We start from the raw sequence: 55239 nt of genomic DNA, 5'->3' as shown, positions 1-55239 counted from the left end.
ACCGGTCGCCGCGGGGTCTCTGAGCAGTTCGATCAACATCCCCCGCGGGGTCTCCCGGCGGAGGTAGCCGAGCGCGACCTGCTCGAACGCCGAGAACTGCTCGGTGGGGTAGAACCGGCGGTAGTCGCCGTCGCGACGGCTCTCGAGGGTCTTTGCGTCGAGGAGCTCTCGGAGGTGGTGTTGGGCCTCGCCGGTCCCGAGTTGCAGGTCGTCGCGGATCTTCGAGAAGTGCGCGCCCGGCGTGGTCGCGACGTAGCCCGCGATGGCGTCCCGGACTTCGCTCTCGTCGCCGTCGTCGTCCCGGAGCGTGGCAAGCGGCGTCGCGGCGCCTAACACCGCGAAGCGCCGAAGCGTCGCCCGCTTATTTTCGTCCACGTCGGAACGCTCACTCATCTACACGGGATTCTCGGTACGGAGGATTAAAACGTCTTCGTTTGCCAAACCCTCGCACACCAGAGGGGTCGGCGTCGGCGCCGAGCCGGCTCGTTCGGCGCTCGCTCGCCGGGATCGGTCGCGGCCTCTCGGACCCCAGTCACAATTGGTTTCATCTGCTCGCCAAGACGGCCCGATAACGGCGGGGCTCTCGGGCGAGCGCGAGACACGAAAGCGTCCGAAGAGTAGGGGTTACTTCTCTACTTCGGCGTCCATCTCCGGCTCGACGTCCTCGACGGGGTTCTCCTCGTCCATCTCCTGGATGACCTCGTCGGGGCTCTTGATGTCGGTCGGATCCTCGCCCTGCTTGATGGCCTCGGCCTCCTGCTCCATCGCTTCGACGTCCATCTCGGCCTCCTCGTCGATCTGGCCGAGGATCTCCTCGATGTTGTCGAGGCCGATCAGCTCGCGGGTCTCCTCGTCGAAGTCGAGGCTGTCGAGCTGGTCGCCGTCGGTCTCGACGTCGCTGCCGGTGAGGTGCTTGCCGTAGCGACCGACCAGCGACGACAGCTCCTGGGGGAGCACGAACGTGGTCGACTCGCCCTGCCCGATGGATTCGAGCGTCTCCATCCCCTTGTCGATGACCGCGCGCTCGCCCATCGACTCGGCGGACTTCGCTCGCAGGACCGTCGAGACCGCGTCACCCTGCGCTTCGAGGATCTGGCTCTGCTTTTCGCCCTGCGCCCGGATGATGTTCGACTGCTTGTCACCCTCGGCGGTCTCGATGGCGCTCCGGCGCTCACCCTGGGCCTCCAGAATCATGGCCCGGCGCTTGCGCTCGGCGGACGTCTGTTGCTCCATCGCCTGCTGGACGTCCTTGCTCGGGTTGACCTCCCGGACCTCGACGCTCTCGACGCGGATGCCCCACTCGTCGGTGGGCTCGTCGAGCTCTTTGCGGATCTTGGCGTTGATCTGCTGGCGCTTGTTGAGCGTGTCGTCGAGTTCCATGTCGCCCAGCACCGCCCGGAGGGTGGTCTGTGCGAGGTTCGAGACCGCTCGCTTGTAGTCTTCGACTTCGAGGAACGCCTTCTTGGCGTCCATGACCTTGATGTAGACGACGGCGTCGGCGGTCACCGGCGAGTTGTCGCGGGTGATCGCTTCCTGTCGCGGTACGTCGAGGGTCTGGGTCCGCATGTCGAAGCGGTGGGTCGCGCTCACGAACGGCGGGACGAAGTTGATGCCGGGTTCGAGGAGCTTTCGGTACTCGCCGAACACGGTCAGCGCGCGCTTCTCCGTCGCGTCGACGATCTCGACCGACTGCCAGACGGTAATGACGACTAACGCGAGGAACAGCAGCGCGACGACGGTGAGCCCGCCGAAGGTAGCTTGTAGCGGAACTAACATACTTGGGTGTAAGAAAGAACCAGTGTTAAACATTCTGCTCGTACTCGCCGATACGGGGGCGAAAACATCCCTCCCGCGGCCGGTCGGCGACGATTCAGTCGTCGATTCGGATCTCGACTCCGTCGATCCGGACGCCCCACTCGTCGGCCGCCTCGCCGAGTTCGTCCGCGAGTCGGTCGGCGAGACGATCCCGTTCCGCGCGGAGTTGGTCGGGCGTCCTGTCGCCGACCGCCCGTTCGAAGCCCTCGCGCGCCGCGGCTTCGAGCGACGCTCTGTAATCGTCGGCCGCCAGAAACGCGGTCTCAGCGTCCTCGATCGTGAACGACACGGTCGCGGACGCCCCTTCGGTGGCGCTCGCGACGTCGAGGCTCTGGGCCCGCATGTCGAAGCTCCGGGTGCCGCTGACGAACGGCGGAACGAGGTGGACGCCGGGCTCTAAGAGTCCGCGGTACTCGCCGAGGACGGTCAGCGCCCGCGTCTCGTAGCCGTCGACGAATTCGAGCGACTGGACGACGGTCACGAGCACGACCGCGGCCGCGAGAAGGCCGGCCGAGAGGGTGCCGTCCGCGAACGACTGCAACGGGGCAAGCGCCATCAGTCGGACGCTCGGACGGCGGCGTGGTAAACGTATCGCCGTCCGGCGACGCTCACGCTTCCTCGGACTCGGACTCTCGCTCGGTGCGCTCGCGTTCCATGCGGAGCTGTCGGTCGATCGGATCCTCGATGGCCTCGACGGGCTCGACCGTGACGACGTTGCCGCCGCCGGGATCGACGACCATCACCTCTGTCCCCTCTGGGATCTCGCCGTCCATGCTCCGGGCGGCGTAGAAGGGGTTGAAGCCGCCCTCGTGGAGCTTTATCTGGCCGTCCTGGGGCGTGACCGGCTCGGTCACCCGGCCGGTCTGGCCCTTCAGCGAGTCCGAGTCGCTGGTCCGGGCGACGCCCTTCCCCCCGTAGAGATCGAGTTCGCGGTAGGCGTAGAGCGCGAGCCCGCCGAACCCGAGCACGAGCGCCCCGAGCACGAGCGGCCCCGCCAGCGGCGGAACGAGCAGCCCGACCAGCCCCGCGAGGATCAGCGCCACGCCGAGGACGATGAAGTGCGCGCCGGGGATCAGCGCCTCGGCGATCGCCAGCGCGATGCCGGCGACGAAGAGCAACAGCGCAAGCGAGTCCAACAGCGGTGCCATGTGGGTGTGTTAGAATCCCGGCTGGTTAACGTTTTGCAGTCCGCGGGCGGCGTCGTCGGGCGACCAGACAGTCAGGCCTCGATGATCTCGTCGTCGCCGTCCGGCTCGGGCACCCGGAGCTCGCCGTCGAGCGCGGGCACCGCCCGGCCGCCGACCCGAACCGTCTCGCCGATTCGGACCCGGACGTACCCGGGCCGGTCGACGAAGTGGCCCTGCTCGAAGCGCATCTCGTCGGGAAACTCCCCGTCGAAGGCTCTGTACTCGCGCAGATACGCCCCGCACGCCCCGCTCGCGGTGCCGGTCACCGGGTCCTCGGGGACGCCCGCGGCGGGCGCGAACATCCGGCCGTGGAGCGTCGAGTCGGCTTCGAGCGCGTCGAAGGTGAACGCGTAGACGCCCGCGGCGTCGACGTCCTCGCTGATCGCCTCGATCTTCCGGTGGTCGGGATCCATCGCGCTGACGTGTTCGAGGAAGTTCACCGGCACCACGAGGAAGGCCAGACCCGTCGAGGCGACCGCGAGCGGGAAGTCGGCCCCGACGTCTTCGAGCGCGGCGTGGTCGATGCCGAGCGCGTCGGCGACCCGCTCGTAGCCGAGGTCGACCTCGCGGATCTCGGGGTCGTTCTGGGTCATCCACACCGTGCCGTCGGCCTCGACGTCGATGTCGAGGACGCCGACGTTGGTTTCGAGGGTGTGGGTGCCGGGGTCGATGACGCCGTCGTCGAGGAGGTGGGCGTGGGAGGCGATCGTGGCGTGCCCGCAGAGGTCGACCTCCGTGGTGGGGGTGAAATAGCGGACCCGCCGGTCGGCGGCGTCGGTCTCGGCGAAGAAGGCGGTCTCGCTCACCGCGAGTTCGTCGGCGATCGCCTGCATCTGGTCGTCGGCGAGGCCGTCGGCGTTCGGCACCACGCCGGCGGCGTTGCCGGCGAACGGCGCGTCGGTGAACGCGTCGACGAGGAGCGCGCGTCGGTGTTCCGGTTCCATGCACGGGCCCACGGACGCCGGCTTCATATCGTTTGGTCATCCGCGTTCGCTCGGTCCGCCGATCCCGCCGTATCGCCCGAGAACGCACCTGAAAACGGTTAAGTGTGCACGGATGCGAGTGGCGAGGTGGTATGAGCGACCTCCCCGACGAGTTCAAGTGCACGATCACGAACTGGGAGTACATCTACGGGCTGTGTCGCGACGTCAGCGATCAGGTCAAAGGCGACGCCTTCGAGCCCGACGTGGTGGTCGCGCTGGCCCGCGGCGGGTGGTTCGCGGGGCGGTGTATCTGCGATTTCCTCGGGCTCGATGACCTCACCAGCCTCAAGATGGAACACTACGTCGGGACCGCCGAGAAGACCGGCGATCCGGAGGTCCGGTATCCGATGCCCGAGGGGAGCGTCGAGGGCAAGGACGTGCTCATCATCGACGACATCGCCGACACCGGCGGGTCGATCGAGCGCGCCTACGAGTACGTCACCGATCGGGACGCCGGGGAGGTCAGGACCGCGACCCTCCAGCTCCTCCAGACGAGCGAGTTCGATCCCGATTACGTCGGCGAGCGCCTCGAAGAGTGGGCGTGGGTGGTCTACCCGTGGAACTTCATCGAGGACATGATCGACCTCACCGCGGGCGTGATGGAGAAAGCCGACGGCGAGACGTTCACGACCGCGGAGATCCGCCACCTCCTCGGCGAGTACCACGACGTAGAGCGCATCGAGATGGAGATCGCCCAGCCCGACCGGATGGACGAGGTCCTAGAGGAGATGGTCCGCCGGGACGTGATCGCGGACGCCGGCGAGGAGTGGCGGCTGGTCGAGAACGTCGGGGACGCGTGAACCCCCTCGGGGTCAAGCCCCGAGGCTTCCCGTAGACGGCCCGCGGCGCTCTCACTCCGGGCCCGCGACCAGCCGCTCGACCTCCGCGCCGCAGTCCGCACAGGAGAGGACGTAGGTCTCCCCGCCGTCGACGGCTTCGTACTCCCGGTCGGTCTCGGCCCCGCACTCGGGACACGGCTCTTCGATGATCGCGCCGTCGCTGGTCTTTGGCGCGCCGACCGCGATCACCCGCGCAGGACCGTCGCCCGTCGCGACCGCGCGCTGGGTCGCGTCCGGCGGGACGAACAACGCCTCGCCTGCCCCGACGCGGTGCTCGCCGTCGGAGGTCTCGACGCGGACCGTCCCCTCCAGTACGTACAGCAGTTCCTCGTGGTCGGGGTGGCGGTGTCGCGCCCACGGCAACTGCTCGCCCGGATCGGCGACGTAGACGTTGAACCCGAACTCGGTCGCGCCGACGGCCTCGTCGACTTCCTTCTTTCGTCGGGTTGGGTTCGGCGCGTCGGGCAGGTCGTCGACGACGACTTTGCGGAACTCGCGATCGGTCATGGCCGCGACTCGGGCGCCCGCGACCATAAGACTCGGGCTCGCCGCGACGCGTTCGACGGGCGGGCCGTCTCCGAGCGGACTCAAAGAACAGCCGTTTAGTAGCTACCCGCGCGAGTCACGCCCATGACGATCGGCTTCATCGGCGGAAGCGGCATCTACGACGCGCTGCCACTCGAAAACACCCGCGAAGAGGACGTGACCACGCCGTTCGGCGATCCGAGTGCGCCGGTCACGATCGGCGAACTCGCCGGCGAGGAGGTCGCGTTCCTCCCGCGCCACGGCCCCGACCACCAGCACACGCCGACGAACGCGCCGTACAAGGCCAACATCTACGCGCTAAAGCAGGTCGGCGTCGAGCGCGTGCTGTCGAGCAACGCGGTCGGGAGCCTCCGCGAGGACCTGCCCCCCCAGACGCTGGTGGTCCCCGACCAGACGTTCGACCGGACGAAACACCGCGATTCGACGTTCTTCGGCGACGGCATCGTGGTCCACATGCCGTTTGCCGAGCCGTACTGCCCGCACATGGTCGAGCACCTCGCTGACTCCTGTGCGAGCGCGACCGACGCGGACCACGAGAAAGGCGGCACCTACGTCTGCATCGAGGGCCCGCAGTACTCGACCCGCGCCGAGAGCGAGTTCTACCGCGAGCAGGGCTGGGACGTCATCGGCATGACGACGATCCCGGAGGCGAAACTGGCTCGCGAGGCCGAACTCTGCTACGCGACGGTCGCGGGGGTCACCGACTACGACGTCTGGAAGGAAGACAGCGAGGTCACCCTCGAGGAGGTGCTGGAAAACGCCGCCGAGAACGAGGACGCGATCAAGGAGGTCGTCGAGCACGCTATCCGGAACATGCCCGACGAGCGCGACTGCGACTGCGGGTCGGCACTGCAGGGCACTATCAACACGCCGACCGAGGCCATCCCCGAGGAGACGCGCGACCGGGTCGACGCGTTCGTCGGCGAGTACCTCGACTAACGTCCCCGGACGTACTCGAGCGCCGCCGCGACTTCCGAGGGATCGACCCGACCGTCGGTCTCTTCGAGCCGCTCGCGGAACCGTTCGGGCGTCATATGTTACCACACGTCTCGGGGAGTGATAAGTGTATTGCCAACGTGTTCCAAAGTCCGGTGGCGAGCGGACCGCGGCTCAGTCCGCGATCGCCTCGGGTTCGGTCTCGGGGTCGTCTGAGTCGGCGTCGGCGACCGCCTCGGGGTTCCGGACCCAGAGGTCGCCGAACAGATCGTCCTGTTCGAGCACGACCGCCTCGCGGTGAGAGAGAAAGAGGAGGGCGAGGAACGTCTGGATCTCCGACCCGCCGGCGGTGTCGATCTCGGCGTACAGCACCTCGTCGCGCCCCGCGTCGTAGCGGTCGGCGAGTTCGGCCCGGACGTCGTCGATGACCGCCTCGATGTCCTCGGCGTGGGCGGTGCCGGTCACGTCGTCGGCCGACGGCTCCTCGTCGACCCGCATCGCGTCGTCGGCGCGATAGTCGAGCGTCTGGGTGCCGCGCTCGAACCCCTGCGGGGAGTCGGAGGTGTCGTAGCTGCGGGACTCTTTCCACCACGATCCCCGCTCGCGCTCGCGGAGCTCCCGGACGAGTTCGTCGAGGGTCTCGGGTGTTCCCCGGGCGGTCTTCCGGTCGAGCCGGCGCTCCATCTCGTCTTCGAGCTGGTCGATCGGGTCGTGGGCCGGGAACTCCCCGTCGCCGGCCGTCGGGGCGTCCCACTCGTCCCACCCCGGCTCCTCGGGCTCGTCCTCGTCGTCGTCGGCGAGCATCGCGTCGCTTTTCATCCGGAGCAGGACGCTCGCGTAGAACAGCGCCCGGCCGGAGGTCCGGAGGTCGGCCTCGTCGAGCCGGTCGAGGAACTTGTCGGTGACGGTGACGATGTCGATGTCCCACGGCTCGATCTCGCCCTCCTCGGCCAACTGGACGAGGAGCTCGACCGGCTCGGCCTCCTCGTCGCCGGACTCGGGCGCGTCGGGCGCGACCTCGTCGAGGATGGTCGACTCGCCGTCGACGCCTTCGCCCTCGCGCTCGCCGGCCTCCTCGTCGTGGTTCGCGATGTTGAGCGGGACGCCCCCGTCAGACCGAAGCTCTGGGGTGGCTCCCCGCTCGCCGTTCGGATTCTCCTCGGGAGTCGCGGTGCTCGCGGGTCGCTGTGCTCCCCGCTCGCTTTTCCGATTCTCCTCGGGAGAATCGCTAGTCATCGGCGGGCACCTCCTCTTCGCCGTCGCCGAGCTGAATCCCGGTGACGGTGCTGACGTTGTCGCCCTGCATCGTCACGCCGATGGCGCGCTCGGAGCGCTCCATCATCGCCGACCGGTGGCTCACCACGACGAACTGGGCCTCGCCCGCGAGTTCGTCCACCATCTCGCCGACGCGCTCGGCGTTGGCGGCGTCGAGGAACGCGTCGACCTCGTCGAGGGCGTAGAACGGCGCGGGGTTGTACCGCTGGATCGCGAAGATGAACGCGAGGGCGGTGAGGCTCTTCTCGCCGCCCGACATCGCGTCGAGGCGCTGGATGGGCTTGTCGCCCGGCTGGGCCTTCATCGTGAGCCCGCCGTCGAAGGGGTCGGCCTCGTCTTCGAGGTGGAGGTCGCCGGTCCCGTTCGAGAGCCGCTCGAAGATGTCCTGAAACTGGTCGTCGATCGCCTCGAAGGCCTCCATGAAGGTGGCTCTCTTCTGGGACTCGTAGGAGTCGATGCGCTCGCGGATGCCGTCGCGCTCCTCGACCAGCACCGCCTTGCGCTCTTCGAGGTCGTCGAGGTCGGCCTTCACGTCGTCGTACTCCTCGATCGCGAGCATGTTGACCGGCTCCAGAGCCTCCATCTGGCGTTCGAGCCGCGAGATGTTCTCCTCGACCTCGTCGAGGTCGGGAATCTCGTCGGCGTCGTAGTCCCCGACCTGTTCGCGGAGCTCGGCGATCTCGTCTTCGAGCCGGTCGGCCGCCCGCCGGAGGCTTTCGAGGCGGTTCTCGACCGACTCGACCGCCGACTGCTTCTCGTCGCGGACTCGCTGGGCCTCCCGAAGCTCGTCTTTGAGTTCGGTCCGCTCGTCTTTGAGTTCGGCGAGTTCGGCTTCGAGCTCCTCGACGGCCTCGCGCTTCTGTTCGAGCAGGGCCCGTTGGTCTTCGATCTTCGCTTCGAGCTCCGCGGTCCGCTCTTCTTGCTCGGCCTTGCGGTTCTGGGCGGCCTCGATGTCGTCGTGGAGGTCCTCGATCGCGTCCTCGGCGTACTCTTTCTCCAGTTGGAGCTCGTTGAGCTCGCCGTCGAGATCGTCGATTCGGTCTTCGAGTTCGTCGATGTCGGTCTCGATCTCCTCGGCCTCCGCGGTGAGCTCCGGAATCCGCGAGTCGGCCAGTTCGGATTCGAGCGTCGCGATCTCGTCTTCGAGGTCGGCGATGGCCGCCTCGCGGTCGTCGATGTCGTCTTCGAGCTCCTGCATCTGCTCGTTGACGGCCTCGCGCTCGGCCTCCATCGCGACGAGCTCGTCTTCGAGGTCGTCGATGCGCTCGCGGGCCGCCTCGACTTCGCCCTCGGTGCGTTCGATGTCGGACTCGATCGAGCGCACCTGATCGGTGGCGTCGCTCTTGCGGTCGCGAGCGTCGTCGAGTCGCTCCTCGACGTCCCGGACGTCCTCCCGGATGGACCGGCGTTCGTCTTCGAGCTCGTTGATCCGGCGGGCGACCCGTTCGAGCTGGCCCTTCCCGGACGTCGAGAACGAGTACCGGGACCCCGACTTCGAGCCGCCGGTCATCGCGCCGCTCTTCTCGACTAGTTCGCCCGAGAGGGTCACCAGCCGGTAGTCGCCCATGAAGTCCCGGGCGGTCTCCATGTTCTCGACGACGAGCGTGTCCCCGAGCACGTACGAGAAGATCCCCGAGTACTCCGCGTCGAAGTCGAGGAGGTTGTACGCGAAGTCGACCACGCCGGGCGCCGACGGCGCCGACGGGAGGGTCCGGTCGTGCATCTCGGTCATCGGCAGGAACGTCGCCCGGCCGGCGTTCCGGGACTTCAGGTACTCGATGCACTCTTGGCCGACGCCGTCGTCGTCGACGACCACCTGCGCCATCCGGCCGCCGGCGGCCGTCTCGGCCGCGGTGGCGTACTGCTCGGCGACGCTCCCGAGCTGGGCGACCGTGCCGTGGACGCCGGGTTTGTCCGCGTTCAGGATCGTCGAGACCGCCCGGCCGTACGAGGAGTCGCCGCTCTCGTCGGCTTTCGCCTCGAGCTGGGCGTACTCGCTTTGTTCGGCCTGGAGCCGGTCTTCGACCTCGTCGAGGTCGTCCTGAAGCTCGCGTTTCTCCTGTTTGAGGTCCGCGACCACGTCGTCGATCTGGGCGCGGTTGCGCTCGGCCTTCGCGAGCTCGTCTTCGAGGTCGTCGAGCTTCGATTCGAGCGCCGGGATCCGCTCGCGGGCCTCGTCGAGCTCGGCCTCCTTCTCGCTCTCGGCGTTCGAGCGCCGCCGGGCCTCGTCGAGCAGGCGGTCTTTCTCGCGCTGGAGGTCGTTTTTCTCGCTTTTCTCGGCCTCCAGCCGGTCTTTCTTCTCGGCGAGCTCGGCTTTGACCTCGTCGTACTCGGTGTCGACGGCGTCGATCTCGGCCTCGATCTCCGCGAGCTCGGCCTCCTTCTGCTGGACGTCGGCTTTCACCGAGGACTTCTCGATCTTGATGTCCCGGATGTCGGCTTTGAGGTCGTCGACGGTCTCCTGCTTGCGGTCGATCTCCACGAACGCCTGCCGGCGGGTGTCCTCCGCGTCGGCGATCTTCTCTTCGGCGGTCTCGATCGCGTCTTCGAGCCGCGAGATCTCGCCTTTGACCTCCTCGATCTCGCTTTTGATCTCGAGCTGTTCGTCCTCGCCCTTCCGCTCGATCTCGGCGTTGAGCTCCTCCAGCTCGTCTTCGAGCCGGATGACCGTCCCCTGCTTTTCGTCGAGCTCGGCCTGGCGTTCGGCGAGCTCGGCCTCCCGTTGCTCGATGTCCTCGCGGGTGTGGGCGAGGTCCTCGCGCTTCTCTTCGAGTTCCGCCGCCCGGACGAACCCCTCGTACTCCTCTTTCTCGTCGCGGAGCCCCTGGTATTCGAGGGCGGTCTCGCGCTCGTCTTCGAGCTGTTCGAGCCGGTCGCGTTTCTCCTCGATTCGGAGTTCGGCCTCGTCGATGCGCTCTTTGACGACCTCCAGCTCGTCGAGGGCGTCTTCTTTCTTGGCGTCGAACTCCGCGACCCCCGCGATCTCGTCGATGATCTCGCGGCGCTCGTACGGGGTCATGTTGATGATTTCGGTCACGTCGCCCTGCATGACGACGTTGTACCCCTCGGGCGTGACGCCGGCTTGGGCCAGCAGGTCTTGGATGTCCGAGAGGTTGACCGACCGGCCGTTGAGGTAGTAGTACGAGTAGTAGTTGTCGTCGGTCTCTTTGACCCGGCGCTTGATGGTGATCTCGTCGACGTCGCCGACGCTCTCGGTTCCGGCGGCGTTCACGACCTGCGCCCGGTCGAGCGTCCCGTCCGCGTTGTCGAGCACGACCTCGACGCTGGCCTCGCGGGCGCCCTCGCGTTCGGCGGCCCCATCGGCGTGGCCGGGGTTGTAGATGAGGTCGGTGAGCTTCTCCGCTCGGATGCCCCGCGTTCGAGCGAGTCCGAGCGCGAACAGGATGCTGTCGATGATGTTGCTCTTCCCGGAGCCGTTCGGACCGCTAACTGTCGTGAAATCCTCGTAAAACGGGATCTCGGTCTTCCGCCCGAAGCTCTTGAAGTTGTCCAAGACGAGCGCTTTGATGTGCATGGGTTGCTCGTGGGAGGGACCGCGTTACGCGACGATGATGTCGTCGCCCAACCCGGAGTCGTCCTCCGTCTCGTCTTCAGTCTGGGACTCGTCGCCTTTAGCGTCGTCGCTTTCGGGCGTTTCGTCGGGCTCGGCCCGCGTCGCGTCCGACTCGCCGCCGGCTCGGGCCGGCGGCTGACTCGTCGACTCGGCGTCCTCTTCGAGGGTTTCGAGCCGCTGGTTTACTTCCACGAGCTCCTCGGTCAGCCCCTGGATCGTGGCTTCGAGGCGTTCGACCTTCGATTCGAGTTCTTCGACTCGCTGTTCGGCGTCGCTCATTATGTCCCAACCCCCACGGTAGGACCATAAAACGCACGTCAGACACGTATCAGATAACTGTCTGCTTTGGGCGCGCAAACCTTCATCCGAGCCGGCCCCGTACGGTCGGGCATGGACGCCGCCGCGTTTCCCGAGGAGATCGAAGCCAGAACGGCGACCGAACTCGACCGGCTCGGCTCCCAGCAGGCGGTGGTGGCGCTCACCGACGCCGACCTCGACGCCGAGTCGGTCCTCCGGGCGGCCGCCCGGAGCGAGCGCACCGCCGCCGAGACGTTCGCCGCGTGGGCCGAGGCCGAGACCGACGAGGCCGCGAGCCGGACGTTCGCGGAGCTTGCCGACCGGGAGCGCGACCACTACGATCGGGTCGTCGCCGAACTCGAAGACGCCGAGCACGCCGACGGTCTCGACCCGATGCACGAGCGACTCCGGGACCTGGAGACCACCGCCGAGCGCGCCGCGGGGCTGGTGGGTCGGTCGCTCGTCGGCGACCGGACCCAACTGCAGGTCGTGAACTTCTTCGTCAACGAGGCCGACGAGCGCCGGGCCGACCTCTTCCGGGAACTGCGCGCCGACACGAAAGCCGGCGTCGAGACGGGCGCGGACCTCCTCGCGGCCCGGTGTGAGGAGGGCGACTGGGACCGGGCGCTGGCGGTCGCCGAGTCGGTCGTCGAGGTCGCGTACGACGACTACGCCGAGACGCTGACCGGGATGGGGCTGGACCCGAAGCCGCTCTGCTGACCGTCGCGGGTTTTCGAGAATCGCACCAGACTACCTTTCAGGGCGCGACGGCTACCCGGGAGTATGGACCGGCGAGAGTACCTCCGAACCGCGGCCGCCGTCGGCCTCGCGGGCGGGACGGCGGGGTGTGCGAGCGTCCTCGACTCGAACCCGAACGTCGCGCTCGGCGAACCCGACCGGGAGTTCGACAGCGAGGACGCGCCCTACCCGGCGTGGGGCCAACGGATACCGGACGTGGCGCTCCCCGCGCCGCTCGACGACCGCACGGTCGAACTCCGCGCGATCGACAGACCGAGCGTCCTGACTTTCTTCTACAGCCACTGCAACACGGTGTGTCCGGTGCTGTTGTCGACGATGCGCAACGTCCACACCCACACGCTGAACGAGGGCTACGCCGACGAGGTGGCGTTCTTCCCGACCACGTTCGACCCGGCCCGCGACGACGCCGACCGCCTCCGGACGTACGCCGACGAGATGAACGTCGCGACCGACGCCGACAACTGGGCGTTCCTCCGGCCGGCGTCCGAAGACCGAGCCACGCAGGTCGTCCAAGAGCAGTTCGGCGTGATGTTCGAGCGGACCGAGCCCGAGGACATGGACATGTACATGTTCACCCACACGGCCCTGACCCTGCTCGTGAACGCCGATGGGTACGTCGAACGGGCGTACCGGACCGACTCGCCCGACGCCGAGCGGATACTGTCGGACCTCGAAACCGTCCGGTCATGAACCGCCGACGCGTCCTGCTCGCGCTCGGGGGACTCGGCCTGACGGGCGCGAGCGCGTGGGCGGTTCGCAACGACGCCGCGTCAGGTTCGGGACTCCCGATCGAAGTGACGACGATGGACGCCCCCGGGTCGGAGGCGGGCGAACGCCGCGTCCCCGCCGCGGACGCCGTGACGGTCGTCGACCTCTTCGCGACGTGGTGTAGTCCCTGCAAAGAGCAGATGGATGCCCTCGCGACCGTCCGGGAGTCGTACGGCGAGGAGGTGGCGATGATCTCGGTCACCAACGAGCGACTCGGCGGGTCGCTCTCGCGCGAGGACCTGCGCGAGTGGTGGCGCGAGAACGACGGCGCGTGGGCGCTCGGCCTCGACCCGGACAGCGAACTCATGTCCGCGCTCGGCGCGAGCGGCCTCCCGTACGTCGCGGTGTTCGACGCCGAGGGCGCGGTCCGGTGGTCCGACTCCGGCCTCACGGACGCGACCGACCTTCGCGGGGCGGTCGACGACGCGCTCGCGACGCCATGACCTCGGGGTTCGTCGGCGCACTCGCGTTCGCCGCCGGCACGGGCGTGACGACGTTCTTCGCGCCGTGCGCGTTCCCGCTCCTTCCGGGGTACGTCGGCTACTACGTCAACGAGAGCGGCGACGAGTCGGCGGTCGCCGCGGCGGCCGCCGCCGCGTCCGGCGCGCTGGTCTCGCTCGCGGCGGTCGCGGCGCTCGCGTTCGCGCTCGGTCGGACCGTCACGACGCTCCTGCCGCTGTTCGAACCCGTCGTCGGCGTCGGCCTCGTCGCGTTCGGCGCCCTGACGCTGACCGGCCGCGCGCCCGACCTCCGGGTCGCGCTCCCGGCGCGCCCCGAGTCGGTCGCGGGCTTTGGAGCCTTCGGCGCGGCGTACGCCGTCGCGGCCGCCGGCTGTGTCGCGCCGCTTTTCCTCGGGGTGGTCACGCAGGCGCTCGCGTTCCCGCCGGTCCGGGGCGTCGCGGTCCTCGGCGCCTACGCCGGCGCGGTCGCCGCGCCGCTGGTCGGGGTCACTCTCCTCGCGAGCGCGGGCGTCGAGGCGTGGCGAGACCTCGGCCGGTACGCCGGGACGCTCGAACGGGCGGCCGCGGTGGTGATGATCCTCGCGGGGCTCGGCCAGCTCTACCTCTCGGTCGTGGTCCTCGACGTGTTGTAGCGGTCGGGCGGCCGCGGCCTCGGTCCGCCGACGACCCGGGCCGAGTCGTCGCCTTCCGTTTCCCGCAGACCTAACCGTTCGGGGCCCCTACGATCGCCCATGAGTCGAACCGAACGAGCCACGCTCGCGGGCGGGTGCTTCTGGTGTACCGAGGCGGCGTTCAAGGAACTCGACGGCGTCGAGTCGGTCACGTCCGGCTACGCGGGCGGCCACGTCGAGGACCCCTCCTACGAGGCGGTCTGCTCGGGCGACACCGGCCACGCCGAGGTCGTGCTTGTCGAGTACGACCCCGAGGCGCTCACCTACGAGGACGTCCTGCAGGTGTTTTTCACGGTCCACGATCCGACCCAGCTCAACCGACAGGGTCCCGACGTGGGCACCCAGTACCGATCGGCGATCTTCACCCACGACGACGACCAGCAGGCGACCGCCGAGTCGTTCATCGAGCGCCTCGAAGCCGAGGGCGCCTACGACGACGACGAGATCGTGACCGAGGTCGAACCCCTCGAGGAGTTCTACGAGGCCGAGGAGTACCACCAGGACTACTACGAGAAGAATCCGAACGACCAGTACTGCTCGATTCAGGCCGAACCCAAAGTGAAGAAGGTCCGCGAGCAGTTCGGCGAGGCGGCGACCCAGTAGGGGCCCGGCGGCGCTCGCGGCGCGCCCGGACTCGCTCCCGCCGCCCCTACGGCTCCAGTATCACCTTGATGCAGTCGTCGTCCTTGTCGTTGAACGTCTCGTAGAGCTCCGGCCCGTCCGCCAGATCCGCCCGGTGGGTGACGACGAACGAGGGGTCGATCTCGCCCGACTCGATCGTCTCCAACAGCGGGTCGAGGTAGCGCTGGACGTGCGTCTGGCCCGTGTTTATGGTCAGCGCCTTGTTCATCGCCGCCCCGAACGGGAGGTTGTCCACCCGCCCGACGTAGACGCCCGGGACTGAGAGGGTCCCGCCCTTCCGACAGCACCGGATCGCCTCCCGGAGCACGTACGGGCGGTCGTCCTCTAACTTCGCCTTCTGTTTCGCCCGGTCCGACGCCGCGGCGAGTCCCGTGCCGTGGGCGTCGGTCCCGACCGCGTCGATACACCGGTCGGGCCCGCGGTCGCCGGTCATCTCCATCAGCCGGTCGTAGACGTCCTCGTCCTCGTAGTGGATGGTCTCGGCGCCGCCGTACTCCCGGGCCATCTCCAGGCGTTCGGGGACCCGGTCGATCGCGATCACGCGGTCGGCGCCGAGCAGTTCGGCGCTCTGGATCGCGAACTGTCCGACCGGTCCACACCCCCAGACCGCGACCGTGTCCTCGTCCTCGATCTCGGCGTTCTCGGCGGCCATGTAGCCGGTCGGGAAGACGTCCGAGAGAAACAACACCTGCTCGTCGGGCAACTCGGAGTCGACTTTCACCGGCCCCACGTCGGCGTAGGGCACCCGCAGGTACTCCGCCTGCCCGCCGGCGTAGCCCCCGAGCAGGTGCGAGTAGCCAAACAGCCCCGCGGGCGACTGGCCCATCATCTCCCGGGCGAGCTCGGCGTTCGGGTTCGAGTTGTCACACAGCGAGTACATGTCGTTCTCGCAGAACCAACACGAGCCACAGCTGATCGTGAACGGGACCACGACCCGGTCGCCCTCCGCGAGGGTCTCGACGTCGGTCCCGACCTCGACCACCTCGCCCATCGGTTCGTGGCCGAGGACGTCGCCCTCGCGCATCGTCGGCATCCGGCCGTTGTAGAGGTGGAGGTCCGAGCCACAGATGGCGGTGGCCGTGACCTCGACGATCGCGTCGGTCGGATTCACGATCTCGGGTCTGGGGACTTCCTCGACCCGAACGTCCTGTTCGCCGTGCCAAGTGAGTGCTCTCATGTGCGATCACCTCTCATATCAGATCCCCGCTCCCGCGGGCCGACGGGTTCGCCTCCGTCGTCGGAATCTCGCCGCTCTCGACGAGGCTCTTGAACCGCCCCAGCGCCTCGCCCGCGAGGGTCTCGGGGACGACACCGAGCCGATCGAGCGCGGTCCCACCGACCGCGCCGCCCGGCGGGTCGAAGCTGAGCGACAGCGTCACGACCGTCCCCCGGTCGCCGGCCGCCGGCCGAAAGCGGACCTCGCCCTCGTTGGGGAGCGTCGCGTCCGGCGGCGTCTCCCAGCGGAGCACTTCGCCCGGTTCGGCCTCCGCGATCCGGGTCTCCCAGGAGACGTCTCGGCCGAGCGGGCCGTGGACGGTCCACCGAAAGCGATCGTCGCCCGACCGGGTCACGTCTGCGAACTCCGCCATGATCCGGGAGAGCTGATCGGGATCCCGCCAGGTCTCGTAGCACTCGTCGGCGGACGCGCCGACGGTCTTCGACCGGCTGAACGTCACCGGGCCGGTCGGTCGGGTGGGGACGTCTTGCCCGTCCGGGTCGGGTCGGGACCCGAGGGCTCGGGACATCAGCCAGCCGCCGACCAGCGCCGCCCCCGCTCCCGAGAGCGAGCGGCGCCGCAGACCGCCGACGACGAGCGCGCCGCCGACGGCGGCCGACGCGGCGCGCTTGGCCCGGTCGGCGATCGGGCGGTCGGATCTGTCGGAACTGGACGCTCGCCGAGTACGCTCCGTGTCTCGTGATGGTGTCGTCATCGAATGTGTGCCTCCGTAGGTTCTCGAACGCCCGCGACGGACTGCGAACGACCCGCAGGGTGTAATCGAGACTCTCCGGTTTGGCGTTTGTGGCTGTGGTCTCGGGGGCGCCGTGCCGGGATACCGGCGGGTGTGCGTCCCGACGCCACAGTCGTAGAAGCGTTAACTATACTCGGGGGCTACCGGCGGGCATGACTCCGACTTCACGGCGGCGGTTTCTCGGGGCGGTCGCGGCGGCGGTCTCGCTCGCGGGGTGTACCAGCGCCGGTCCGTCGGTCGACGACGCGGCCGAATCGACGACAGCGGGCACCGCGTCGCCGACCGCGAGCCGGGTCGAGGCCGGGATTCCGCTCGCCCGGTCGACGCTCCCGGTCGAGCACGAGTTCGACGCGCTCCGGAGCGAGATCCAGAACGGCGGCCCGCCGAAAGACGGCATCCCGTCGATCGACGAGCCGACGTTCCGGCCGGCCGAGGCGGCCGACGCGGACCTCGACGACAGGGCAGTTGTGTTCGGTGTCGTTCGAAACGGCGAGGCGAAGGCCTATCCCCGCCGAATTTTGGTCCACCACGAGGTCGCGAACGACGCGATCGGCGGCGAGCCGGTGGCGATAACCTACTGCCCGCTGACCGGCACCGCGATGGGGTTTCGCCGGGGCGAGACTGAGTTCGGCGTCTCGGGCGATCTGGTCAACAACAACCTGATCATGTACGACCGCGAGACCGACAGCCGGTGGCCCCAGATCCTCGGCACCGCTATCTCGGGCCCACTCGAGGGCGAATCCCTCCGGGAGTTCCGACTGGTCTGGACTCGGTGGGGCCGGTGGAAGGCGGCCGTCCCCGAGACGGCGGTCCTCACCGAGGAGACCGGTCACGTCCGGGACTACGGGACCGATCCGTACGGCACCTACGTCCCGAATCGGGGCGGCTACTACGACCGGGACTCGACGCTGTTCCCGGCGCTCGGCGACGACGACACGTTCCCGGCCAAGCGCGTCGTGATCGGCGCTCGGACCGACGAGGGGCGGATCGCGTTCGAGGCGGACGCGCTCCGCGAGGACCGCCTCCTGTCGGGGACGGCGGGCGACACTCCGCATCTGGCGGTCTACGACTCCGAACTCGAGACGGGCTACGTGTACCGGAACCCGGACGGCGCGTCGTTCGACTACGAGGACGGGCGGGCGATCGCCGGCGACGCCACCGCCCACGATCCGGCGGCGCTCCCGCTGGACCGAGCGTACGCGTTCGACGCCATGTGGTTCGCGTGGTCTGGGTTCTACCCGAGCACGGCGGTGGTGGGCTGATGGCGACCGACACCGGCGAGCGCGGGGCGATTCGTCGGACCGTCTCCCGGACTCGGTACGCGGTCGTCGCCGCCCTCGGCCGACGCGACGGATTCGCGGTGTTCGGCGGCGTCACGGCGCTCTATCTGGTGGCGTACCTCTGGCTCGGCGATCTCCTGACGTTCGGGCGCACCGACGTGGGAGTCCTCGTCGCCTCGGACCCGATGGGGAAGCTCTTCCGTCCGGCCAACGGCGCTCTCTCGTTCGAACCGGTCGCGCTCGTCGAGTTCGGGGTCGCCACCTATCTGTTCTCGCTGAACACCGTCGTCGGGCTCGGGGTCGCCGTGCTCGTCGGGCTCAATCTCGCCGTGACGTACCTCGCGTGGACCCAGCCGACCGCCTGTGGCATCGGCTCGTCGACCTCGGGACTGCTGGCCGGCGTTCCGGCGCTGGCGTCCGGGGCGGCCTGCTGTGGGCCGATCGTCCTCATCGTCTTCGGAATTCAGGCCTCCACTGCCGTCGTGACCGTCTTTCAGTGGCTCGTCCCCGCCGCGGTGGTGTTGCTGGTCGGGAGTCTCCTGTGGGTGGGTCGGCAGGTGAATCCCGCGTTGGTTCAGGTGCCGTCTGAGTAGCCCCGGTGGGCTCTCAGCGCGTTTTTGACCGGCCGTCTCGGGCGAACTTGTTTCGGGATCGAACGGTCCTGTAGAATCTACTGGCGGATGACAATAATCGCCCGGGATACGGCGGAAAGTCTCAGCACGGCGTGGGCCCGTTCGGATCAGGCCGTCGCGGCGTCTCACTACGCTCGCGTTTCTCGGGGCGTGCAATAGTTTTGAGGTGCTGGAAACCCAGTGGGTACTAAATGCGGAGCATCGTCGAAACTCTCGAACCGGACGTTCCCTACCTCGTGAGACAGCGACTCGGGCCCTCGCTCACCCGACTCGCGCGCACTTTCGGCCAGCCCGAGTACCGCCTTCTGGACACCGAATACGTCGGCACCATCGAGCAACCGCTGGACGAGTTCACGGAGACGCTCAGAGAACACGGGTTCGAGTGGGACCCGCTGGCGTGGTACCACCGGCCGCCGGTCGGAGCGGAGCCAAACGGTAGCTGGACGTATCGACAGTCACGGCTGGCCGACAGACAGCTCCACGTCATCCTCATCGCCCACTCGCCGGAGTATCTCGACGTGTTCGCCCACGAGGAGTACAACTGGCTGCGCCACCCGATCAAACACATCCGGCAGGTCGGCATCGACCGGGAAGCCGGTAGCAGTACGATGCGCCGTTGGATCGAGAGCCACGACACGACGGTCGATGCCAAATCCCGCCGTCGGCGACGGGTCACAAACGCGGCAAAAGACCTCCGCAAACGCCTCGAATCGCTCGTTCAGTAGCGCGCATCCGGTCTCCTCCGTCGAAGAATCTCGGGACCCACGTCCCACGCGGTGTTTTCAGACGGTCGAGACGGAGCCGTCGAACGGCTCCGATCGGAGATTTTCGAGCCCGACGAAGCTACGCTTCGTCGAACGAGTCGAATCGAAGATTCGCCGGTTTGACCCGGCTTAGGCCGGGTCGAACGCCGCGGAGCAAGCTCCGCGAGCCCGACGAAGCTACGCTTCGTCGAACAACGTCTCGCCGGCGACCATCTTCTCCTCGACGACGTCCATGTCGAGGGTCACGCCGAGCCCCGGCTCCTCGGGAATCTCGATGTAGCCGTCCTCGATGACGTCCTCCTCGACGAGGTCCTCCCACCAGCCGAGCTGGTAGCTGTGGTACTCGACCGCAAGCGAGTTCGGGATGGCGGTGCCGACGTGGGCGGAGGCCATCGTGGCGACCGGCGAGGAGACGTTGTGCATCGCGACCGGCGTGTAGTAGGTGTCGGCCACGTCGGCGATCTTGCGGGTCTCGCGCATCCCGCCGACCTTCGGCATGTCGGGCGCGACGATGTCGACCGCCTGCTCTTCGAGGAGGCGGCGCTGGCCGTGCTTGCGGTAGACGTTCTCGCCCGCCGCGATCGGCACGGTCGTCGAGTGGGTGACGTTCTTCTGGACGTCGTGGTTCTCCGGCGGAACGGGGTCTTCGAGCCACCAGACGTCGTAGGCCTCTAACGCGGTCGCGAGTCGCTTGGCGCTCCCGGCCGAGAACGTCCAGTGGCAGTCGAAGGCCACGTCCGCCCGGTCGCCCACGCGCTCGGTGACCGCCTCGACGATCTCGACCTTGTGGTCGATCTCGGGGTTCCGGAGGTGGCGGTTCGCCCGATCCTTCTCGTGGCCCGAGGGCACGTCGAGGTCGAACTTCAGCGCGTCGTAGCCCTGTTCCTCGACGACGCGTTCGGCCTCGTCGGCGCAGGCCTCGGGGTCGGCTTCGTCGGCGGTGTGACAGTCGCAGTACACCCGCACCTCGTCGCGATACTTCCCGCCGAGTAGCTGGTAGGCGGGCACGCCCAGCAGCTTTCCGGCGAGGTCGTGGAGCGCGACCTCGATCCCCGAGATCGCGGTGACGGTGACGCCCTCGATCGAGCCCTCGCCCGACATCTTCTGGACGAGGTGCTCGTACAGTCGGTCGATGTCGAGGGGGTTCTCGCCGACGAGGAACGGCCTCATCCGCTGGACGAGTTCGGGGACGCCCGCGCCCCAGTAGGCCTCGCCGGTCCCGACCACGCCCGCGTCGGTGTACACGCGCACGAGCGTCCACGGGAAGTTCCCGTCGATCATCGTGGTCTGGACGTCCGTGATCTCGACCTCGCGGTCGCCGCGCTCGCGGTCCAGCCCCATCGACGCCGACGAGAGGTCCCGCATCGTGTACTCGGCGTTCGGGTCGTGGAGCTCCGCGTAGTTGCGCACCATGAAGGGACTTACTTGGCACGGAGTAAAAATTTAGAGGGTACGGTCCAGGCGGGCTCTCGCCGCCGGCCGAAAAGCAGGTACGCGCCGGCGGCGACCAGCGGCGCCGCCAGCGCGGGTTCGCCCGGCGGGAGGGCGAGGGCGCCACCGACGATCAGGTACTGTCCCCCCAGGACGGTCCGTTTGTCGAGACGGGATGGGAGCGGTGTCATGATGTGTTGGATCGACTGGCGGAGCGGCGAGCTGTCGGGCGGTTCCGCGAGCGGGGTCGACGATCAGTCGTGATCTCCGACACCGTGCTAAATGTTAGCACTGAAAATGTTAAGCCTTGCGACCGTTTACGGTCGATAAAAACGGGACGGCGGCCCGAAACCGCTACAGAAGGTCGAGGTCGGCGAGATCGTCTCCCAGCGCGTCGCGATCGGCGTCGTCCATCTTCCGAAGCGGGCTCCGGAGCGGCCCCGGTTCGAAGTCGACCGCGCGCAGGTCGAGGGCGGTCTTGACCCCTGCCATGTACGGCCCGCGCTTCAGCGCCGACCGAACCTCGTACACCTCGCTCTGGAGGGTCCGGGCCCGCTCCTCGTCGCCGTCGTCGTAGGCCTCGTAGAGGTCGACGACGAGTTCGGGGAAGGCGTTGGCGACCGCGCTGACGACGCCGGCACAACCGACTTCGAGCCCCGGGAACAGAAGCGAGTCCGACCCCGCGAGAAACGTCAACTCGGGGTGGGCGTCGATCGCCTGTCCGAGCCACGGCACGTCCTTGCTCGAATCCTTGAGTCCGACGAGGTTGTCGACGTCGGCGAGCGCGTCGAGGGTCTCCAGCGACAGCGAGTTGCCGGTCTTGCTCGGGATGTGATAGACGTACACCGGAAGGTCGACCGACTCGGCCACCCGCCGGTAGTGCTCGACCGCGGCCTCTCGGTCGAGCGGGTAGTAGTACGGCGTGACCACGACCACGCCGTCGGCGCCGACCATCTCGGCGCGCTCGGCGTGAGCGACCGTCTGGCGGGTGCTCGGCGCGCCGACCCCCGCGATGACGGGGACGTCGCCGCCGACGGTCTCGACGACCGCCTCGACCACGTCGTCGCGCTCCTCGGGGGTCAGTAGCGGGAACTCGCCGTTGGTCCCCAGCGGGAAGACCCCGTGGGCGCCCCGGTCGACGACGAACCGCGCGTGGGCCGCGGTCGCCTCGTAATCGACCGATTCGTCCTCGTCGAATGCGGTGATCGTCGGCGGCACGACCCCGCGAACGTCGAGCGGGTCGTCCGAACCCGGTGGTGGTGCGTTGCCCATGTTCGTCGCGTCGGGAGCCGCGTCCTTAAGCCGTTCCGTGCGAGAGTACTTTTTCGAGAGTGAGTAAACTTTTAGTCGGTGGGATCCGGAGGGTGTGGTATGAACGTGACCGTCAAGCTCACGGGGACGCTGGTCGCCCGCACCGGGACCCGCGAGGCCCGCATCGCGGTGCCCGAGGACGCGACTCTCCGGGACGTAGTCGAGAAGCTCGCCGACTCCTACGGGCCGCAGGTCCGGGCGGGCGTCCTCGACGGCGAGCGCCTGCGCTCGGACACCGTGGTGGTCCGCGAATCCGTCGACGCCGGCGAGACGCTCTCGACCGCGAGCTCGCTCGAAAACGGCGATACGGTTCGGTTCGAACTCAACGTCTGAGCCGGTCGCTCGTCGCTACGCTCCCAGACTCGCCAGCCGGTTCAGCGCGTACACCGTCCGGAGCACGTCCCCGGCCTTCCCCCGGTCGAAGACGAGCTCGTCGGTCCTGATGACGTGGTCGAGCACGTCCCGGGAGGCGTGCTCGGGCGCGGCCGCCACCCCGCAGTCGTTCTCCGCGACCCACTCCATCACTCTGAGGTCGCTCTTGCTGTCGCCCATCACCGCGGTGAAGGGATCTTCGATGCCGAGCACGTCGAAGGCCGCCTGCACGCCCGCGACCTTGTTGAGTTCGAGACTCCCGATCTCGGCGGCGTCGGCCTCGTAGTACGCCACGTCGATGCGCTCGAACACCGACCGGACCGGCTCGGGCGCGTCGTCGGGCGCGCAGTCTGGCGTTCGGCCCTCGACTTCGAGGACCGCCCGGATCTCGGGGTCCTGATCGGCGTAGTAGGCGCGGGCCCACTCGCTGGCAGGGGCGTTCGCCTCCGGGTCGGCGGCGTCGGTGCCGACCCGCCGAACGACCGCCTCGCCCAGCAGGTCGAGTTCGTAGACGAGCGCTCGGTCGATGACCTCGGCGGCCTCCGGGCTCCCCGTCTCGAAGTTGGGTTTCAGCGTGACGTTGAACTCGTTGCCCTGGAGGTGACACCCCCGCCGGAGCGCCTCGGGGGCGTCCGAGAGGACGCGGGCGCGCACGTCGTCGAAGATCGACCGGATGTCCTCGTCGAGGTCCTCGTAGAGCAGGCGCTTGGTGTCCGCGCCGTGGCCGGGGGTGAACACCCCGGTCCCGGCCTCGTACACCACGCTCAGGTCCCCGGAGTGGACGAGTTCGTTGCCGAGCCCCTGGATCAAGAACCCCTTGACGTTCTCGAGGGTCTGGCCGGTACAGACCACGATCGGGACCCCGCCCTCGTGGAACTCCGTCAGGAGGTGGAGCGTCTCGCGGGGGATCTCGTTGTCGGTGCCGCCGGCCGACCGCAGGGTCTCGTCGACGTCGAGTACGAGGACGTTGATCCCCCGGTCGTACTTGGCGTGGAGGTCGAGGCCGGTGAACGCCTGATCGCGGGTGGCGTGGGCCGCCAGATCACAGAACGTCTCGCCGGCGTCCGGGAACGCCGACCGGACGGTCTCTTTGCGGTCGGCGAGGTCGTCGCTGGCCTCCTGCCAGTGTTCGAGGGCGACCCGCGAGTCGACCGGCGGAAAGAGGTCGACGAAGTCCTGTAGCGCGCGCAGGGTCGCCGCGTCGAACTCGTCGTAGAGCCGGTAGAGCTGGTCGTAGCGCTCCATGCCCGAACTGGGTCGCTGTCGGGCATAAAGCTCGTGGTGGGGGCGTCGGCGGGCGAATTCGGCGCGCGAGCCCGCCGGTCGGCCCCCGAGACCGCGACGACTCCGATCCGCCAAGGGTTAAGACCGGCCCGGCCGTCGGTTCAGATAATGTTCGACGCCGACGACCTCGCGGAGATCCGCGAGGCCCGCGAGGACTGGGAAGACGAGACCGTCGGGCCCACGGTCGAGCGGTTCGGCGAGCGCAAAGCGGAGTTCACCACCGACACCGGCGGCCAAGACGTGAAACGGCTGTACACGCCCGACGACGTCGCCGAGCTCGACTACGAGGAGGATCTTGGCTTCCCCGGCGAGGAGCCGTACACCCGCGGTCCGTACTCGACGATGCACCGCGGCCGGCTCTGGACCATGCGCCAGTACGCCGGGTTCGGCACGCCCGAGGAGACCAACGAGCGCTTCGAGTACCTCATCGAGAACGGCTCGTCGGGGCTGTCGATGGCGTTCGACCTGCCGACCCAGATGGGGTACGACTCGGACGCCGACATGGCGGCCGGCGAGGTCGGCAAGTCCGGGGTCGCGATCGACTCGCTCCGGGACATGGAGACCGTCTTCGACGGCATCCCGCTCGACGAGGTCTCGACGTCGATGACGATCAACGCGCCCGCGTCGGTCCTGCTGGCGATGTACATCGCGGTCGGCGACAAGCAGGGCGTCGACCGCGAGGAGCTTCGGGGCACGATCCAGAACGACCTCCTGAAAGAGTACATCGCGCGCAACACCTACATCTACCCGCCCGAGCCCTCGATGCGGATCATCACCGACATCTTCGAGTTCTGCGCGGCCGAGACCCCGAAGTTCAACACTATCTCGATCTCGGGCTACCACGTCCGGGAGGCGGGCGCGACCGCCGCCCAGGAGCTCGCGTTCACCCTCGGCAACGGCATCGAGTACGTCGAGGCGGCCCTCGACGCCGGACTCGACGTCGACGAGTTCGCCCCCCAGCTCTCCTTTTTCTTCAACGCCCACAACAACATCCTCGAAGAGGTCGCGAAGTTCCGGGCGGCCCGGCGGATGTGGGCGACGATCATGGACGAGCGCTTCGACGCCCAGAACCCCAAGTCCAAACAGCTCAAGTTCCACACCCAGACCGCGGGCTCGACCCTGACCGCCCAGCAGGTCGACAACAACATCGTCCGGGTGGCCTATCAGGCGCTGGCGGCGGTGCTCGGGGGGACCCAGAGCCTCCACACCAACGGCAAAGACGAGGCGCTCGCGCTCCCGACCGAAGAGAGCGTCCGGACCGCCTTGCGGACCCAACAGATCCTCGCCCACGAGTCGGGGGCGGCCGACACCATCGACCCGCTGGCGGGGAGCTACTACGTCGAGAGCCTGACCGACGACGTCGAGGCCGAGGCGTTCGACATCCTCGACACCGTCGACCAGAAAGGCGGGATGCGCCGGGCGATCGAGGACCAGTGGGTCCAGCGCCAGATCCAGGACGTCGCCTACGAGCGCCAACGCGAGATCGAGGAGAAAGAGCGGGTCATCGTCGGCGTCAACGAGTTCGAGGTCGACGAGGAGCCCGAGGTCGACATCCAGGAGGTCACCGAGGAGGAAGAACAGAAGCAGATCGACCGGCTGAACGAGGTGAAAGCCGACCGCGACGACGAGGCGGTCGAGGCCGCGCTCGCGGCGCTCCGCGAGGCCGCCGAGGGCGAGGACAACCTCATGCCGTACATCGTCGACGCGGTCAAGGCGTACGCGACCGTCGGCGAGGTCTGCAACGTGCTCCGGGAGACGTTCGGCGAGTACCAGCCCGGCGCCGCGATCTGATCCGGGCCGATCGGTGCGGCCGACCGACCGCGAGGCCCCGTCTCAGAGCAGTTCGACCAGCGCGTCGACGTCCTCGGCCGTGTTGAAGACGTGGGTCGACGCCCGGACCGCCCCGTCGGGGTACGGCAGGTCCCGAATCCGCACCCCGTCGTCGGCGTACTCCTCGACCAGCGCCTCGGCGTCGGCGCCGTCGACCCGGAAGGTGACGAGCCCCGACTCGTACTCGCGGGGGCTCAGCAGTTCGACGCCGTCGGCGTCGACGATCCCCGCCTTCAGCCGGTCGGTGAGCTCCTCGATGCGGGCCTCTATGGTGTCGTAGCCGATCTCCTCGACGATCTCGATCGACTCGGCGAGCCCGGCGTACGGCGCGGGCGAGACCGTCCCGACTTCGAGTCGGTTCGCGCCCGGTTCGTAGGCGTACGCCTCGGCGTTGGGGTCCTCGACGCTCCGATACCCGATGTGTGCGGGGTCGAGGTGGCGCTCGGCGCCCTCCCGAACGTAGAGAAAGCCCGCGCCGAACGGGCCGAGCAACCACTTGTGGCCCGCGCCCGCCACGAAGTCCGCGCCCCACTCGGTCACGTCGGTCTCCATCTGGCCCGGACACTGGACGGCGTCGACGAGCACGAGCGCGCCGGCGTCGTGGGCGAGTTCGACGATCTCCTCGACCGGCAGGAGCGTGCCGTGGGTCCAGGTCAGCGAACTCAGACAGACGAGGTCGGCGTCCGCGATCGCGTCGGCGGCCGCGTCGAGGTCGATCCGTCCGGCCTCGCTGTCGAGCACCTCGACTTCGACGCCCCGGCGCGCGAGTCGCTTCCACGGCAGGATGCCCGAGGAGTGTTCGAGGTCGGTCCGGACCACCGTGTCGCCGGGCTCCCAGTCGAGCGCGGCCGCGATCCGATTGATCCCGTCGGTCGTGCTCTGGGTGAGCGCGATCTCCTCGACGGTCGCGCCGAGGTGGTCGGCGACGACCTCGCGAGTCTCGTCTAACACCTCGAAAGCCGCGGGGTAGGCGCCCTCCGCGGCGGGCGCCTCGTACTCCTGATGTTCGAGACAGTCCTCGACGGCGTCGACAACCCGGGCGGGGCTCGGGCTCGCCGCCCCCGTGTTCATGTAGATCGTTCGGTCGAGCGCGGGGATGTCAGCGCGGAGATCGGTCGGCTCCATGGTCGTCGGCACGGCCGACGGTCTGATAAAGACTGTCGAAGCGACAACTGCGGGCGCCCCGGATCACCGGAGTTATCTCCGAGCGAGCCGAGCCATCGGCCATGCGCTTTGACCACGCCGGCATCGCGACCGACGACGCGGCCGGGCTCGCCGAACTGTACGCCGACCTGTTCGACGCGCCGGTGGCCCACGAGGAGAAGTTCGACGGGCTTCGGGTCGTCTTCCTCGAACTCGGCGAGGGCTACTTCGAGTTGCTCGAACCGATCGAGGACGGCACTATCGCGCGCTACCTCGACGCGAACGGGCCGGGGCTCCACCACCTCGCGCTCGCCACCGAGGACGTCGCGGCCGCGCTCGACGCCGCCCGCGACCACGGCGTCGACCTGATCGACGAGGAGCCCCGCCCCGGCGCGTGGGGCCACGACGTCGCGTTCCTCCACCCGAAGTCGACCGGGGGGGCGCTGATCGAGTTCGTCGAGCACTGAGAGTCCCCCGACGCGCGCGCCGCCCCGACGCGTCGGCTCCCCTGCGAGTGGCTCCCATAGTCTTAACTGCTCCGACCGGGACCGAGAGGGTAGATGACCGACGAAACACTGCGGTTAGACGACATGACGTGGACGGAAGTCGAGGCGGCGCTCGAAGACGGGACCCGGACCGCTGTCGTGGCGGTCGGCTCCATCGAGCAACACGGCCCGCACCTGCCCCTCCGGATGGACACCATCGCGGGCGAGGCCGTCACCGAGCGCATCGCCGCGAAGCTCGGCGACGCGCTCGCCGCGCCCCCGATCCAGCCCGGCTGTTCGGGCCACCACATGTCGTTTCCCGGCACGATCACGATCCCGCCCGAGACGCTGATGGACCTGATCGAGTCGTACTGCCGGTCGCTCGACGAGCACGGCTTCGAGTGCATCGCGCTCGTGCCGACCCACGGCGGGAACTTCGGGCCGGTCAACACCGTCGCGCCAGAACTCGCCCGCGAACTCGACGCGACGATCGTGACGCTCGCGGACCTCGAGGAGAACATGGCGCTGATGAACGAGGGGATGGCCGAGGCGGGCGTCGACTACGAGGAGCCGTCGATCCACGCCGGCGCGGCCGAGACCGCGGTCGTGCTGGCGGTCGAGGAGGGACTGGTGCGAACCGACGCCCTCGAACCCGGCGCGGAGGGCGAGATCTCGGCGGCCCGGATGATCAACGGGGGGTTCGAGGCGGTCACCGAGAACGGCGTCCTCGGCGACCCCCGCGAGGGGACCGCCGAGGCGGGCGAGGCGATCGTCGAGCGGATGGCGAGCGCCTACGCCGACCAGATCGAGGCCGCGCGCGATCTGGACTGATCGAGAGACGGCCCGTGGCGTCCCCACGCCCGCCGCCCGGGCTCAGGGCGCGGGTCCGAAGTTCTCGGTCTTGGCGCCCTCGGTCGAGCGGCCCGCGGCGTCGAGCGCGGCGGTCGCCTCGTCGAGGAAGTCCGCGAACCCGTAGACGAACACCTGTCCGACGCTGTTTGCGAGCAGGCCGACGACCTCCTCGCCCGAGACGTCGTCGGTGATCGCGACCGTCGCGCCGGCCGCCGAGAGGCCGGCGAGTCGCGCCTCGTGGACCGGGTCGTCGTCCTGGTAGACCACGACCACCTCGCCGCCCTCGGCGGTCGCGCGCTCGCCGATCCCGACCGCCGGGCCGATGCCGGGCCCGCCGGCGAGGACCACGACGCGCTGTTCGCCCTCGTAGTAGGCGTCGCCGAACGGGCCGGCGATCTCGATCGTCGCGCCGGCGTCGAGGCCCGCGAGGTGGGGCCCGAGTGTCCCCTCGGGGTCGACCTCGACGGTCACCTCGAAGGTGTCGTCGGCGCCCGCTTCGCCCGCGGCGCTCCCGGGCGAGGAGAGCGTGTAGTGGCGCGCGACCTGCTCGCCGTCGACGGTCGCGCCGACCTGCACGAACTGGCCCGGGTGAGCCGCGAAGCCGTCGGGGGTTTCGATCGTCAGCGCGACCGTGTCCGAGCCGACCGACTCGACCGACCGAACCGCGACTGCTGTGCCGTCCATGGTCGTGGTTGCGCGGGGACGACTAAAGGCCCTGCGACCCGCGGATTCGGGGCCGGGCGGCGCGGCGGCGCGATCGGCGAAACGTGCGGGCGAGCCGACAACACCGGGAGATACCGGAACGCGTCGCCGGAATCTCGACGCCTCGCACGACCGACAGCCCGGTAGAACGACGACGGGCGCTTCAGAAGGCTTTTGATTTGGGGTGGGTTACGGCCTAGCTAGGAATGCCAGACGACCTGAACTGGGCCATCGGCGGCGAGGCTGGCGATGGCATCGACTCGACGGGGAAAATCTTCGCGCAAGCGCTCTCGCGAGCGGGCCGACACGTCTTCACATCGAAAGACTTCGCGTCCCGCATCCGTGGGGGGTACACCGCGTACAAAATCCGGAGTTCGACCGACCGCGTCGAGAGCGTCGTGGACCGCCTCGACATTCTCGTCGCGCTGACCGAGCGCACCATCGACGAGAACCTCGACGAACTCCACGAGGGAAGCGTCATCATCTACGACGGCGAGCGCACCGAGATGCAGGACGTCGAGGTGCCCGAGGGCATGATCGGACTCGACGTGCCGCTCCAGCGCCTCGCCGAGGAGGCCGGCGGCGCGATCATGCAGAACATCGTCGCGCTCGGGGCGGCCTGCGAGGTGACGAACTTCCCGATCGAGAACCTCGACTCCGCCCTCGAGAAGAAGTTCGGGAGCAAGGGCGAGTCCATCGTGGACAACAACAAGGAGGCCGCCCGGAAGGGTCAGGAGTTCGTGGCCGACGAGTACGACCACGAGTTCGACTACGACCTCGACACCACCGACAACGACTACGTCCTGCTGAACGGCGACGAGGCCATCGGCATGGGCGCGATCGCGGCGGGCTGTCGGTTCTACGCCGGCTACCCGATCACGCCCGCGACCGACGTGATGGAGTATCTGACCGGCCGCATCAACCAGTTCGGCGGCGAGGTCGTCCAGGCCGAGGACGAACTGTCGGCGATCAACATGGCGCTCGGCGCGGCCCGAGCGGGCGCGCGCTCGATGACCGCCACGTCCGGTCCGGGCATCGACCTGATGACCGAGACGTTCGGACTCGTCGCCCAGAGCGAGACGCCGCTTGTCATCTGTGACGTGATGCGGTCGGGTCCCTCGACCGGGATGCCGACAAAGCAAGAGCAGGGCGACCTCAACATGGCCCTCTACGGGGGCCACGGCGAGATCCCGCGGTTCGTGGTCGCGCCGACCAACATCGCGGAGTGTTTCCACAAGACGGTCGAGGCGTTCAACCTCGCCGAGAAGTATCAGACGCCCGTCTTCCTGATCGCCGACCTCTCGATGGCGGTCACCGAGCAGACGTTCGAGCCCGACGAGTTCGACATGGACGCCGTCGAGATCGACCGCGGGAAGGTCGTCGACGAGGACGAAATCGAGGCCTGGACCGACGAGCAAGACCGGTTCCAGCCCCACTTCTCGACCGCCGACGGCATCAGCCCGCGGGCGTTCCCCGGCACCGACGGCGCCGCCCACATGTCGACGGGTCTCGAACACAACTCGCTTGGCCGCCGGACCGAGGACACCGATGTCCGGGTCGAACAGGTCGACAAGCGCAACCGGAAGGTCGAGACCGCCCGCGAGCGCGAGGACTGGGACGTCCGGGAGTTCGGCGACCCCGACGCCGACAACCTCGTCATCTCGTGGGGGTCGAACGAGGGCGCGTTGCGCGAGGCCCTCGAATTCCTCGACGAAGAGGACATCGACGTGCGATTCATCTCCGTGCCGTACATCTTCCCGCGGCCCGACCTGACCGAGGACATCGAGGCCGCCGACGAGGTCATCGTCGTCGAGTGTAACGAGACCGGCCAGTTCGCCGACGTGCTCGAACACGACGCGCTGACCCGGCTCAAGCGGGTCAACAAGTACAACGGCGTCAGGTTCAAGGCCGACGAACTCGCAGACGAGATCAGAGCGAAACTCAGCGCGGAGGAGGTTACAGCATGAGCTCAGACGTACGCTTCACCGACTTCAAATCCGACAAGCAGCCGACGTGGTGCCCCGGGTGCGGGGACTTCGGCACGATGAACGGCATGATGAAGGCGCTGGCCGAGACCGGCAACAGCCCCGACGACACGTTCGTCGTGGCGGGCATCGGCTGTTCCGGCAAGATCGGCACCTTCATGCACAGCTACGCGCTCCACGGCGTCCACGGGCGGGCGCTTCCGGTGGGGACGGGCGTCAAACTCGCCAACCCCGACCTCGAAGTGATGGTCGCGGGCGGCGACGGCGACGGCTACTCCATCGGCGCGGGCCACTTCATCCACGCGGTCCGCCGGAACGTCGACATGACCTACGTGGTGATGGACAACCGCATCTACGGCCTGACCAAGGGTCAGGCGTCGCCGACCTCCCGCGAGGACTTCGAGACCTCGACGACCCCCGAGGGCCCCAAACAGCCGCCGGTCAACCCCCTCGCGCTGGCGCTGTCGGCGGGCGGGAGCTTCATCGCCCAGTCGTTCTCGACCGACGCCCAGCGACACACCGAGATCGTCAAGCAGGCCATCGAGCACGACGGGTTCGGCTTCGTGAACGTCTTCAGCCCGTGCGTGACGTTCAACGACGTCGACACCTACGACTACTTCAGAGACTCCATCGTGGACCTCGACGAGACCGACCACGACCCGACCGACCGCGACGCGGCCAAGGACAAGATCCTCGACGCCGACAAGGAGTATCAGGGCATCCTCTACCAGAACGAACAGAGCGTCCCCTACTCGGAACTCCACGGCCTCGACAGCAACATGTCCGAGATCCCCGACGGCGCGCCCGACGGCGCGACCGACCTCGTCCGCGAGTTCTACTGAGCGTTCCCGTCTCGTTCTCGCCCGGCGTCGCGTTTTTCGATCTTCGCCCCCGGAGAGCCAAGGCTTAACCGCCGTGCGGCCTCACTCGCCGGTATGCAGCGCACCGAGGTGAGCGGTCGTGGCCGATAGCGCGCGAATCCTGCAGACGCTCGTGGTTCTTGCCGGGCTGGCGGTCGCGGTGGGGATCGGGTGGGTCCTGTTCGTGTTCGTCCCCGACGGGAACCTCGCGAGGCTCCTCGGGGTCGTGTTCGCGGTCCTCGCGGGCGTCCTCGGCGCGCGGGCCGCGAGCGGCTTGGCCGCCAGCGCGTTCGCCGACTACGACGTGGCGGAGGTGGCCGTCGAGGGGCCGATCACCCGCGACGGCGGGGGCGGCCGGCTCCCGACGACGCCCGGCGGGACGCCCGCCGACGACATCGTCGACCAGATCGAGGCCGCCGACGACGACGAGGCGGCCCGCGCGCTCGTCCTGAAGCTCAACACCCCCGGCGGCGAGGTCGTCCCGAGCGACGACATCCGGATCGCGGCCGAGCGCTTCGACGGGCCGACGGTCGCCTACGCCACCGACACCTGCGCCAGCGGCGGCTACTGGATCGCCAGCGGGTGCGACGAGATCTACGCCCGGGAGGGAAGCGTCGTCGGGAGCATCGGCGTCATCGGCTCGCGGATCAACGCCGCCGGGATGGCCGACAAGCTCGGGCTGGAGTACGAGCGGCTCGCCGCCGGCGAGTACAAGGACGCCGGCACGTCGCTCAAGGAGATGACCGACGACGAGCGCGAGTACCTCCAGGGGCTCATCGACGGCTACTACGAGGAGTTCGTCGATCGGGTGACCGACGGCCGGCAGCTCAGCGACGAGCAGGTCCGTGACACCGAGGCCCGGGTGTATCTGGGCGAGGACGCGCTGAGCATCGGGCTGGTCGACGAACTCGGCACGAAACGCGAGGTGAAAGACCGACTCGCGGATCGGCTCGACGAAGACGAGATCGAGGTCCGGGCGTTCGAGCCCGAGAAGAACGTGATGGAGCGGCTCCGGGGCGGCTCGCAGGCGGTGGCGTACGCGCTCGGGGCGGGCGTCGCGAGCGCGCTCGCGGGCGAGGACGGCTCTCGGGTGGACGGCTTCGAGTTCGAACTCCGGTGACTGCCCCGGCGGCTGGCGGTCAGGCTCGCGAGGGCGCGAGCAGCGACCGGAGGTGCGGGAGCTCGTTTGCGTCCCCGTCGATCCACTCGGCCAGCGAGGCGTGGCGCCGGTTCCGGACCGTCCGGGTCCGGGCGTCGTAGTCGATCGCGCCGGCGGCTGCGAGTCTGGGGAGGTGGTTGTGGTGGAGTTCGATGGTGACGGTCCGGCGGTGAGCGGACGTGTCGGTTCCGGCCGCGTCGTCCCACTCGCACTCCCGGCAGACGACCCGATCGGCCAGCTCGTCGAGGCCGAGGACGGTCCGGTCGGCCTCGTCGAGACAGTAGAGCACGTACCGACACCGGCGGTTCGCGAGCAGTCTCAGCAGGTCGTCGAGCGACGGTCCGTTCACTGGCGGTCCCCCGTTTCGGCCGCAGGAATTATTTCCAAGTTAATCATGCAGATGGAAACGTCTGACGTTCTTTGCAGTGTACTTCAGACGACAGTATAAGTCCATTGGCTACGAGATCGGCGTACTGGACTCTGAACTGCTACCGATCGTCACCGACATCCGTGACCGTCCGGACCGCGGCCGTCCCGGCGGTCACGCCGTCGAGTACGCGAAAAAGCGGTCGTCGAACCACCGATCGCGCTACTTGAACCGGAACGTCTCTAAGTTCTTGGGCGCGAACGTCCGCATGTTGAACTCGTGGTACAGCGCCGACGAGAGGTCCTGGGTCGACGACTCGTCGCCGTGGACACACAGCACTTTCTCCGGGCGGGGGCTCATCGTCTTCACGAAGTTCATCAGGCCCTGTCGGTCGGCGTGGCCCGAGAAGCCGTCGACGGTCTCGACGTCGAGTTCGAGTTTCAGGGACCCGTTCCGGCCGCCCCGACCGCGACCGCCGCTCCGGTTCATCGGAATCTCGTCCCACCCGTTCTGGATCCGCCGGCCCAGCGTCCCCTGAGCCTGGTAGCCGACGAACACCATGCGGTTGTCGGGGTCGCCGCCGAGGTGGTCGAGCCACGACATGATCGGGCCGCCGGTGACCATCCCGGACGTCGAGAGGACGATGCACTGATCGCCGTCGGCGACCTCGCGGCGCTCCTCCTCGCCGCCGTCGATGTGGTTGAACTGGTCGGCGAGGAACGGGTTCTCGTCCTCGTGGAAGATCCGGTCTCGCAGGTCGTCCCGGAGGTACTCGGGATAGGTGGTGTGGATCGCGGTCGCCTCCCAGATCATGCCGTCGAGGTGGACCGGCATCTCGGGGATGTCGCCGGTCCGCATCGCCTCTTCGAGTACGAGCATCATCTCCTGGGACCGCCCGACAGCGAACGCCGGGATGACGACCTTCCCGCCGCGCTCGTAGGTCTCGTTGATGACTTCCTTGAGCCGGCGCTCGGAGTCCTCCTGGTCGGTCTGGTAGTCGTTGCGGCCGCCGTAGGTCGACTCGAAGATGAGCGCCTCGACCCGCGGGAAGTCGTTGACCGCGCCGTTGAACAGCCGGGTGTCGTCGTAGTGGATGTCACCCGAGAACGCGACGTTGTAGAGGCCGTCGCCGATGTGGAAGTGACACACCGCGCTCCCGAGGATGTGACCGGCGTTGTGGAGGGTGAGCTTCACGTCGGGCGCGATGTCGGTCACGTCGCCGTACTCCAGCGGGATGGTGTGTTTGATCGCCTCCCGGACCATCTCGGACTCGTAGGGCGGCGCGCGGCCTTCCTTGGCCGCGACGTCGAGGTAGTCCAACTGGAGCAGTCCCATCAGGTCCCGGGTGGGCTCGGTGGTGTAGATCGGGCCGTCGTACCCGTACTTGAACAGGAGGGGGATGAGCGCCGAGTGGTCGAGGTGGGCGTGGGTGAGCACGACGGCGTCGATGGTGTTTGCGCCCGCCCCGAGCGCCTCCTCGACCTGAAGGTAGGGCACCTCGCCCTCGGCGCCGGGCTTGTCGCCGCAGTCGACGAGGATGCGGGTCTCGGGCGTCGAGAGGATGAACGAGGCGCGTCCGACTTCCCGACAGCACCCGAGGGTGGTCACGCGGACGTACTCGTCGTCGGACATCTCCTCGCGGTGGATCTGTCGGCCCACCTTCTCCAGGATGTCGCGCCGCTCGTCGCGCTCCTGTTTCAGGAAGTTCCGGACGTTCGAGACCGTCGAGGACTCGATCGGCGGCGTCCGGACGACCTCGGGCGTCCACCCGACCTCCTGGGTGATCTCCCGGAGCGTCGAGCCGTGCTTGCCGATGACCATCCCGGGCTTTTCGGCCTCGATGACGACCTCGCCCGTGTCGACGTGGAAGTCGAGGTCGGTCACGCCGGCCTCGTCGGGGATGACGTCGAGCACGTCGTCGCGGGCTCGGTCGGGCCGCGAGAGCACGTCCGGGTCCGGCCGGACGGTGATTCGCTTGCGGAGCTGGCTCGCGAGCTGTCGGATGAGGTCGCCGTTCCGCGCGAACTTCTTGGGATCGCGGGTGTAGACGACCAGCTCTGGCCCCTCGTACTTCACGTCCGAGACCGAGATGTCGCTCGGTAGCTCGCTCTTTATCTCTTCTCGCAGTTCTTCGAGTTGCTGGTCTACGTTACTCATAGTGGCAAAAGTCGGCTTCGTCGGTGGTGCGGTGTCGGCGCTCGGCGCGCGGCCGAGTCCGGCGTCTACGGTCCCGGCGACCGACCGGTGTCGGTCCCGAGCGGGCTATCGGTTGTAATGCCCGTGTCGATACGGTCGCAAAACCGTGACGACTACGACGTAGAGTACAGCGAAGCATAGATCTCGCTTCTCCGCGGGGTGAAGCTCGCGCGAGTGCGCGAGCGTTCGCGTCCCCGGCGGGACTGCCGCGGACCGGACGCTCATTCGGGGACGCAGGAAAACCCGCTTAGTCGGTATTAGTCGCCGATGTTATAAAAGCCTTCTCAAAACGCACACGCCCAAGGCCCGCGAGCGCGTCCGCCCGGTATGCGACTCACTCCGGAGACCGTCGCCGACGAGTACCGCTGGGTGCGCGAGCGGGCCGCCGTCGTGGTCCCGCTGGTGAACGAGGTGCGGGCCGACCTCGCCGACCGCTTCGACGCCGACGTCGGCGAGGTGACCGCCGGGACCTACCGCCGAGAGGTCGACGCCGTCTTCGCCGACGGCGACCTCGCGGTCAACGTCGCGGCTCTGGTCGCGATCCTCCGGGCCCTCGACGTCGAGGGCGACTACCCGGGGTTCGTGGTCGACGAGTTTCTCGGCCGGCGGCTCGCCGGAACGATCGCCGGGGCCCAGCCGCTCGGCCTGCTCGGCGAGGCGACGTTCCACGTCGCCGACGTGCTCGTCCACCGCGACCCCGACGCGGAAGCCGCCGGCCTCGACGACCTCGACGCCGCCCTCGCGGCGGGGTTCCAGACGCGGCTCCCGGGATGGAACTGGACCGCCGCCGAGAGCCCGTTCGCCGTCGCGGACCGTCCCGACGGCGAGTAGTCGCGCGGCGTCGACGCAGGACGTCCGGTGGGGTGTCGCTATCGTCCCGTCCGGCGCGGCGTCGCTACCGCTCGTCTCCTGGCGCGTCGCTCACGGCTCGACGTCGACGGGCCGCGTCGACTGTAGCCACGCGTCGGCCCCGTCCTCGGCCTCGATCACGTAGACCGGGCCCGCGTCCGGATCGTAGTCGGTGTAGGCGGTGTAGTTCGTCTCGTGGCGGTCGTTGTAGCGACCCCAGCGGTTCGGCGTCGTGTACTTCTGGGTGGTGTCGTTCATCGAGTATCGGTAGGGCGCGCTCGACGGTCAGTCGCTCGATTCGTCCCAGCGGGTCCGGCAGGCGGGCGAGCAGAAGAGGTAGAGGACCACCGCTCCCGACTCGCCGATCCGCGTCGCGACCGGATGGCGCTCGGCGTCGTCGATCGGCTCGTCACAGACAGCACAGACGTGGGCGCGATCGGCGTCGGGGGCCGGCGCCTCGCGGCGACAGGCCTCCGCGATCGACTCGTCACTCATCGACCGGCGCCGGGGCGTCCGGACGCCGCGCGTCGCCGCCGACCGCGACCGCGACCTCGACGCCGCGGGTCGGGGAGACGGTTACGTCGCAGTCGGCGAACGCGAACGAGACCTCGATCTCGTCGCCGCCGCGTGCGTGGTTCGGAGCGCGTGCCACGATCGCCGCCAGCGCGTCGGGGTCGACCGTGTCGTAGAGCGGCGGCAGTGCGTTCGGGTCGCGGCCGGTCGCGTCGGCGACGGCGTTCACGATTCGGACGGGGACCGAGTCGGCGGCGGTGTCGTGGATGGGCTCGTTCATGGTGATTCTATCCGATACGAGGGGCGCTACCTCCCTATTTCTGGGGCGTCAGTGTATACGCCCGCAGGGGTGGCGGCGTGAATACAGCTTCACTCGTCGGCCCGCTCGTCGAACACCATCGCGAGGAGCTTGCGCTCGCCCCGGCGCAGGTGGCGGTTCACCGTCGGCTGGGAAACCCCGAGCATCTCGGCGACCTCGCTGCCGGAGCTCCGGCGCGGCGACTCGAAGAAGCCGGCGTAGTAGGCGGTCTGGAGCACCTCGGCCTCGCGGTCGGTCAGCCGCTCGCGGTAGTGGGCCCGAAACTCCGCGTCCGACCGGACCGGCCGATCGAGTTCGCGGCGCGTCCGGAGCGAGACGCCCTCGTAGGTGTCGAGAAGCATCCGGAGGAACGCCTGAACGTCGCCGCTCTGTGGGAGCTCGACGGTCAGCTCCGTCCCCGACGGGGTGGCTATCAGCTCCGTGGGCCGCACGCCGTAATCGAGCAGCGACGCGAGGAAGCTCTCGGCGCCCAGCGTCGCCTCGAAGAGGTGACCCTCCTCGCGGTCCGCGACGTGATCGACGCTCTCGACCTCCAGCCCGCGGTCGTGGTAGTCCCGAACCACCGCCGGGTCCGCGCCCTCGATCGAGAAGAACACGCGGAGCGATCCGTCGGCCTGTTCGACCAGCGACTCGAACTCGAAGCGGCTGTCGGTCTCGGCCGCCAGCCTGGCGGGCAGTAGCTCGTGGTCGTCGAGTTCGAAGCTGAGTTCGACGGTCGAGTCGCTCACCACCGCGTTCTTCCGCTCGGCCGCGTTGATCGCGTACGCCACCACCTCCCCGAGCTCGGTCAGCACGTCGACCGCGAGGTCGTCGAAGGCGTCGGACTCGACGGCGTACAGGTGCAACACGCCGTAGAGCATGTCCTCGTACCGAAGCGGCACCGCGATGCACGAGCGATACTCCCGCTGGAGCGCCTCCTCGCGCCACGGCTCGAACGGCGGGTTCGCCGACAGGCCGTTGCGGACCTGCACGTCGCGGGTCGCGACCGCGCGCCGGCCGGGCTCGGTCCCGCTGGCGTCCTCGCCGTCGGTGGCGGCGATCGCGTCCAGATACCCCCGCTCGACGCCCGCCGAGGCGCGGGGGGTGAGCACCTGCCCGGTCGCGGTCGGCGAGCCGATCCACGCGAACCGGTACACGTCGGTGTTCGCCAGCTTCGTACAGACCGCCTGTTCGATCCCCTCGCGCGACTCCGCCCGGACGAGCGCGGTCGTCGACTCGCGGATCAGGTCGTTGATCCGGTTGGCCCGCTCCATAGCCGCGGCCCGCTCTTCTAACTGGTCGGCGCGCTCGCGGAGCGTCTGCTCGCGCTCGACGCGTTCGAGGGCGGTCTCGACGTCGGCGGCCAGCAGGTCGAGGATCTTGACCGCCTCCCGGTCGAAGGCCGCGGTCGCGGTCGCGCCGCTGACCAGCACGCCGTACGATCCGAACGGAACCGCCGCGACGCTCCGGAGCGGCGTCGCCGAGTCGTCGACCGCGTCGTCGGTCCGGGTGTCGGGACAGACGTATCGCTCCTGTCGCTGGAACGCGGTCCACGCCAGCGACCGGTCGGCGCCGAGCAGTTCGCCGTTCGGCGCGCCGACGTTCGGCACCGCGGGCGTGTGGGAGGCGGGGTCGAGTCGCCCCGCGTCCTCGTCGTACCGGTAGGCGGTCGCGAGCAGGTTCGGCAGGAGGTCGCTCGCGGTCGCCATCGCGAGGTGGTAGACGCCCTCGGCGGTCTCGGCGGCCGTGAGCGACTGGGCGAACGTGTGTAGACCCGACAGCTGGCGCTCGCGGCGCTTGCGGTCCGAGACGTCCCGGAGCACGCCCGCCCGGCCGTACTCCCCGTCGCCGAGCGGGAACAGCGACATCCGGATCTCGCCCGGGAACTGCTCGCCGTCGGCGGTCTCTATCGTCGTCTCGATCGTGTCGACGTCGGCCTCGCCCCGTTCGAGTTGCGCCTGCGCCTCGTCGAACTCCGCGACCGACCGGGGCCCGGTCACTACGCTCGCGTGCGCACCGATTAGCTCGTCGCGATCGTAGCCGGTCAGCTCGGCGAACGCCGCGTTGACCGTGAGAAACCGCGCGTTCTCGTCGAGGGCGTACACGCCGTCCGCGACCGTCTCGACCGCCGAGCGATAGCGTTCGAGCGCCTGTTCGCGGGCGTTGCGACTCGTGATGTCCCGAACGATCCCCGTGAAGAACCGCTCGCCGTCGGCGGTGAACTCGCTCAACGAGACGCTCAGGGGAACCTCGGTGCCGTCCTCGTGGCGCCCGGCGAGCTCGACGTCCGTCCAGTCGAGGCGCCGCTCGCCGGTCTCCAGATAGCGCTCGAAGCCGGCGCGGTGTCGCTCGGCGAGGTCGTCGTCCATGATCCGAGTCAGCCGCGAGCCGACCAGTTCGTCGGGCGCGTACCCCAGAATGTCTTCGATCGCGGGGTTGGCAAAGCGGACCACCCCGTCGGTGTCGACGGTCAGGATGCCGTCCGAGGTCGCGTCCGCGACCGCCCGTAGCTGAGCGCTCGCCGGCGGCGCGGCCGAGCGCGATTGGCGGTTCATGGTGGTGTCTGTTCGTTCCGAATCGATCGCGGGACGGAAAAGCGATTGGGTTCACTCGGGATCGGGCGACCCGGGGAGCCGTCGGGCGGCGAGACCGCCCCCGACGCGGTCGCTTCACCGGATTTAAGACCACTACACTGGTGGTCTACACCTATGAGCGACGACGAACAGGAACTCGGCATCACCGAGTCCAAAGAACACAGCCCCGGCGACTGGTACGCCGAGGTCGTCACCAAGGCCAAGCTCGCCGACTACGCCCCGATGGGCGGGTTCATCGTCACCCGACCCCGCGGGTACGCCCTCTGGGAGGGCCTGCAGGACCACCTCGACTCGTGGTTCAAACAGACCGGCTCGCAGAACGCCTACTTCCCGGCGCTCATCCCCGAGAGCTACCTCGAACGCGAGAGCGACATCGTCGAGGGGTTCGACCCCGAGGTCGCGTGGGTGACCCACGGCGGCCACGACGAACTCGAAGAACGGCTCGCGTTCCGGCCCACAAGCGAGTCGATCATCACGCCGTTCATGAGCCAGTGGGTCCGGAGCCATCGCGATCTCCCGCTCCGACTGAACCAGTGGTGTAGCGTCATCCGGTGGGAGGCGACCGAGACCAAGCCGTTCTTCCGGACCAAGGAGTTCCTCTGGCAGGAGGGCCACACCGCCCACGAGACCGAAGACGAGGCGTGGGACGAGACGATGCTCCGACTCGATCAGTACGAGCGCCTCTACGAGGACGTGCTCGCGATCCCGGTGTTGCGCGGGCGCAAGCCGCCCCACGACAAGTTCCCGGGCGCCCACACCACGACCACGGTCGAGGCGCTGATGCCCGACGGCAAGTCCGTCCAGGGGGGCACCTCCCACTACCTCGGTCAGGGGTTCGCCGAGGCCTACGACCTCACCTTCACCGACGCCGACGAGGAAGAGAAGGTCGCCCACACCACCTCGTGGGGGCTGTCGTGGCGGGCCTTGGGCGCGCTCATCATGACCCACTCCGACGATCAGGGGCTGGTCCTGCCGCCGACGATCGCGCCCGAGCAGGTCGTGATCGTCCCGATCTGGAACGAGGACAACCGCGAGGAGGTCCTCGACTACGCCGAGGCGGTGGCCGACGACCTCGACGCCGCGGACGTCCGGGTCGAACTCGACGACCGCGACGAGCGCAACCCCGGGTTCAAGTTCAACGAGTGGGAGCTGAAAGGCGTCCCCGTCCGGTTCGAGATCGGCCCCAACGAGGTCGAGGACGACGAGATCACCGTCGTCCACCGCCCCGACGGCGAGGACGCGGTCGAGGACCGCGAGGACATCGCCGACGCGGTCGAGGACCACTTCGATGCGGTCTACGACAAACTCTACGACGCCGCCGAGCAGAACCTCGAAGCGAACGTCCGGGAGGCTTACGAGACCAGCGAGATCCTCGGCACCATCGGCCGGTACGGCGGCTACGTCAAGACGCCGTGGTGTGGCGACGAGGCCTGCGAGCAGGTCATCAAAGAGGAGATCGCCGCCGAGATCGTGATGGTCCCGATGGACCGCGACGAGGAGCCGATCGGCGAGGAATGTGGCGTCTGTGGCGACGACGCCGACGAGACCGCCTACTTCGCGAAGTCCTACTGAGCGTCCGTTTTCGGCTTTTTATTCAGCGTGGGGGACAGACAGCACCACCGCCTCGCCCGACAGCACCCGTTGGCGGTCTTCGTCCCCGTCGGCGCCCACGTCGGCGGCGGTCTCGACCCGAACGCGGTCCCCGCCCATCGCCTCGACGACGGTCGCGGTCGCGGTGACGGTCTGCCCCGGCCGGACCGGGCGCTCGAAGTCGAGTTCCTGTTCTACGTAGACGATGTCGCCCGGCAGATCCGCGAGGGCGGCGCTGACGACGCCGGCCGACAGCATCCCGTGGGCGACCCGGCCGCCGAACATGGTGTCGGCGGCGTAGTCGCCGTCGAGGTGGATCGGATTGTCGTCGCCGACGAGCACGGCGTAGTCGTCGATGGTCTGTTCGCCGACCGCGAGGCTCGCCTCGGCGGCGTCGCCGACGGATGCGACTGGCATGCCCGTACGTGGCCCCGGGCGTCGAATCAATCCGCGGGTTAACATGTGAAACAGGGTTTTGAAGGCGCGGTCGTGCGTGGATACCTCCATGCCTTACGCGGACAACGCCGGCGTCTCGCTCCACTATGAACTCGACGCGCCCGAGGACGGACGCGCCGACCGAGAGACGGTCGTCCTCGTGGAGGGGCTTGGCTACGGCCGGTGGATGTGGCGCTGGCAGCGCGAGCGACTCCTCGCGGAGGGGTACCGGGTCGTCCTGCCCGACAACCGCGGGAGCGGCGACTCGGACGCGCCGTCGGGCCCCTACACGATCGAACAGATGGCCGGCGACCTCGACGCCGTCCTCGCGGACGCCGGCGTCGAGCGCGCCCACGTCGTCGGCGCGAGCATGGGCGGGATGATCGCTCAGCGATACGCCCTCGACTACGACCGCGCCGAGAGCCTCGCGCTGTTTTGCACCTCGCCCGGCGGCGACGAGGCGGTCTCGACGCCGCCCGAAACCCAGCGCCGGATGTTCGAGGTCCCCGACGACGCCGACGAGCGCGAGGCGATCCGGTACAAGATGGCGCCCGCGATGACCGACGAGTTCCGGGCCGACAACGACGACCTGATCTCGGACATCGTCGACTGGCGACTCGAGAGCGACGCGCCCGACCACGCCCGCGAGGCGCAGGGCGCCGCGGTCGCCGCGTTCGACGCGAGCGACCGCCTCGGCGAGGTCGAACTCCCCGCGCTCGTCGCCCACGGCACCGCCGACCGCGTCATCCCGATCGAGAACGCCGACCTGCTCCATCGGGACCTCCCCGACAGTCGGCTCGCGCTGTTCGAGGACGGCTCGCACCTCTTCTTCATCGAGCGCGCCGACGAGGTGAACGACCGGCTGGCGGCGTTTCTCGCCGATGTTTAGCGGCGGCGAGCGCCCGTACGACTGGGTGGGCGCGTGGAGCCGCAAGCGCGCCGAGCTCTCGCCCGACGCGGTGGGGCTGGTCGACGCGACGACCGACGAGCGCTACACCTACGCGGCGCTCGACCGGCGGGCGAACCGGACCGCCCGCCTGCTGGACGAGCAGGGGGTCGCGGACGGCGAGCGGATCGCGGTCATCTCGCGAAACCGCCCGGAGCTGGTCGATCTGTTCTTCGCGACCGCCAAGACCGGCGGGGTGCTCGCGCCGCTGTCTCACCGGCTCGCGGCCGCCGAACTGGTCGAAATGCTCGGCGACGTCGACCCCGCGTTGCTCGTGGTCGAGGCGCCGTTCGCCGACCTCGCCGCCGACGTCCTCGACCACGAGGACGCCGACTTCGACCCTCGGGTCCTGACGCTTTCGGCCGACGGCGACGACGCGCGCGCGAACGGGACCGGCGATCCGCGCTGGGAGTCGTGGCCCCAACGCCTCCCGGCCGACGACTCGCCCGTCGAGGCCGGCGCCGCGTCGATGGACGACCCGCACCTCTTTCTCCACACCGGCGGGTCGACCGGGGTGCCAAAAGAGACCGTCCTGACCCACGAGTCGATCCTGTGGAACTCGTTCAACACCATCACCTCGTGGGGGCTCCGGCCCGACGACGCGACCCCGATGGTGTTCCCGATGTTCCACACCGGCGGGTGGAACGTCATCACGGTCCCCCTGTTTCACCTCGGCGGGACGGTGGTGATCGCCCGGGAGTTCGAGCCCGCGACGGTGCTAGACCGCATCGAGTCCGAGCGCGCGACCGTGCTGGTCGCGGTGCCGGCGGTGCTCCGGACGATGGCCGGCCACGACCGGTGGGCCGACACCGACCTCTCGACGCTCCGGTTCGCCAAGTCGGGCGGCGGGCCGTGCCGGGAGTCGGTGATGGAGGCGTGGTGGTCCCGGGGCGTCGACCTCTCGCAGGGGTACGGCCTGACCGAGTGTGGCCCGAACAACTTCACGATGCCCGAGGGGTGGCCCAAGGAGGCGGCCGACAGCGTGGGCGTGCCCGCGATGCACGTCGACGCCCGGATCGTCTCCGAGGACGGCGACCCGCTCGGGCCGGGCGAGATCGGCGAACTGGAACTGGCAAGCCCCCACGCCGCCGACCGGTACTGGCGCGACGAGGCCGAGACCGCCGAGACGTTCGGCCGGTGGGTCTCGACCGGCGACCTCGCCCGCAGGGACGAGGCGGGCTACTACTACGTCGAGGGGCGCAAGAAGAACATGTACGTCTCGGGCGGCGAGAACGTCTACCCGCCGGCGGTCGAAGACCGCATCGCCGACCACCCCAAAGTCGAGGAGGTCGTCGTGGTCCCCGTCCCCGACGACCGGTGGGGGCAGGTCGGGAAGGCGGTCGTGCAGGGCGAGGAGTCGCTGACCCTCGACGAACTCACCGCGTTTCTGGACGGGCGGCTCGCGCGGTTCAAGCGCCCGCGCCACCTCGCGTTCGTCGACGAGATGCCCACCTCGGGGCCCTCGAAGATCGACCGCGAAGCCGTCGAGCGGGCGTTCGGCGAGCGGTGAGCCCTCCTCGGGGGCTCAGTCGTCGTCGGCGTGGGCCTTCTCGGTGCTGTCGACCCCGATCGTCTCCCACTCGCGGTCGCCGTGGGCGCCCTCTCGCTCCTTCGCGCTGGCCGCGACCCGGACGAACTCCGCGTTCTCGCGGGCCGCCGGGATCGTGTGGCCGCCGGAGTACGACAGCCCGGATCGGAGCCCCGCGCAGAACTCCTCGCAGACGTCGCCGACCGGGCCCTTGTAGGGAGTCAGCCCCTCGACGCCCTCGTCGGCGCTGACGTTCTCGGCCTTGTCCGAGCGCTCCTCGGCGGCCGCGGTCGTCGCCATCCCGCGCGAGCGCTTGTACCGGACGCCGTCGCGCTCGATCACCTCGCCGGGCGCCTCCTCGGTCCCGGCGAACAGGCTCCCCATCATCACGGCGTCCGCGCCCGCCATCAGCGCCTTCACCGCGTCGCCGGAGGTGCGGATGCCGCCGTCCGCGATCACGGTGACCCCGAGTTCGCGTGCACGCTCGGCGCAGTCGTCGACCGCGGTGAGTTGGGGGACGCCCGCGCCCGCGACCTTCCGGGTGGTGCAGTGAGAGCCGGGGCCGATGCCGACCTTCACGCAGTCGGCGCCGGCGGCCGCGAGGTCCGCGACGCCCGCCGCGGTCGCGACGTTGCCCGCGATCAGGTCGGCGTCCGGGAACTGCTCGCGGAGGCGTTCGACCGCGGTCAGCGTGCGCTCGAGGTGGCCGTGGGCCACGTCGACGACCACGGCGTCCGCGCCCGCCTCCAGCACCGCCTCGGTCCGGGCGGCGTAGTCCTCGTCGATCCCGACCGCCGCGGCTACGCGCGCGCCGGCGTCGCTCGCGGCCGCGACCTCCGCGGCCTGCTCGTCGACCGTGTAAAAGCGGTGGACGACGCCGAGCCCGCCGCTCTCGTCGAGCGCGACGGCGAGGTCGGCCTCGGTCACGGTGTCCATCGCGGCCGACACCAGCGGTGCGTCGAGTTCGAGATTCGGCGTGAGCGACGTCGAGAGGTCGACGTCGGCGCGGCTATCCACCGGCGAGCGCTGGGGAACCAACAGCACGTCGCCGTAGCTCAGTCCGGTTCGGATGTCGTTCATACCCCTCGATTCGAAGCGACCCCGGAGTCATAAGTCTCTCGCTTCGCGCCGAGTCACTCGGTCAGCCGTTCGCGGGCGAACCGGGTCAAAAGCGGCAGGTCGTCGAGGTGGAACAGCTTCGCGAGGCTCCGCCAGTTGCCGCCGTTCGCCGCGCTCAGGACCTCCTCGTCGGCGCGGCGCAGATCGGCCATCAGGGTGTCGTACCGTTCGTTCGACGCGAGGTACAGCAGTTGGGTCATCAGGAGTCGCTGTCGCATGTGGGGGGCGACGTCGTTGTGCCACAGCTCGTCGTAGATCGAGAGCCGTTCGGCCGACGTGTCGCGGTCGTTGGTCATGAAACACCGGTCGGCCGTCATCGCGGCGGCCCGCCCGGACTTCATGCAGGTGTGGATTCCCTCGCCCCAGAGGGGGTCGATCGTCGGCACCGTGTCGCCGATGGCCATGAAGTTGTCCGTGCTCAGCCCGGTCGGCATCTGGATGTGGGCCGAGCCGCGGTGTTGTTTGCCCTCGATCCGCTCGGCGTCCGCGAACCGGGGGTCCTCGTCGAGCCAGTACTGGAGGTAGTCGTCGATCCCCATCCCCTCGCGGGCGTTCTCGCGGTGGGCCTGATTCTGGATGTAACAGAGCCCGACCTTCGCGGTGTCCCCGCCGGTGTGGAAGATCCACGAGTAACCGCCCGGCGCGAGGTCGTGGTCGAGCCGGAGCATCATCGTGTCGCTGAGGTCGGCGTACCCCTCGGCGTCCATCTCGACGCCTTCCATCTCGTACTCGATCCCGATCGCCTGATTCTTGCGCTTGAGATCGCTGACGCCGAGCGCCTTCGCGAGCGGCGCGGCCGGACCGGTCGCGTCGATCACGACGTCGGCGTACACCTCCCGGTCGCCGTCGTACCGTACCCCGACGATGTCGCCGCCCTCCATCACCGGCTTCGAGACCCGGGCGTCGAAGCGGTACTCGGCGCCCTTCTCGCGGCCGTCCCGGACGAGGTAGCGCTTGAAGTCGGCGAACTCGAGGACCGCGCCCGGCTGGTGGCGGACGTAGTGGTCGTTCGGCGATTCGAGCACCACGTCGTCGGTGTACTGCATCACCACGTCGTCGGGGATCCCGAACGCCGACATCATCGACGGGAACGTTCCCGCGGTCGACTTGTTGCTCTGGCGCGGGAACCCGTCCTCGGGTTCGGCTTCGAGGACGACCACGTCGTAGCCGCGCCGCGCCAGATCGCGGGCGCACTGCCCGCCGGCGGGGCCGGCGCCGGCGACGATCACGTCGAAGCGGTCGGTCATGGACGGTCGCCTCCGTGTGTGGAGACGCCGACAACCGCGCCAGAAGCCGCGCGGGGACGCCCGCGGCTCATCGCGTCGCCCCCGGTGAGAACGGTATATTCGTCCGCAGTCATCTCTACCGAGGGTAGAGACCACTCCCTTAAAAAACGGACGCAAACGCGCTCAACGCTGTAATCTGTTGATTCGACTCGGGCAAAAGGTCAGGTCGTCCGCCACACCTCTCGGCGCCCAGACACAGCCCGGTCCGACGCGTTCGACGAGAGACGTCGCTGTTCGAGCCGGTTCGGGTCGAGAAACAGCAGATCGCAGTTAGCGACGAACGTAGATTACAGCAGGCCCGTCTTCTGGAGCTTCATGAGGTCCTCGGTGTCGAGGGTCTCGCCTTCCTTGAACTGCTGGTAGATCTCCTCGGCCTCCTCTTTGGCCTCCTCGCGCTCCTTTTCTTTCTCGGACTTGCGCTCTTCTTCTTCCTGCTTGTCGAGTTCGCGCAGGCGCTTTTGGACGCGCACGAAGTCCTCGTGGTGCTGGTCGGCCGACTCCTGAGCTTCGACGAAGCTCTCGTGCATCTCGTCGGCCTCGTCGCGGATGTCGTCGGCCTCCCGATAGGCCTCGATCATCTGGTTGTGGTGCTCTTGGGCCTTGTCCGCGAGCTCCGTCACCTTCTCGTGGTGACGCGACGCCTCGGCGCGGACCTCCTCGGCTTCCTCGACGAGTTCGTCGAGGTCCTCGGTGCCGTCGAGCTTCTCCTTGCGCTGCTGGTACTCCTCGCGCTTGGCCTCGATCTTCTCGATGAGTTCGCGCTCTTCGTCGGTCGAGAGGACCTCTGTCTGCTGTTTGAACTCGAGGTCTTCGATCTCACTCTCGAGCTCTTCGAGGTCCTTTCCCTCGTCAAGTTCGAGGTCGGACTTCTTTTGCTCGACCTCGTCGAACAGCTCGTTGGCCTCCGCGTTGAGCTCGTTGCGCTTTTCTTTGTGCTCTTGGACCTTCTCGTTGAGCTCGTCGCGCTTCTCGCGGTGCTCCTGGGCCTCGTCGACCTTCTCGCGCGTCTTGGCGTTCAGGTCGTCGCGCTTCGACGCGCGCTTGCTGGCCTTCTGGTTCAGCTCGTTTCGTCGGTCTCGAAGCTGACCCGCGAGTTTGATTAGTTCGCCCTTCGACTTGTTCTGAAGTTCTTCTTCCGTTACACTTACCATGCTTAGTTAAACCTCGATTCCATGCCCGCCCCGGGGTTCGGCGATCGACAGCGAGCGCTGGCGACCGGTAGCAACCGTTCGGTGACAATAGTCCCTTGTCATTTGTCGCACGATGCCCGCCGAACGCCGGTGGCGTTCTGGTATCCTTACGTATTCGCCATGGATATTTAAATGTTGTGCTGTTTAGAACGGTGGAACCGGTTCACACGGCCGCTACCCGCCGTGTAAGCCGTTCCCACACTTCCGGCAGGGTTATAAACGATACTCGTTGGTCACCGCGGCCTCGCCGCGGTCGAGCGCGAGTTCGACCGCCTCGGCGCCGTCGGGCACCCGGAGGCGCCCGGCGGTCTCCCGGCCGTACGCCTCGACGCTCACGTCCGCGCCGCCGCTCCGGTCGCCGGCGGTCCACGAGACGCTCCCCGAGACCGCCTCGGGGGTGTCGTTGAGCACCGTCAGCTCCCGGCTCTGGCCCGCCCGCGGGTAGGCGTCGAGGACGACCTGGACGGGTTCGAGCGACGCCGCGACGGCGGCGTACCCCGATTTTTCGGTCCCGTCGGCCGCCAAGACGCCCATCCCGGCGCCCGCGTCGGCGTCCCGGAGCGCGTCGGCCGCGAGCAGGTCGATCCCCCGCCTCCGGAGCGTCTCGGTCACCGTCTTGAGCAGGCGGGCCTGATAGGCCTGGGACTCGTCGACGCCGCCCGAGACGTGGGCGTCGTGGGCCGCGGCGTCGAAGTCCGCCACGCCGTCGGGGTCGTCGGCGCCGTCCGGAGTCGCGAGCGCGCCCGCACCGAAGCCCCCGACCGCGCCGTCGCAGTCGTACTTCTCGGCGAGCCACGCCGCGTCGGCGGCGTCGCCGTACTCCCACCCCGGATAGAGGTGGGCGGCGTCGGGGTCGATTCCGGGCGCGCCCGAGACGGGGTAGACCGCGGCGTCGTCGGGAAGCGCCTCGGCGACCTCGCGGTCGACGGTCGGGTCGTAGGACGCCCGCCAGGCCCGCCACCGCACCTTGTAGCGTGCGAGCCGGCCGGGGCCGACCCCCGAGAGGTGGTCGGTCGGGTCGGCGTGGACCCCGAACGCGGCGACGCCGGGGTGGCGCTCGACCGCGTCCGCGAGCCGGCCGGCGAGGTCGGTCGCGCGGTCGGCGTCGTACTCGCCCGGCCCCGCCAGCGGGAGGTCCTGCCACACCAGCACTCCGGCGTCGGCGGCGGCCTCGTAGAAGGCCGGCGGCGGGACGTGACCGTACGCCCGCACGAGGTTGGCGTTGGCGTTGGCCGCCCGCTCGACGTCCCACGTCGGGTCGCCGGTCGGGAGCAACGAGAACCCCCGGGCGGGGACGCGCTGGCCGTTTACGACCAGTCCGCCGTCGGTCGCCCGGACCGTCGAGAGCCCGGTCTCGACCACCCGCTCGGAGCCGCCGAGCTTCGCCCTGACCGCGTACTTGTGCTGGGGGCCGTGGCCCGCGGGCCACCAGTACGCGGGGTCTCTGAGTTCGAGGGTCTTCTCCACGAGGGCCCGCTCGCCGGCGTCGGCCTCGACGCGGGCCCGCTCCATCACGCCGCCCCCGCGAAACCCCTGCGGACGGACCGACAGCGAGATCCGGTCGTCGAGGTCCTCGCCCGCCTCGACCGCGATCTCGGCGTCGATGGCCGCCCCGTCGTCGGTCGTTCGGGGCGCGAGCGACACCGAGTCGAGGTACGTCTCCGGGTGCGTTTCGAGCGTGGCGCCCCACCAGATGCCGGGGACCGCCCGCTCGTCGGGGACCCGATCGGTCGCGTAGACGCCGCCGAACCGGTCGGGCGCGCGACACTCCACGACGAGTTCGTTCTCGGCGTCGAGATCGGGTTCGTACCGGGCGGGCCGGAAGTAGGCGCCGTGCTCGCCGAGGAGGTCGCCGTTGAGCCAGATCCGGGCGCGGGCGAACAGTCCGCGGAGTTCGAGGGTCGCGCGCTCGTCGCCGTCCCGGGGGTCGGGAAACCGGGTGCGGTAGGCGACTGCGTCGGCGCCGGCGAACTCGGCGGGGCGGCCGGGGACCTCGACGGCGCGCCACTCGTCGGGGGATGGAGGGTCGTCCCCAGCGGACGGTTCGACGACCGCGCCCGTCCAGTCGGGCAGAGACATACTGAGGCAACTAAACCCCGGCGTGATATGTTTTACGTCCCGCGGAGCTTCACTTTCACTTTCACCGCACCCATGGCTCAATTTAAGGGGGCCGGCGCGACGACTCCCCGACATGCTCGACGATCTTCGGTGCGCTTGCGACGCTCCGGGCTGTGACCGCGCGCTCGGCGACGACCAACTGCTGGTCCGCATGGTGACCGCCGCCGGCGAGCGCCGGGCCTACGAGTGTGCCTGCGGCGCGGTCACGGTGACCGTGGTGCGCTGAGTCCCGCGGGGACCCGCCGAGTCGCCCGACGGCGCCCGAACACCGTGATCGGAAGGCCGCGCTCAAGTACCCCCGCCGCGAACCCTCCCGGACACGATGGACGAAGTCATCCACGCGACGGGCCACGAGCACGTCTCGGCCGCCCACGCGAGCACCTTCGAGGTCACGACCGACGACTTCCTCACGCCGGCGGGCGACTGCATCCTCGGCATCGAGGCCGACCGGGCGCCCGCCGACTTCGACCCGGAGTTCGTCGCGGCGTGTCGGGACGCCGAGGCGACCGTCACCGCGACGTTCGAGGCCGACGGTCACCGCGAGACCGTGACCGGTCGGGGCGACCCCGACCTCACCTTCGAGAGCGACCGGAGCGCGGTCGGCCGGACCAGCGATTACGTCGACGACCGCACCGTGATGGTGGGCGCCGAGTTCGCCGCCGAGGCGTTCGACCGCGACCTCGCGGCGGCGCTCGCGGCGGGGGCGGACCTGACGGTGACCCTCTCGGTCGTGTAGGTTTTAATCCGCTGGCGTCCCGAACGCCCGGTATGGACGATCCCGAACCCGCCGAGAACATCAGCGGCGGCGACCCCGCGGGGAGCTCGTTCGCGAGCTTCCGGGACGGCGACCCCGACACCCGCGCCGAGGCGGTCGTCGACGAACTCGGCCGGTTGTACTGGACGAAGACCTACGGCGGTCGGCCGGCCTTCGAGTGTCTGGTCCGGACGATCCTGAGTCAAAACACCAGCGACAAGGCGAGCCAGCCGGCCCACGACGCGCTGATGGAGCGGTACGCCACCGGGGGCGCGGACGGGTCCGACGACACCGACCTCGCGGTCGCGCTCGCGGGCGCCGATCCCGACGAACTCGCCGACACTATCCGACCGGCGGGCCTCTACAACCAGAAGACCGACGTCATCACGACCGTCGCCGACCGCGTCCTCGACGACCACGGGAGCGCGGCCGCCTTCGACGAGTTCGTCCGGGAGGGCGATCCCGGCGAGGTCCGGTCGGCGCTCCTCGATCTGAACGGCGTCGGACCGAAGACCGCCGACTGCGTGTTGCTGTTCGCGGGCGGGCAGTCGGGCGTGTTCCCCGTCGACACCCACGTCCATCGCATCTACCGGCGGCTCGGGGTCGCGGCGCCCGACGCCGATCACGAGACCGTCCGGGCGGTCCTAGAACGCGAGGTGCCCGCCGAGAAGTGCGGCTTCGGCCACACCGCGACGATTCAGTTCGGCCGCGAGCACTGTACCGCCCGCAAACCGGCGTGTCTCGACGGTCCCGAGGCGTGTCCGCTGTCCGACCTCTGCGATCGGGTGGGCGTCGAACCCGCGACCGGCGAGGTCGTCGATCCCGCCGACGCCGTCACAAACGAGTAGCGCCGTTCGAGATCCGCTTCCGGCTCAGGCGGCCACAGCACTGCTACCGGGCGGAGTGGCGGGCCTCTGGAGAACGCGGTCGCTTAGATTTCGGCCGTGCGCTCGGGTCCGTCATCGATGACACACGCGGCGTAATCAGCCCGATACGACTCGTCGTACATCCCGACGACGTGTTCTGCCAGCACGCGCCCGAGTAGTGGCGGGACGGCGTTTCCTATCTGCTCTACGACGTCGCTCCGGTTTCCGACGAACTCGAAGCTGTCGGGGAAACTCTGTATCCGAGCACCCTCCCGCGGCGTGAGCGCTCTGTCTTGGGTCGGATGGATGCACTTGTTGGAGGCGGGATGGATGAAGTTGACCGTCATCGTCACCGAGGGGAGGTCCGGGTCGAGGCGGGAGTAGCTCGAACTGTACCCCGTAGTGATGTAGTCGTCGACGTCGTCCACTTCCGGCGACCGCTCCAGATTCTCGATGGTCGTCTGCTTGTTCGGGCCGCTGTGTCTGATTATCGTCAGCATCTTCTCCCCGTGATCGGTCGCCTCGTGTAGCGTGAGCTCCGCCGATCCGTCGCGTAGCGACGCCTGATAGCGGTTTTGTGGCGGCTGTGTGTACTCGACTGCGCGTTCTCCGGCCTCCAGTTCCGGGAGATCGCCGATGGCGTCGACTATCGTTCTCGCCTCTCGGAGGGCTTTGGCGTCCCGGAAACTGTCCAGCGTGGGCTGTGTCGTCACGACCTTCGACTTGTCCCGGTACCCGATCGTTCGACCGTCCGCCTCGTGTGTCGGATCCGGGAATTCGATCTCCCGCTCGTCGGCCGCACCGATCATAATCAGTCGCTCTCGGCGCTGTGGCAGGCCGAAATTGGCGGCGTTCAGGATCCGCCAGTCGGCGGTGTACCCGATGTGTCGCGTATCGTCCAAAATCTGGCCGATCGTCTCGCCGTCTTCGTGGGTGGCCAGTCCGACCACGTTCTCCATCACGAAGAAGTCGGGCTCGTAGTAGGCGACGTACTCTATGAAGTCGGAGTACAGCCCGTTCCGTTCGTCCAGAACGTCGTCGCCGCGGTCCGGACGAATCGAAGAGAAGCCTTGACAGGGCGGACCGCCCACGATCACGTCGACGTCGTCGGGAGTGACGTCCGTCTGTCGGGCCGTTTTCTCGGGGGGCCACTCTCGAATGTCCGCGTTCACGACCTCCGCGTCCGGATGGTTTCGTTCGAACGTCTCGGCGGCGACGTCCTTTTTATCGAGTCCCAACAGGACTTCGAACTGGTCGGAGGGGTGGGTCTCGAAGCCGTACGTGAAGCCGCCCGTGCCACAGAACAGGTCGATGACACCTACCATAGATTACGGTGAGACGATCGCTTCGTCGCCAGTTACGGCCGTCTCGGTCTGACTGGGGCGATGCATTATCCGTAGCTATCTTCGCACCGCCTTAATACCCTTCGTAGGAGCCTCGAATTCGATCGAACCGTTGTCAGATCGGCGCAGAGTTAATCGATCGCCAACGATGAGACAATTGTCTCAATTATGTTTAACGAGCGACGGTGTCTGGTCCCAACGCATGAGCGACGAGTTCAGATCGGATCTCGGTCGGCGAATCAAGGAACTCCGCGAGCTACACGGGAACTCCCTCGAAGAGATCGCCGAGACCGCTGACATACACCGAACCACGCTCGGGAAGATCGAACGGGGCGAACGAGAGCCCGGTATTTCGATCGTGATGCGGATCGCAGACGCATTAGACGTCACCATCACCGAACTGGTGAACCCCGAATCGTTCAGAACACCGAAAGAAGAGTACGTGATCGAGGACGCAGATATCTACGACGACGTTCCCTTCGACAACTCGGCGATTCTGATGGGGATCGAGAGAGCGTACGAGAACCTGGATACGATCGACTTCGCGTTCGAACGGCGGGGTGTCGAACCGCTCGCCGAACAGTTCGACGAGTACTCTGCGCTCTCGACCGTGATCGGGGAGTTTTTCGCCTCCGGTGTCGCCGAGGCGTCTGAGGGGCTCTACGAAGTGAACGCGGGGAATTTCCCCGATCTGATCAGCACCGGCGCTCGGAGTGGCGTTCCGGGGATCGAGATCAAAGTCGCGATGGAGAACAACATGCCGAAAGGACACCTCCCGAAACCGGGCCTGTACGTCACGCTTCGGTACGTTCTGGCGGATCGAGACCGAAACTACGAGCGAGGAACGCGGAAAGACACCGCGTGGATCTGGGAAGTCCGAATGGGCGAGATGGACCCCGACCAGTTCAACAAGAGCGATACCGAGGGCGACTCGGGCAAGACGGCGACGTTCTCGGCCGACGCGCTCTGGGGGTTCGACTGCGTGTATCTCGATCCCGAGCTAAATCCGTACTCACGATACAAAGACGACGAAGCGCTCTCGGCGGTTCGGAATCAGACGACTCTCTGATCGGTCGACTCGGCGAGGTCGTCGATCCCGCCGACGCCGACTGATCGCGGAGTCGGCCGCCCCGACGCGAGCCTTTTTATCCCTCGCGCGTCTGGGCCCAGTCGAACGACATGAGCACGCTGGTGGTCTGTGTCGACCGCGACGACGACATCGGTGCCAAGACCGGGCTGGAAACCCCGGTCGTCGGATGGGAGGCGGTCCGGTCGCTGGTCACCGAGGTCGGGATCGCGGACCCCGAGGACGCCGGCGTCAACTGCTTGCTCGAATCGCTCCGGGTCGCCCGCGATCTCAGGGACGGCGACGAGGAGGTCACCGTCGCGGTCATCTCGGGGGCGGCCGACACCATGGTGGGTCGCGACCGCGCGGTCGCGGCCCAGACCGACGACCTCATCGCGGAGTACGACCCCGACTCGGCGATCGTCGTCATCGACAGCGCCCAAGACGAGCGGCTGGTCCCGATCATCGAGAGCCGGGTGCAGGTCGACGCGGTCGACCGGGTGGTCGTCCGGCAGGCCAGGGACATCGAGTCCACCTACTACCTGCTCAAGCAGTTTCTCGCCGACGAGGAGCTCCGCCAGACCGTGCTGGTCCCGGTCGGGGTCGCGCTGATCGCGTTTCCCATCCTGCTGATGGGGTTCGGGCAGGCGATCGCGGTCTCGACTATCACCGCCGTGATGGGGCTTTTCGTCCTCTACAAGGGGCTCGGCGTCGACGACTACGTGGCAGACCTCCCCGCGGAGGTCCGGGACGCCCTTTACTCCGGGCGGGTCTCGATCGTCACCTACGTCGTCGCCGCGGGGCTGTCGCTGGTCGGGGTGTTCGCCGGCGCGCTCCGGGTCTCGGATATGACGATCTCGAACGAGGGGGTGTTGATGCCCGCGATGGCGTTCGCGTTCGCGAGCGTGCCGTGGCTCGCGAGCGCCGCGATGGCGGCCTCGACCGGCCGACTGCTCGACGAGGCCATCCGTAACGACCGGGTCCGAAACGCCTACCTCAACCTCCCGTTCGGCGTGCTCGCGGTCGGGCTGGTCGTCCGGGGGTTCTCGGCGTACTTCCTCCAGCCCGCGGGGCTGGTCGCGCCCATCGTCGTCCCCCGGATCGAAGTCGGCAACCTCGTGATCGAGAGCATGCAGGTCCCGCCGGGCACCCGACTCGCGGTGTTCGTCGTCGCCGGCGTCGTGGTGAGTCTGGTCGGCGTCCAGCTCTCGTCGTACGTCACCGGGACGACCCTCGACGAGGAACTGGCCGAGTAGGCACAAGGTACATTTGACTCGCGTCTGAACGTCCGGGCATGCTCGACGCAGACCCGCAGGTGTGCACCGACTGTGGTAACCTTCACCTCCAGGGCGGCGCCGGTCCCGAGTA

The 55239-nt window shown here is 68.5% G+C and carries 55 protein-coding genes (2 of these 55 cut by a window edge); 27 read left to right on the top strand and 28 right to left on the bottom strand.

All coding sequences use genetic code 11. The features are described 5' to 3' along the window. The 5 genes from EPY72_RS04730 to EPY72_RS04710 all read right to left on the bottom strand — a co-directional run. Nucleotides 1-393: the 5' portion of a winged helix-turn-helix transcriptional regulator gene (locus EPY72_RS04730; protein WP_135805726.1), read on the bottom strand. 216 nt of this gene lie to the left of the window's left edge; only the first 393 of its 609 coding nucleotides appear in the window; it begins with the start codon at nt 391-393; its stop codon lies off the left edge, out of view. A gap of 231 nt (nt 394-624) precedes the next feature. Further along, nucleotides 625-1776 (bottom strand): SPFH domain-containing protein, encoded by a 1152-nt coding sequence (locus EPY72_RS04725; RefSeq protein ID WP_209019551.1) that lies wholly within the window; start codon nt 1774-1776, stop codon nt 625-627. A gap of 94 nt (nt 1777-1870) precedes the next feature. Beyond that, on the bottom strand, nt 1871-2371 hold the full coding sequence (locus tag EPY72_RS04720) for an SPFH domain-containing protein (RefSeq protein WP_135805725.1): 501 nt from the start codon (nt 2369-2371) through the stop codon (nt 1871-1873). Nucleotides 2372-2423: 52 nt separating this feature from the next. Continuing rightward, nucleotides 2424-2963 carry an NfeD family protein gene (locus EPY72_RS04715; RefSeq protein WP_134669345.1) on the bottom strand — a complete coding sequence of 180 codons (540 nt, stop codon included), beginning with the start codon at nt 2961-2963 and terminating at the stop codon, nt 2424-2426. Between the two features lie 71 nt (nt 2964-3034). Beyond that, complete coding sequence (locus tag EPY72_RS04710; protein WP_135805724.1) at nt 3035-3946, bottom strand: PhzF family phenazine biosynthesis protein; 912 nt, start codon at nt 3944-3946, stop codon at nt 3035-3037. Nucleotides 3947-4077: 131 nt separating this feature from the next. On the opposite strand from EPY72_RS04710, the gene EPY72_RS04705 reads away from it, so the two are divergent. After that, the gene (locus EPY72_RS04705) at nt 4078-4785 is read left to right on the top strand and encodes a phosphoribosyltransferase (RefSeq protein WP_134669341.1); all 708 of its coding nucleotides are present in this window, start codon (nt 4078-4080) and stop codon (nt 4783-4785) included. 51 nt (nt 4786-4836) lie between these two features. Here the strand turns inward: EPY72_RS04705 and EPY72_RS04700 are convergent, their stop codons facing one another. Beyond that, nucleotides 4837-5331, bottom strand: a complete 495-nt coding sequence (locus tag EPY72_RS04700; RefSeq protein ID WP_135805723.1) for a cupin domain-containing protein — start codon at nt 5329-5331, stop codon at nt 4837-4839. Nucleotides 5332-5454: 123 nt separating this feature from the next. Between EPY72_RS04700 and mtnP the strand changes: the two genes are divergently transcribed. After that, nucleotides 5455-6309 (top strand): S-methyl-5'-thioadenosine phosphorylase, encoded by an 855-nt coding sequence (gene mtnP / locus EPY72_RS04695; RefSeq protein WP_135805722.1) that lies wholly within the window; start codon nt 5455-5457, stop codon nt 6307-6309. Between the two features lie 171 nt (nt 6310-6480). Here mtnP and EPY72_RS04690 read toward each other — a convergent pair whose 3' ends face one another. Genes EPY72_RS04690 through EPY72_RS04680 form a run of 3 tightly spaced genes read right to left on the bottom strand, consistent with a single transcriptional unit; the run spans nt 6481 to nt 11434 of the window. Continuing rightward, nucleotides 6481-7542 (bottom strand): segregation and condensation protein A, encoded by a 1062-nt coding sequence (locus tag EPY72_RS04690; RefSeq protein ID WP_135805721.1) that lies wholly within the window; start codon nt 7540-7542, stop codon nt 6481-6483. Then, entirely contained in the window at nt 7535-11116 is a 3582-nt protein-coding gene (gene smc, locus EPY72_RS04685; RefSeq protein WP_135805720.1) for a chromosome segregation protein SMC, read from the bottom strand. The genes EPY72_RS04690 and smc overlap by 8 nt, the downstream gene beginning before the upstream one ends. A gap of 24 nt (nt 11117-11140) precedes the next feature. Next, nucleotides 11141-11434, bottom strand: coding sequence for a DUF7518 family protein (locus EPY72_RS04680; protein WP_134669331.1), 294 nt, complete (start codon nt 11432-11434; stop codon nt 11141-11143). A gap of 111 nt (nt 11435-11545) precedes the next feature. Between EPY72_RS04680 and EPY72_RS04675 the strand changes: the two genes are divergently transcribed. The 5 genes from EPY72_RS04675 to msrA all read left to right on the top strand — a co-directional run bounded on the left by EPY72_RS04675 (nt 11546) and on the right by msrA (nt 14714). Continuing rightward, a complete protein-coding gene (locus tag EPY72_RS04675; protein ID WP_135805719.1) occupies nt 11546-12172 on the top strand; it encodes a ferritin family protein in 627 nt (208 codons plus the stop codon). 63 nt (nt 12173-12235) lie between these two features. Then, nucleotides 12236-12901: an SCO family protein gene (locus EPY72_RS04670; protein WP_135805718.1), complete on the top strand. Its 666-nt coding sequence runs from the start codon at nt 12236-12238 to the stop codon at nt 12899-12901. After that, nucleotides 12898-13422, top strand: coding sequence for a TlpA family protein disulfide reductase (locus tag EPY72_RS04665; RefSeq protein WP_134669325.1), 525 nt, complete (start codon nt 12898-12900; stop codon nt 13420-13422). The genes EPY72_RS04670 and EPY72_RS04665 overlap by 4 nt, the downstream gene beginning before the upstream one ends. Continuing rightward, complete coding sequence (locus tag EPY72_RS04660) at nt 13419-14072, top strand: cytochrome c biogenesis protein CcdA (protein WP_134669323.1); 654 nt, start codon at nt 13419-13421, stop codon at nt 14070-14072. Before EPY72_RS04665 ends, EPY72_RS04660 begins: the two co-directional genes overlap by 4 nt. Before the next feature lie 99 nt (nt 14073-14171). Further along, nucleotides 14172-14714, top strand: coding sequence for a peptide-methionine (S)-S-oxide reductase MsrA (gene msrA, locus EPY72_RS04655; protein WP_135805717.1), 543 nt, complete (start codon nt 14172-14174; stop codon nt 14712-14714). A 46-nt stretch (nt 14715-14760) separates the two neighbouring features. Here msrA and EPY72_RS04650 read toward each other — a convergent pair whose 3' ends face one another. Next, on the bottom strand, nt 14761-15930 hold the full coding sequence (locus tag EPY72_RS04650; protein WP_135805716.1) for a zinc-dependent alcohol dehydrogenase: 1170 nt from the start codon (nt 15928-15930) through the stop codon (nt 14761-14763). Nucleotides 15931-15943: 13 nt separating this feature from the next. Continuing rightward, nucleotides 15944-16684 (bottom strand): SRPBCC family protein, encoded by a 741-nt coding sequence (locus EPY72_RS04645; RefSeq protein ID WP_135805715.1) that lies wholly within the window; start codon nt 16682-16684, stop codon nt 15944-15946. A gap of 191 nt (nt 16685-16875) precedes the next feature. Here EPY72_RS04645 and EPY72_RS04640 point away from each other — a divergent pair, with 191 nt between their 5' ends. The 3 genes from EPY72_RS04640 (at nt 16876) to EPY72_RS04630 (ending at nt 19360) form a co-directional block, all read left to right on the top strand. Then, the gene (locus EPY72_RS04640; RefSeq protein ID WP_135805714.1) at nt 16876-17985 is read left to right on the top strand and encodes a DUF3179 domain-containing protein; all 1110 of its coding nucleotides are present in this window, start codon (nt 16876-16878) and stop codon (nt 17983-17985) included. Then, nucleotides 17985-18596: a hypothetical protein gene (locus EPY72_RS04635; RefSeq protein ID WP_135805713.1), complete on the top strand. Its 612-nt coding sequence runs from the start codon at nt 17985-17987 to the stop codon at nt 18594-18596. Before EPY72_RS04640 ends, EPY72_RS04635 begins: the two co-directional genes overlap by 1 nt. A gap of 230 nt (nt 18597-18826) precedes the next feature. Next, nucleotides 18827-19360: a hypothetical protein gene (locus tag EPY72_RS04630; protein WP_134669310.1), complete on the top strand. Its 534-nt coding sequence runs from the start codon at nt 18827-18829 to the stop codon at nt 19358-19360. 216 nt (nt 19361-19576) lie between these two features. Here EPY72_RS04630 and EPY72_RS04625 read toward each other — a convergent pair whose 3' ends face one another. After that, on the bottom strand, nt 19577-20812 hold the full coding sequence (locus tag EPY72_RS04625) for a mandelate racemase/muconate lactonizing enzyme family protein (protein ID WP_135805712.1): 1236 nt from the start codon (nt 20810-20812) through the stop codon (nt 19577-19579). 372 nt (nt 20813-21184) lie between these two features. After that, nucleotides 21185-22102, bottom strand: coding sequence for a dihydrodipicolinate synthase family protein (locus EPY72_RS04620; RefSeq protein WP_135805711.1), 918 nt, complete (start codon nt 22100-22102; stop codon nt 21185-21187). Between the two features lie 99 nt (nt 22103-22201). On the opposite strand from EPY72_RS04620, the gene EPY72_RS04615 reads away from it, so the two are divergent. Next, a complete protein-coding gene (locus EPY72_RS04615) occupies nt 22202-22474 on the top strand; it encodes a MoaD/ThiS family protein (RefSeq protein ID WP_135805710.1) in 273 nt (90 codons plus the stop codon). A gap of 15 nt (nt 22475-22489) precedes the next feature. Here EPY72_RS04615 and EPY72_RS04610 read toward each other — a convergent pair whose 3' ends face one another. Further along, complete coding sequence (locus EPY72_RS04610) at nt 22490-23758, bottom strand: HAD family hydrolase (protein WP_135805709.1); 1269 nt, start codon at nt 23756-23758, stop codon at nt 22490-22492. Nucleotides 23759-23905: 147 nt separating this feature from the next. Between EPY72_RS04610 and EPY72_RS04605 the strand changes: the two genes are divergently transcribed. Next, nucleotides 23906-25588 carry an acyl-CoA mutase large subunit family protein gene (locus EPY72_RS04605; RefSeq protein WP_134669302.1) on the top strand — a complete coding sequence of 561 codons (1683 nt, stop codon included), beginning with the start codon at nt 23906-23908 and terminating at the stop codon, nt 25586-25588. A 42-nt stretch (nt 25589-25630) separates the two neighbouring features. Here EPY72_RS04605 and EPY72_RS04600 read toward each other — a convergent pair whose 3' ends face one another. Further along, nucleotides 25631-26752, bottom strand: coding sequence for an aminotransferase class V-fold PLP-dependent enzyme (locus EPY72_RS04600; protein ID WP_135805708.1), 1122 nt, complete (start codon nt 26750-26752; stop codon nt 25631-25633). A 101-nt stretch (nt 26753-26853) separates the two neighbouring features. On the opposite strand from EPY72_RS04600, the gene mce reads away from it, so the two are divergent. Next, entirely contained in the window at nt 26854-27237 is a 384-nt protein-coding gene (mce, locus tag EPY72_RS04595) for a methylmalonyl-CoA epimerase (protein WP_135805707.1), read from the top strand. A gap of 93 nt (nt 27238-27330) precedes the next feature. Beyond that, complete coding sequence (locus EPY72_RS04590; RefSeq protein ID WP_135805706.1) at nt 27331-28086, top strand: creatininase family protein; 756 nt, start codon at nt 27331-27333, stop codon at nt 28084-28086. A gap of 42 nt (nt 28087-28128) precedes the next feature. On the opposite strand, the gene EPY72_RS04585 is transcribed toward EPY72_RS04590, so the two are convergent. After that, nucleotides 28129-28791, bottom strand: coding sequence for an FAD-dependent oxidoreductase (locus tag EPY72_RS04585; RefSeq protein WP_135805705.1), 663 nt, complete (start codon nt 28789-28791; stop codon nt 28129-28131). 224 nt (nt 28792-29015) lie between these two features. Between EPY72_RS04585 and EPY72_RS04580 the strand changes: the two genes are divergently transcribed. From EPY72_RS04580 to sppA, 3 genes are all read left to right on the top strand, one after another. Next, the gene (locus EPY72_RS04580; RefSeq protein ID WP_135805704.1) at nt 29016-30776 is read left to right on the top strand and encodes a 2-oxoacid:acceptor oxidoreductase subunit alpha; all 1761 of its coding nucleotides are present in this window, start codon (nt 29016-29018) and stop codon (nt 30774-30776) included. Beyond that, a complete protein-coding gene (locus tag EPY72_RS04575; protein WP_134669292.1) occupies nt 30773-31636 on the top strand; it encodes a 2-oxoacid:ferredoxin oxidoreductase subunit beta in 864 nt (287 codons plus the stop codon). The genes EPY72_RS04580 and EPY72_RS04575 overlap by 4 nt, the downstream gene beginning before the upstream one ends. Before the next feature lie 118 nt (nt 31637-31754). After that, a complete protein-coding gene (sppA, locus tag EPY72_RS04570) occupies nt 31755-32774 on the top strand; it encodes a signal peptide peptidase SppA (protein ID WP_135805703.1) in 1020 nt (339 codons plus the stop codon). A gap of 19 nt (nt 32775-32793) precedes the next feature. On the opposite strand, the gene EPY72_RS04565 is transcribed toward sppA, so the two are convergent. Further along, nucleotides 32794-33162, bottom strand: coding sequence for a DUF7344 domain-containing protein (locus tag EPY72_RS04565; RefSeq protein WP_134669288.1), 369 nt, complete (start codon nt 33160-33162; stop codon nt 32794-32796). Nucleotides 33163-33402: 240 nt separating this feature from the next. After that, complete coding sequence (locus EPY72_RS04560; RefSeq protein WP_134669287.1) at nt 33403-35337, bottom strand: beta-CASP ribonuclease aCPSF1; 1935 nt, start codon at nt 35335-35337, stop codon at nt 33403-33405. Between the two features lie 366 nt (nt 35338-35703). Between EPY72_RS04560 and EPY72_RS04555 the strand changes: the two genes are divergently transcribed. Next, on the top strand, nt 35704-36207 hold the full coding sequence (locus EPY72_RS04555; RefSeq protein WP_134669285.1) for a DUF7984 family protein: 504 nt from the start codon (nt 35704-35706) through the stop codon (nt 36205-36207). A 90-nt stretch (nt 36208-36297) separates the two neighbouring features. Here EPY72_RS04555 and EPY72_RS04550 read toward each other — a convergent pair whose 3' ends face one another. The 4 genes from EPY72_RS04550 to EPY72_RS04535 all read right to left on the bottom strand — a co-directional run bounded on the left by EPY72_RS04550 (nt 36298) and on the right by EPY72_RS04535 (nt 39591). Further along, a complete protein-coding gene (locus EPY72_RS04550; RefSeq protein WP_134669283.1) occupies nt 36298-36483 on the bottom strand; it encodes a hypothetical protein in 186 nt (61 codons plus the stop codon). Between the two features lie 27 nt (nt 36484-36510). Beyond that, nucleotides 36511-36720: a DUF7576 family protein gene (locus tag EPY72_RS04545; RefSeq protein WP_134669282.1), complete on the bottom strand. Its 210-nt coding sequence runs from the start codon at nt 36718-36720 to the stop codon at nt 36511-36513. Next, nucleotides 36713-37018, bottom strand: a complete 306-nt coding sequence (locus EPY72_RS04540; protein ID WP_134669280.1) for a HalOD1 output domain-containing protein — start codon at nt 37016-37018, stop codon at nt 36713-36715. The genes EPY72_RS04545 and EPY72_RS04540 overlap by 8 nt, the downstream gene beginning before the upstream one ends. Nucleotides 37019-37107: 89 nt before the next feature. After that, a complete protein-coding gene (locus EPY72_RS04535) occupies nt 37108-39591 on the bottom strand; it encodes a PAS domain S-box protein (RefSeq protein ID WP_135805702.1) in 2484 nt (827 codons plus the stop codon). Between the two features lie 153 nt (nt 39592-39744). Between EPY72_RS04535 and proS the strand changes: the two genes are divergently transcribed. Then, a complete protein-coding gene (proS, locus tag EPY72_RS04530) occupies nt 39745-41202 on the top strand; it encodes a proline--tRNA ligase (protein ID WP_135805701.1) in 1458 nt (485 codons plus the stop codon). Nucleotides 41203-41220: 18 nt separating this feature from the next. On the opposite strand, the gene EPY72_RS04525 is transcribed toward proS, so the two are convergent. Then, nucleotides 41221-41637, bottom strand: a complete 417-nt coding sequence (locus EPY72_RS04525) for a MaoC family dehydratase (protein ID WP_135805700.1) — start codon at nt 41635-41637, stop codon at nt 41221-41223. Nucleotides 41638-41725: 88 nt separating this feature from the next. On the opposite strand from EPY72_RS04525, the gene EPY72_RS04520 reads away from it, so the two are divergent. Continuing rightward, the gene (locus EPY72_RS04520) at nt 41726-42544 is read left to right on the top strand and encodes an alpha/beta fold hydrolase (RefSeq protein ID WP_135805699.1); all 819 of its coding nucleotides are present in this window, start codon (nt 41726-41728) and stop codon (nt 42542-42544) included. Beyond that, nucleotides 42537-44111 (top strand): AMP-binding protein, encoded by a 1575-nt coding sequence (locus EPY72_RS04515; protein ID WP_135805698.1) that lies wholly within the window; start codon nt 42537-42539, stop codon nt 44109-44111. Before EPY72_RS04520 ends, EPY72_RS04515 begins: the two co-directional genes overlap by 8 nt. Before the next feature lie 15 nt (nt 44112-44126). Here the strand turns inward: EPY72_RS04515 and EPY72_RS04510 are convergent, their stop codons facing one another. From EPY72_RS04510 to EPY72_RS04495, 4 genes are all read right to left on the bottom strand, one after another. Further along, a complete protein-coding gene (locus tag EPY72_RS04510; RefSeq protein ID WP_134669268.1) occupies nt 44127-45209 on the bottom strand; it encodes a guanosine monophosphate reductase in 1083 nt (360 codons plus the stop codon). A 53-nt stretch (nt 45210-45262) separates the two neighbouring features. Next, on the bottom strand, nt 45263-46495 hold the full coding sequence (locus EPY72_RS04505) for a digeranylgeranylglycerophospholipid reductase (protein ID WP_134669266.1): 1233 nt from the start codon (nt 46493-46495) through the stop codon (nt 45263-45265). 326 nt (nt 46496-46821) lie between these two features. Next, a complete protein-coding gene (locus tag EPY72_RS04500; protein WP_134669264.1) occupies nt 46822-47685 on the bottom strand; it encodes a coiled-coil protein in 864 nt (287 codons plus the stop codon). A 252-nt stretch (nt 47686-47937) separates the two neighbouring features. After that, complete coding sequence (locus EPY72_RS04495) at nt 47938-49803, bottom strand: glycoside hydrolase family 2 protein (RefSeq protein ID WP_135805697.1); 1866 nt, start codon at nt 49801-49803, stop codon at nt 47938-47940. A gap of 112 nt (nt 49804-49915) precedes the next feature. On the opposite strand from EPY72_RS04495, the gene EPY72_RS19230 reads away from it, so the two are divergent. From EPY72_RS19230 to EPY72_RS04485, 3 genes are all read left to right on the top strand, one after another. Further along, nucleotides 49916-50068: a hypothetical protein gene (locus EPY72_RS19230; RefSeq protein ID WP_167599401.1), complete on the top strand. Its 153-nt coding sequence runs from the start codon at nt 49916-49918 to the stop codon at nt 50066-50068. A gap of 96 nt (nt 50069-50164) precedes the next feature. After that, nucleotides 50165-50578 carry a DUF371 domain-containing protein gene (locus EPY72_RS04490; RefSeq protein WP_134669260.1) on the top strand — a complete coding sequence of 138 codons (414 nt, stop codon included), beginning with the start codon at nt 50165-50167 and terminating at the stop codon, nt 50576-50578. 32 nt (nt 50579-50610) lie between these two features. After that, nucleotides 50611-51444: an endonuclease III domain-containing protein gene (locus EPY72_RS04485; RefSeq protein WP_135805696.1), complete on the top strand. Its 834-nt coding sequence runs from the start codon at nt 50611-50613 to the stop codon at nt 51442-51444. An 83-nt stretch (nt 51445-51527) separates the two neighbouring features. On the opposite strand, the gene EPY72_RS04480 is transcribed toward EPY72_RS04485, so the two are convergent. After that, nucleotides 51528-52787 carry a DNA cytosine methyltransferase gene (locus EPY72_RS04480; protein ID WP_134669257.1) on the bottom strand — a complete coding sequence of 420 codons (1260 nt, stop codon included), beginning with the start codon at nt 52785-52787 and terminating at the stop codon, nt 51528-51530. Nucleotides 52788-53007: 220 nt separating this feature from the next. Between EPY72_RS04480 and EPY72_RS04475 the strand changes: the two genes are divergently transcribed. The 3 genes from EPY72_RS04475 to EPY72_RS19225 all read left to right on the top strand — a co-directional run. Further along, a complete protein-coding gene (locus tag EPY72_RS04475) occupies nt 53008-53874 on the top strand; it encodes a helix-turn-helix domain-containing protein (protein WP_134669255.1) in 867 nt (288 codons plus the stop codon). Nucleotides 53875-53984: 110 nt separating this feature from the next. Then, nucleotides 53985-55127: a DUF373 family protein gene (locus EPY72_RS04470; protein WP_167599400.1), complete on the top strand. Its 1143-nt coding sequence runs from the start codon at nt 53985-53987 to the stop codon at nt 55125-55127. A 38-nt stretch (nt 55128-55165) separates the two neighbouring features. After that, nucleotides 55166-55239, top strand: the 5' portion of a protein-coding gene (locus tag EPY72_RS19225) for a hypothetical protein (protein WP_167599399.1). Its footprint extends 70 nt past the window's final position; only the first 74 of its 144 coding nucleotides appear in the window; it begins with the start codon at nt 55166-55168; the stop codon falls past the right edge of the window.

The organism is Halorussus marinus, assembly GCF_004765795.1.
Lineage (GTDB): Archaea > Halobacteriota > Halobacteria > Halobacteriales > Haladaptataceae > Halorussus > Halorussus marinus.
The sequence above is the reverse complement of the archived record's forward strand: the minus strand, read 5'-3'. Positions and strand labels throughout refer to the sequence as shown.

Coding starts and splice junctions, on each gene's coding strand:
- EPY72_RS04515 (WP_135805698.1), top strand. CDS start 42,537: ATGTTTAGCGGCGGCGAGCGCCCGTACGACTGGGTGGGCGCGTGGAGC.
- EPY72_RS04600 (WP_135805708.1), bottom strand. CDS start 26,752: ATGGAGCCGACCGATCTCCGCGCTGACATCCCCGCGCTCGACCGAACG.
- EPY72_RS04615 (WP_135805710.1), top strand. CDS start 22,202: ATGAACGTGACCGTCAAGCTCACGGGGACGCTGGTCGCCCGCACCGGG.
- EPY72_RS04630 (WP_134669310.1), top strand. CDS start 18,827: ATGCGGAGCATCGTCGAAACTCTCGAACCGGACGTTCCCTACCTCGTG.
- EPY72_RS04610 (WP_135805709.1), bottom strand. CDS start 23,758: ATGGAGCGCTACGACCAGCTCTACCGGCTCTACGACGAGTTCGACGCG.
- EPY72_RS19230 (WP_167599401.1), top strand. CDS start 49,916: ATGCTCGACGATCTTCGGTGCGCTTGCGACGCTCCGGGCTGTGACCGC.
- EPY72_RS04670 (WP_135805718.1), top strand. CDS start 12,236: ATGGACCGGCGAGAGTACCTCCGAACCGCGGCCGCCGTCGGCCTCGCG.
- proS (WP_135805701.1), top strand. CDS start 39,745: ATGAGCGACGACGAACAGGAACTCGGCATCACCGAGTCCAAAGAACAC.
- EPY72_RS04580 (WP_135805704.1), top strand. CDS start 29,016: ATGCCAGACGACCTGAACTGGGCCATCGGCGGCGAGGCTGGCGATGGC.
- EPY72_RS04505 (WP_134669266.1), bottom strand. CDS start 46,495: ATGACCGACCGCTTCGACGTGATCGTCGCCGGCGCCGGCCCCGCCGGC.
- EPY72_RS04470 (WP_167599400.1), top strand. CDS start 53,985: ATGAGCACGCTGGTGGTCTGTGTCGACCGCGACGACGACATCGGTGCC.
- EPY72_RS04635 (WP_135805713.1), top strand. CDS start 17,985: ATGGCGACCGACACCGGCGAGCGCGGGGCGATTCGTCGGACCGTCTCC.
- EPY72_RS04555 (WP_134669285.1), top strand. CDS start 35,704: ATGCGACTCACTCCGGAGACCGTCGCCGACGAGTACCGCTGGGTGCGC.
- EPY72_RS04590 (WP_135805706.1), top strand. CDS start 27,331: ATGACCGACGAAACACTGCGGTTAGACGACATGACGTGGACGGAAGTC.
- EPY72_RS04475 (WP_134669255.1), top strand. CDS start 53,008: ATGAGCGACGAGTTCAGATCGGATCTCGGTCGGCGAATCAAGGAACTC.
- EPY72_RS04645 (WP_135805715.1), bottom strand. CDS start 16,684: ATGACGACACCATCACGAGACACGGAGCGTACTCGGCGAGCGTCCAGT.
- EPY72_RS04665 (WP_134669325.1), top strand. CDS start 12,898: ATGAACCGCCGACGCGTCCTGCTCGCGCTCGGGGGACTCGGCCTGACG.
- EPY72_RS04525 (WP_135805700.1), bottom strand. CDS start 41,637: ATGCCAGTCGCATCCGTCGGCGACGCCGCCGAGGCGAGCCTCGCGGTC.
- EPY72_RS04720 (WP_135805725.1), bottom strand. CDS start 2,371: ATGGCGCTTGCCCCGTTGCAGTCGTTCGCGGACGGCACCCTCTCGGCC.
- EPY72_RS04560 (WP_134669287.1), bottom strand. CDS start 35,337: ATGAGTAACGTAGACCAGCAACTCGAAGAACTGCGAGAAGAGATAAAG.
- EPY72_RS04540 (WP_134669280.1), bottom strand. CDS start 37,018: ATGAACGAGCCCATCCACGACACCGCCGCCGACTCGGTCCCCGTCCGA.
- EPY72_RS04620 (WP_135805711.1), bottom strand. CDS start 22,102: ATGGGCAACGCACCACCACCGGGTTCGGACGACCCGCTCGACGTTCGC.
- EPY72_RS04480 (WP_134669257.1), bottom strand. CDS start 52,787: ATGGTAGGTGTCATCGACCTGTTCTGTGGCACGGGCGGCTTCACGTAC.
- EPY72_RS04550 (WP_134669283.1), bottom strand. CDS start 36,483: ATGAACGACACCACCCAGAAGTACACGACGCCGAACCGCTGGGGTCGC.
- EPY72_RS04520 (WP_135805699.1), top strand. CDS start 41,726: ATGCCTTACGCGGACAACGCCGGCGTCTCGCTCCACTATGAACTCGAC.
- msrA (WP_135805717.1), top strand. CDS start 14,172: ATGAGTCGAACCGAACGAGCCACGCTCGCGGGCGGGTGCTTCTGGTGT.
- mtnP (WP_135805722.1), top strand. CDS start 5,455: ATGACGATCGGCTTCATCGGCGGAAGCGGCATCTACGACGCGCTGCCA.
- EPY72_RS04535 (WP_135805702.1), bottom strand. CDS start 39,591: ATGAACCGCCAATCGCGCTCGGCCGCGCCGCCGGCGAGCGCTCAGCTA.
- EPY72_RS04545 (WP_134669282.1), bottom strand. CDS start 36,720: ATGAGTGACGAGTCGATCGCGGAGGCCTGTCGCCGCGAGGCGCCGGCC.
- EPY72_RS04710 (WP_135805724.1), bottom strand. CDS start 3,946: ATGGAACCGGAACACCGACGCGCGCTCCTCGTCGACGCGTTCACCGAC.
- EPY72_RS04725 (WP_209019551.1), bottom strand. CDS start 1,776: ATGTTAGTTCCGCTACAAGCTACCTTCGGCGGGCTCACCGTCGTCGCG.
- EPY72_RS04675 (WP_135805719.1), top strand. CDS start 11,546: ATGGACGCCGCCGCGTTTCCCGAGGAGATCGAAGCCAGAACGGCGACC.
- EPY72_RS04495 (WP_135805697.1), bottom strand. CDS start 49,803: ATGTCTCTGCCCGACTGGACGGGCGCGGTCGTCGAACCGTCCGCTGGG.
- EPY72_RS04650 (WP_135805716.1), bottom strand. CDS start 15,930: ATGAGAGCACTCACTTGGCACGGCGAACAGGACGTTCGGGTCGAGGAA.
- mce (WP_135805707.1), top strand. CDS start 26,854: ATGCGCTTTGACCACGCCGGCATCGCGACCGACGACGCGGCCGGGCTC.
- EPY72_RS04705 (WP_134669341.1), top strand. CDS start 4,078: ATGAGCGACCTCCCCGACGAGTTCAAGTGCACGATCACGAACTGGGAG.
- EPY72_RS04700 (WP_135805723.1), bottom strand. CDS start 5,331: ATGACCGATCGCGAGTTCCGCAAAGTCGTCGTCGACGACCTGCCCGAC.
- EPY72_RS04625 (WP_135805712.1), bottom strand. CDS start 20,812: ATGGTGCGCAACTACGCGGAGCTCCACGACCCGAACGCCGAGTACACG.
- EPY72_RS04680 (WP_134669331.1), bottom strand. CDS start 11,434: ATGAGCGACGCCGAACAGCGAGTCGAAGAACTCGAATCGAAGGTCGAA.
- EPY72_RS04605 (WP_134669302.1), top strand. CDS start 23,906: ATGTTCGACGCCGACGACCTCGCGGAGATCCGCGAGGCCCGCGAGGAC.
- EPY72_RS04690 (WP_135805721.1), bottom strand. CDS start 7,542: ATGACTAGCGATTCTCCCGAGGAGAATCGGAAAAGCGAGCGGGGAGCA.
- EPY72_RS04640 (WP_135805714.1), top strand. CDS start 16,876: ATGACTCCGACTTCACGGCGGCGGTTTCTCGGGGCGGTCGCGGCGGCG.
- EPY72_RS04660 (WP_134669323.1), top strand. CDS start 13,419: ATGACCTCGGGGTTCGTCGGCGCACTCGCGTTCGCCGCCGGCACGGGC.
- EPY72_RS04510 (WP_134669268.1), bottom strand. CDS start 45,209: ATGAACGACATCCGAACCGGACTGAGCTACGGCGACGTGCTGTTGGTT.
- EPY72_RS04585 (WP_135805705.1), bottom strand. CDS start 28,791: ATGGACGGCACAGCAGTCGCGGTTCGGTCGGTCGAGTCGGTCGGCTCG.
- EPY72_RS04490 (WP_134669260.1), top strand. CDS start 50,165: ATGGACGAAGTCATCCACGCGACGGGCCACGAGCACGTCTCGGCCGCC.
- EPY72_RS04500 (WP_134669264.1), bottom strand. CDS start 47,685: ATGGTAAGTGTAACGGAAGAAGAACTTCAGAACAAGTCGAAGGGCGAA.
- EPY72_RS04715 (WP_134669345.1), bottom strand. CDS start 2,963: ATGGCACCGCTGTTGGACTCGCTTGCGCTGTTGCTCTTCGTCGCCGGC.
- smc (WP_135805720.1), bottom strand. CDS start 11,116: ATGCACATCAAAGCGCTCGTCTTGGACAACTTCAAGAGCTTCGGGCGG.
- EPY72_RS04485 (WP_135805696.1), top strand. CDS start 50,611: ATGGACGATCCCGAACCCGCCGAGAACATCAGCGGCGGCGACCCCGCG.
- EPY72_RS04575 (WP_134669292.1), top strand. CDS start 30,773: ATGAGCTCAGACGTACGCTTCACCGACTTCAAATCCGACAAGCAGCCG.